At 71.1% G+C, this 43,493-nt stretch carries 38 protein-coding genes, 1 pseudogene and 1 riboswitch; of the genes and pseudogenes, 19 read left to right on the top strand and 20 right to left on the bottom strand.

Features of this window, described 5'->3' with window-relative positions; all coding sequences use genetic code 11:
• On the bottom strand, positions 1-1,965 hold a 1,965-nt coding region (locus tag VED21_RS18870), incomplete at its 3' end, for an NADP-dependent malic enzyme (RefSeq protein ID WP_324884842.1).
• Between the two features lie 173 nt (positions 1,966-2,138).
• Entirely contained in the window at positions 2,139-3,236 is a 1,098-nt protein-coding gene (locus VED21_RS18865; protein WP_324884840.1) for a YeeE/YedE family protein, read from the bottom strand.
• A 203-nt stretch (positions 3,237-3,439) separates the two neighbouring features.
• On the opposite strand from VED21_RS18865, the gene VED21_RS18860 reads away from it, so the two are divergent.
• Entirely contained in the window at positions 3,440-4,690 is a 1,251-nt protein-coding gene (locus VED21_RS18860) for an MFS transporter (RefSeq protein WP_324884838.1), read from the top strand.
• Here the strand turns inward: VED21_RS18860 and VED21_RS18855 are convergent.
• From VED21_RS18855 to VED21_RS18845, 3 genes are all read right to left on the bottom strand, one after another.
• Positions 4,687-5,433, bottom strand: a complete 747-nt coding sequence (locus VED21_RS18855) for a creatininase family protein (protein ID WP_324884836.1) — start codon at positions 5,431-5,433, stop codon at positions 4,687-4,689. The genes VED21_RS18860 and VED21_RS18855 overlap by 4 nt on opposite strands.
• Positions 5,434-5,522: 89 nt before the next feature.
• The gene (gene cowN / locus VED21_RS18850; protein WP_324884834.1) at positions 5,523-5,834 is read right to left on the bottom strand and encodes a N(2)-fixation sustaining protein CowN; all 312 of its coding nucleotides are present in this window, start codon (positions 5,832-5,834) and stop codon (positions 5,523-5,525) included.
• Between the two features lie 142 nt (positions 5,835-5,976).
• Positions 5,977-6,684, bottom strand: a complete 708-nt coding sequence (locus VED21_RS18845; protein ID WP_324884832.1) for a PAS domain-containing transcriptional regulator — start codon at positions 6,682-6,684, stop codon at positions 5,977-5,979.
• 296 nt (positions 6,685-6,980) lie between these two features.
• Between VED21_RS18845 and VED21_RS18840 the strand changes: the two genes are divergently transcribed.
• Positions 6,981-8,540, top strand: a complete 1,560-nt coding sequence (locus VED21_RS18840) for a YifB family Mg chelatase-like AAA ATPase (RefSeq protein ID WP_324884830.1) — start codon at positions 6,981-6,983, stop codon at positions 8,538-8,540.
• On the opposite strand, the gene VED21_RS18835 is transcribed toward VED21_RS18840, so the two are convergent.
• A complete protein-coding gene (locus tag VED21_RS18835) occupies positions 8,509-8,661 on the bottom strand; it encodes a hypothetical protein (RefSeq protein WP_324884828.1) in 153 nt (50 codons plus the stop codon). The two genes, VED21_RS18840 and VED21_RS18835, sit on opposite strands and share 32 nt — an antisense overlap.
• A 531-nt stretch (positions 8,662-9,192) precedes the next feature.
• Between VED21_RS18835 and VED21_RS18830 the strand changes: the two genes are divergently transcribed.
• Positions 9,193-11,289 carry an NAD(P)/FAD-dependent oxidoreductase gene (locus VED21_RS18830; protein WP_324884826.1) on the top strand — a complete coding sequence of 699 codons (2,097 nt, stop codon included), beginning with the start codon at positions 9,193-9,195 and terminating at the stop codon, positions 11,287-11,289.
• A gap of 9 nt (positions 11,290-11,298) precedes the next feature.
• Here the strand turns inward: VED21_RS18830 and VED21_RS18825 are convergent, their stop codons facing one another.
• On the bottom strand, positions 11,299-12,813 hold the full coding sequence (locus VED21_RS18825) for an alpha/beta hydrolase (RefSeq protein ID WP_324884824.1): 1,515 nt from the start codon (positions 12,811-12,813) through the stop codon (positions 11,299-11,301).
• A 181-nt stretch (positions 12,814-12,994) separates the two neighbouring features.
• Between VED21_RS18825 and VED21_RS18820 the strand changes: the two genes are divergently transcribed.
• From VED21_RS18820 to VED21_RS18805, 4 genes are all read left to right on the top strand, one after another.
• Positions 12,995-13,192 (top strand): hypothetical protein, encoded by a 198-nt coding sequence (locus VED21_RS18820; protein WP_324884822.1) that lies wholly within the window; start codon positions 12,995-12,997, stop codon positions 13,190-13,192.
• Between the two features lie 184 nt (positions 13,193-13,376).
• Positions 13,377-13,592 (top strand): hypothetical protein, encoded by a 216-nt coding sequence (locus VED21_RS18815; RefSeq protein WP_324884820.1) that lies wholly within the window; start codon positions 13,377-13,379, stop codon positions 13,590-13,592.
• A complete protein-coding gene (locus tag VED21_RS18810; RefSeq protein ID WP_324884818.1) occupies positions 13,570-13,962 on the top strand; it encodes a winged helix-turn-helix transcriptional regulator in 393 nt (130 codons plus the stop codon). The genes VED21_RS18815 and VED21_RS18810 overlap by 23 nt, the downstream gene beginning before the upstream one ends.
• Before the next feature lie 98 nt (positions 13,963-14,060).
• A complete protein-coding gene (locus VED21_RS18805; RefSeq protein ID WP_324884816.1) occupies positions 14,061-14,225 on the top strand; it encodes a hypothetical protein in 165 nt (54 codons plus the stop codon).
• Here the strand turns inward: VED21_RS18805 and VED21_RS18800 are convergent.
• Positions 14,217-14,849 carry a pyrrolidone-carboxylate peptidase gene (locus VED21_RS18800; protein WP_324884814.1) on the bottom strand — a complete coding sequence of 211 codons (633 nt, stop codon included), beginning with the start codon at positions 14,847-14,849 and terminating at the stop codon, positions 14,217-14,219. The two genes, VED21_RS18805 and VED21_RS18800, sit on opposite strands and share 9 nt — an antisense overlap.
• 228 nt (positions 14,850-15,077) lie before the next feature.
• The gene (gene trpS, locus VED21_RS18795; RefSeq protein ID WP_324884811.1) at positions 15,078-16,076 is read right to left on the bottom strand and encodes a tryptophan--tRNA ligase; all 999 of its coding nucleotides are present in this window, start codon (positions 16,074-16,076) and stop codon (positions 15,078-15,080) included.
• Between the two features lie 154 nt (positions 16,077-16,230).
• On the opposite strand from trpS, the gene VED21_RS18790 reads away from it, so the two are divergent.
• On the top strand, positions 16,231-16,416 hold the full coding sequence (locus VED21_RS18790; RefSeq protein ID WP_324884809.1) for a hypothetical protein: 186 nt from the start codon (positions 16,231-16,233) through the stop codon (positions 16,414-16,416).
• A 68-nt stretch (positions 16,417-16,484) separates the two neighbouring features.
• Positions 16,485-16,790 carry a hypothetical protein gene (locus VED21_RS18785; protein WP_324884807.1) on the top strand — a complete coding sequence of 102 codons (306 nt, stop codon included), beginning with the start codon at positions 16,485-16,487 and terminating at the stop codon, positions 16,788-16,790.
• 6 nt (positions 16,791-16,796) lie between these two features.
• Here VED21_RS18785 and murJ read toward each other — a convergent pair whose 3' ends face one another.
• Positions 16,797-18,353, bottom strand: a complete 1,557-nt coding sequence (murJ, locus tag VED21_RS18780; RefSeq protein WP_324884805.1) for a murein biosynthesis integral membrane protein MurJ — start codon at positions 18,351-18,353, stop codon at positions 16,797-16,799.
• Between the two features lie 118 nt (positions 18,354-18,471).
• On the opposite strand from murJ, the gene VED21_RS18775 reads away from it, so the two are divergent.
• From VED21_RS18775 to VED21_RS18760, 4 genes are all read left to right on the top strand, one after another.
• Positions 18,472-21,729: an MASE3 domain-containing protein gene (locus VED21_RS18775; protein WP_324884803.1), complete on the top strand. Its 3,258-nt coding sequence runs from the start codon at positions 18,472-18,474 to the stop codon at positions 21,727-21,729.
• Positions 21,730-21,825: 96 nt separating this feature from the next.
• A complete protein-coding gene (locus VED21_RS18770; protein ID WP_324884801.1) occupies positions 21,826-22,203 on the top strand; it encodes a response regulator in 378 nt (125 codons plus the stop codon).
• Positions 22,204-22,381: 178 nt separating this feature from the next.
• Positions 22,382-22,753 (top strand): response regulator, encoded by a 372-nt coding sequence (locus VED21_RS18765; protein WP_324884799.1) that lies wholly within the window; start codon positions 22,382-22,384, stop codon positions 22,751-22,753.
• Between the two features lie 175 nt (positions 22,754-22,928).
• Positions 22,929-23,567: a hypothetical protein gene (locus VED21_RS18760; RefSeq protein WP_324884797.1), complete on the top strand. Its 639-nt coding sequence runs from the start codon at positions 22,929-22,931 to the stop codon at positions 23,565-23,567.
• 23 nt (positions 23,568-23,590) lie between these two features.
• Here VED21_RS18760 and VED21_RS18755 read toward each other — a convergent pair whose 3' ends face one another.
• Positions 23,591-23,863 carry a hypothetical protein gene (locus VED21_RS18755; protein ID WP_324884795.1) on the bottom strand — a complete coding sequence of 91 codons (273 nt, stop codon included), beginning with the start codon at positions 23,861-23,863 and terminating at the stop codon, positions 23,591-23,593.
• A gap of 204 nt (positions 23,864-24,067) precedes the next feature.
• Between VED21_RS18755 and VED21_RS18750 the strand changes: the two genes are divergently transcribed.
• Complete coding sequence (locus tag VED21_RS18750; protein ID WP_324884792.1) at positions 24,068-25,654, top strand: ABC transporter substrate-binding protein; 1,587 nt, start codon at positions 24,068-24,070, stop codon at positions 25,652-25,654.
• A gap of 145 nt (positions 25,655-25,799) precedes the next feature.
• Here the strand turns inward: VED21_RS18750 and VED21_RS18745 are convergent, their stop codons facing one another.
• The 3 genes from VED21_RS18745 to metZ form a co-directional block, all read right to left on the bottom strand.
• The gene (locus VED21_RS18745) at positions 25,800-28,652 is read right to left on the bottom strand and encodes a [protein-PII] uridylyltransferase (RefSeq protein ID WP_324884790.1); all 2,853 of its coding nucleotides are present in this window, start codon (positions 28,650-28,652) and stop codon (positions 25,800-25,802) included.
• 381 nt (positions 28,653-29,033) lie between these two features.
• Positions 29,034-29,555, bottom strand: a complete 522-nt coding sequence (locus VED21_RS18740) for a phasin family protein (protein ID WP_324884788.1) — start codon at positions 29,553-29,555, stop codon at positions 29,034-29,036.
• A gap of 80 nt (positions 29,556-29,635) precedes the next feature.
• Positions 29,636-30,856, bottom strand: coding sequence for an O-succinylhomoserine sulfhydrylase (gene metZ / locus VED21_RS18735; RefSeq protein ID WP_324884786.1), 1,221 nt, complete (start codon positions 30,854-30,856; stop codon positions 29,636-29,638).
• 69 nt (positions 30,857-30,925) lie between these two features.
• Positions 30,926-31,005, bottom strand: a riboswitch (SAM riboswitch).
• 465 nt (positions 31,006-31,470) lie between these two features.
• Here metZ and VED21_RS18730 point away from each other — a divergent pair.
• Positions 31,471-31,893 carry an STAS domain-containing protein gene (locus VED21_RS18730; protein WP_324884784.1) on the top strand — a complete coding sequence of 141 codons (423 nt, stop codon included), beginning with the start codon at positions 31,471-31,473 and terminating at the stop codon, positions 31,891-31,893.
• Here VED21_RS18730 and VED21_RS18725 read toward each other — a convergent pair.
• A complete protein-coding gene (locus VED21_RS18725) occupies positions 31,890-32,393 on the bottom strand; it encodes a hypothetical protein (RefSeq protein WP_324884782.1) in 504 nt (167 codons plus the stop codon). The two genes, VED21_RS18730 and VED21_RS18725, sit on opposite strands and share 4 nt — an antisense overlap.
• A 165-nt stretch (positions 32,394-32,558) precedes the next feature.
• Here VED21_RS18725 and mutS point away from each other — a divergent pair, with 165 nt between their 5' ends.
• Together mutS and VED21_RS18715 are read left to right on the top strand one after the other, a co-directional pair.
• Entirely contained in the window at positions 32,559-35,210 is a 2,652-nt protein-coding gene (gene mutS, locus VED21_RS18720; RefSeq protein WP_324884844.1) for a DNA mismatch repair protein MutS, read from the top strand.
• A 15-nt stretch (positions 35,211-35,225) separates the two neighbouring features.
• Positions 35,226-35,774, top strand: a complete 549-nt coding sequence (locus VED21_RS18715) for a sugar O-acetyltransferase (protein ID WP_324884780.1) — start codon at positions 35,226-35,228, stop codon at positions 35,772-35,774.
• 370 nt (positions 35,775-36,144) lie between these two features.
• On the opposite strand, the gene VED21_RS18710 is transcribed toward VED21_RS18715, so the two are convergent.
• Both VED21_RS18710 and VED21_RS18705 read right to left on the bottom strand, forming a co-directional pair.
• A complete protein-coding gene (locus VED21_RS18710; RefSeq protein ID WP_324884778.1) occupies positions 36,145-36,309 on the bottom strand; it encodes a hypothetical protein in 165 nt (54 codons plus the stop codon).
• A 409-nt stretch (positions 36,310-36,718) separates the two neighbouring features.
• Positions 36,719-38,497 (bottom strand): calcium-binding protein, encoded by a 1,779-nt coding sequence (locus tag VED21_RS18705; RefSeq protein WP_324884776.1) that lies wholly within the window; start codon positions 38,495-38,497, stop codon positions 36,719-36,721.
• Between the two features lie 226 nt (positions 38,498-38,723).
• Here VED21_RS18705 and VED21_RS18700 point away from each other — a divergent pair, with 226 nt between their 5' ends.
• The gene (locus VED21_RS18700) at positions 38,724-40,613 is read left to right on the top strand and encodes an adenylate/guanylate cyclase domain-containing protein (protein WP_324884774.1); all 1,890 of its coding nucleotides are present in this window, start codon (positions 38,724-38,726) and stop codon (positions 40,611-40,613) included.
• Between the two features lie 114 nt (positions 40,614-40,727).
• Here the strand turns inward: VED21_RS18700 and VED21_RS18695 are convergent, their stop codons facing one another.
• The gene (locus VED21_RS18695) at positions 40,728-41,615 is read right to left on the bottom strand and encodes an RNA polymerase factor sigma-32 (protein WP_324884772.1); all 888 of its coding nucleotides are present in this window, start codon (positions 41,613-41,615) and stop codon (positions 40,728-40,730) included.
• A 247-nt stretch (positions 41,616-41,862) separates the two neighbouring features.
• Entirely contained in the window at positions 41,863-42,705 is an 843-nt protein-coding gene (locus tag VED21_RS18690) for a hypothetical protein (RefSeq protein WP_324884770.1), read from the bottom strand.
• Between the two features lie 341 nt (positions 42,706-43,046).
• On the opposite strand from VED21_RS18690, the gene VED21_RS18685 reads away from it, so the two are divergent.
• On the top strand, positions 43,047-43,220 hold the full coding sequence (locus VED21_RS18685) for a hypothetical protein (protein WP_324884768.1): 174 nt from the start codon (positions 43,047-43,049) through the stop codon (positions 43,218-43,220).
• Between the two features lie 67 nt (positions 43,221-43,287).
• On the opposite strand, the pseudogene VED21_RS18680 reads toward VED21_RS18685, so the two are convergent.
• A pseudogene (locus tag VED21_RS18680) lies at positions 43,288-43,493 on the bottom strand (CarD family transcriptional regulator); the annotation flags it as partial.

Genomic DNA, 43,493 nt, shown 5'->3' with positions numbered 1-43,493 from the left:
CGCAGCTGCCTCGCGGACCGTCAGGGCCAGCGGGCGCACCGGGTTGCCGAATGTCGAGAACGACAGCATGGCGACACGCGGCTCGTGGCCGAGGCGGCGGGCGAGGCCGGCCACCATCACGGCGATCTCGGCCATGTCGCGGGGCGTCGGCAGCTCGGTCACCGTCGTGTCGGCGACGAACACCGTTCGGCCCTTGGCGATCACGATCGACACGCCGATCAGGCGCTGCCCGGGGGCGGGATCGATGGCGCGGCGGATGTCCTCGAGGGCGACGTAATAGCCGCGCGTGACGCCGGTGACCATGGCATCGGCATCGCCGCTCGCCACCATTGCGGCGGCAAACACGTTGCGGTCCTGGTTCACCATGCGCTGGCAGTCGCGGTGCAGCACGCCCTTGCGCTGCAGGCGGCGGTACAGATAGTCGGTGTAGCGGCGGTTGGCGTCGGAGAGCCGCGCGTTGTGGATCTCCAGGTCGGTCACCGCCTGCTGGCCCATGGCGGCCAGGCGCTCCTTGATGACCTCCTCGCGGCCGATCAGCACCGGCGTGCCGTAGCCCGCCGCCTTGAAGGCCAGCGCGGCGCGGATCGCCCGCTCCTCCTCGCCCTCGGCGAAGACCACGCGCCGCGGGTTGGTGCGCACCTTCTCGAGAATCAGCTCCAGCGAATCCGCGGTCGGGTCCAGGCGGGTGCGCAGCGTGTTGCGGTAGCCGGCCATGTCGACGATCGGCTTGCGCGCGACGCCGCTCTCCATCGCGGCCTGCGCCACGGCGCACGGCACGGTGACGATCAGGCGCGGGTCGAAGGGCACCGGGATGATGTAGTCCGGGCCGTAGCGCAGCCGGCGGCCGGAATAGGCGGCGTCCACCTCGTCCGGCACGTCCTCGCGCGCCAGGGCGGCCAGCGCCTTGGCGGCGGCGACCTTCATCGCCTCGTTGATCGTCGTGGCGCGCACGTCCAGCGCGCCGCGGAAGATGTAGGGGAAGCCCAGGACGTTGTTGACCTGGTTCGGATAGTCGGAACGCCCGGTGGCGACGATGGCGTCGGGGCGCACCGCCTTGGCCTCCTCCGGCGTGATCTCCGGGTCGGGGTTGGCGAGCGCGAAGATGATCGGCTTCGCCGCCATGGTCTTGACCATCGCCGGGGTCATGGCGCCCTTGGCGGACAGGCCGACGAACACGTCGGAGCCGGCCACCGCCTCCTCCAGCGTGCGCTTGTCGTTGTCGACCGCGAAGGACGACTTCCACTGGTTCATGCCCTCGTTCCGGCCGCGGTAGACCACGCCCTTGGTGTCGCACAGCGTGATGTTCTCGCGCGGCACGCCCAGGTCGTTGAACAGCTGGGCGCAGGCGATGCCGGCGGCCCCCGCGCCGTTCACCACCATCTTGACGTCGCGCAGGTTGCGCCCGGTGATGTCGCAGGCGTTGATCAGGCCGGCGGCGGCGATGATGGCGGTGCCGTGCTGGTCGTCGTGGAAGACCGGGATGTCCAGCAGCTCGCGCAGGCGCTCCTCGATGATGAAGCAGTCCGGCGCCTTGATATCTTCCAGGTTGATGCCGCCGAAGGACGGGCCGAGGAAGCGCACGCAGTTGACGAACTCGTCCACGTTCTTGGTGTCGACCTCCAGGTCGATGCCGTCGACGTCGGCGAAGCGCTTGAAGAGGACGGCCTTGCCCTCCATCACCGGCTTGCCGGCCAGCGCACCCAGGTCGCCCAGGCCCAGCACCGCCGTGCCGTTGGAGATGATGGCGACGATGTTCCCCTTGGCCGTGTAGTCGTAGGCCAGCGACGGGTCCTCGGCGATGCGCAGGCAGGGGGCCGCCACGCCCGGCGAATAGGCCAGCGCCAGGTCGCGCTGGGTGGTCAGCGGCTTGGTGGGCGTGATCTCCAGCTTGCCGGGGCGGCCGCTGGAATGCAGCAGGAGGGCTTCTTCGTCGGTGACGCGCTTGTTGGTGTCGTTCTCGGCCATGGGGTCGGGTCCTTGGGGTCTGACGCCCTGCCGGTTCTGGGTGGGGCCGGCTTCGGGTGGGCGGCGATGTTAGGACCTCAAGCGTAACGGGACAACACTTGATGATGGCCTTCACGCAACAAAGGGTCCCGGTGCGCTGCCGATGCGACAGGTTCGATGCGCGTGGCGAACAATTACGATGCTATCGAACGCGCCCCGCCATCCCGCCGGTCACCTGGCCGGCCACCTCGCCGGTCGAGCACCGCGTCGGTCAGCGCCGCCGCCGCCCACATGGCGGTCAGTGCCACCCAGGCGGTCAGCGCGAAGATGGCGCCGTTGGTGACGCCGGCCCCCACCGCGCAGCCGCCGGCCAGCATGCCGCCGAAGCCCATCAGCACCGCGCCCGACACCGAGCGGCGCATGCTGGTGGCCCCCTGGAACCCCTCCAGCTTCAGCTCCCCCGCCAGTGCTGCGGCAAGGAAGGAGCCGAGGAACACGCCGGGCACCACGCCGACGTCGAAGTCCAGGATGTTGCCGGGCGGGCTGAGGAACAGCATCAGCGTCTCCGCCGAGGCGCCGGTGAAGGCCAGGCTCTTCACCGCGACCGGGCCGAAGGACTGGGACGCGACGGCGAAGGTGCACCACCAGCCCGCCGCCACCGTGGCCCCCACCCCCACGGCGCCGGCCCAGCCCCACGCCGGCACCCGGTTGCGCACGCCCAGCCAGACCGCCACCGCCAGGAACAGCAGCCCCAGCGCCGGTCCGCCGCCGGGTCCGAGCCCCGCGAGGGTGAGCAGGTTCAGCGCCTTGGCGTCCGCCACCGTCCACAGCCCGGCCAGCGCGTCGCGCGCCGGGGCCAGCAGCCCGCGCAGCGACGCCTGCGCCGTCACCGCGAAGACGAGGCCGTTCAGCAGGGCCCGCAGGTTGCCGTTGGCCGACAGCACCAGCAGCCGGCTGGCGCAGCCGCGCGACAGGATCATGCCGGCGCCGAACAGCGTGCCGCCGATGAGCGCCCCCGACAGGCTGCCCCGCGTGGCGAGCAGCCGCGCCTCCGACACGTCCAGCAGCCCGGCGGCGATCAGCCCCTGCGTGCCGGCCACCGCCGAGGAGAAGGCGAGCAGCCACACCGCCACCTTGGGCCCCAGCGCCCCATGCGCGAACTCGATGACGGCCGAGCGCAGGCAGAATCGGCTGCGCTGCGCGAAGATGCCGAACAGCAGGCCGATGACCAGCCCGCCGGCCGCGGTGGTGGCACTCTCCCCGAAGCGGTCGAGAATCGGCGTCAGGTCCATGGCGCTGCGCTGCCGGAAGGGTGGCCGGATGGTTGGGCGGCCGCAGGATAGGCTGATATTTGGCTTTGCTAAATGAGGTGAATCAAATGCTGCGGCATCGCAAGGCGGCCAAGCCGGGCGGGCATGGCTGCGTTGCTTCGCAGGTGCGGGACGCTCCGCTACAGTGGCTGCGGAAATCGGTTTCACCCACCCGGAGCAACGCCTTGTCCCGGACCGGCACAACGACGTCCGACGAGCGCCGCATCGTGCTGGTGATCGCGGCGGTGCAGTTCATCAACGTCCTCGACTTCATGATGGTGATGCCGCTGGGGCCGGACTTCGCGGCGGCGCTGGGGTTCGCGCCGTCGCACGTCGGCTACGTCGGCGGCAGCTACACGCTGGCGGCGGCGGTCGCCGGGCTGGCGGGCTCGCTGTTCCTCGACCGCTTCGACCGGCGCACGGCGCTGGCGGTGACGCTGGCCGGGCTGGTGGCGGCCACGGCGCTGGGCGGGCTGGCGGTCGACCTGCCGACGCTGCTGGCGACGCGCGTGCTGGCCGGGCTGTTCGGCGGGCCGGCGGTGGCGCTGGGCATCGCGCTGGTGGCCGACTGCGTGGCGCCGGAACGGCGCGGGCGCGCCATGGGCGTGGTCATGGGAACGTTCTCGCTGGCCGCCGTGCTGGGCCTGCCGATCGGGCTGGAACTGGCTCGGCTGGGCGGCTGGCGGCTGCCGTTCTTCGCGGTGGCGGGTCTGGCGGCCGTGGTGGTCGTGGCGGCCATGGCCGTGCTGCCGCCGCAGCGCGGGCACCTGTCGGAAGGGCCCGGGCCGGCGGTGCTGTCGCGGCTGGGCAGCCTGCTGGCGCGGCGCGCGGTGTGGCTGGCCTACGCCACGGCGGGGCTTTTGCAGATGCAGGCCTTCGTGGTGATCCCCAACATCTCCGCCTACGTGCAGCACAACCTGGGTTACCCGCGCGACCGGCTGGGGCTGCTGTACATGGCGGGCGGGACGCTGACCTTCTTCGGCATGCGGGCGGCCGGGCGCATGGTGGACCGCTACGGCTCGGCGCCGGTGACGCTGGTCAACACGGTGCTGATGACGGCGGTGCTGTGGGCGGGGTTCCTCGACTACCGGGCGTGGATGCCGGTCCTGGTGATCTTCCCGCTGTTCATGCTGTGCAACGGGGCGCGCATGGTGGCGAACAGCGCCGTCTATTCCAAGGTGCCGCACCCGCAGGAGCGCGCCGGCTTCATGGCGCTGGTGTCGGCGGTGACGCACGTGGCGGCCGCCGCCGGCTCCTTCCTGTCGGCGCACATCCTGGACACGCTGCCCGACGGCAGCCTGGGCAACGTGCCGGCCATGGCCTGGGTGGCGATCGCGCTGGGCCTCGCCGTGCCGCCGCTGATGTACTGGCTGGAGCGCGTGCTGCGGCCGGCCCCGCTGCCGCAGCCCGCGTCCCGGCCGCAGGTGGCGGACTAGGCTTCCTCCACGAACCTCCGGTACTGGTCGGAGATGCCGGCCACCGCCGCCTCGACCATGCGGCGGCCGTGCTCCGGCCGGGCCAGCGAGGGGTCGGAGCCGATGCGGCCGTCCGGGTAGCGGCGGCGGAAGTCGCGGGCGTCGTGGAAGCCGCCGCTGGGCGCCACCTGCGGCGTCATCGGCGCGCTTTTGATGGCTTCCGGATAGGCGTACTGGGTGACCGACACCTCCGACGGCGTGGCGTGCGAGCCTTCCACGCCGGGGAACAGCTCGCGCGACAGGGCGCCCACCCCCGGCGCCTCCCACCAGTTGACCAGCGCGCAGCGCACGTCGGGCGCGTTGGCGCCCTTCAGCGCGCGCAGCTCGGCGTAGACCTCGTAGAAGGCGGCGCGGATGGTCGGCACGTTGCCGCCGTGGCCGTTGACGAAGAAGAAGCGCTCGAACCCATGCTCGGCCAGCGAGGCGACGTAGTCGCGGATCACCGCCAGCAGGGTCGAGGGCTTCAGCGTCATGGAGCCGGGGAACTCCATGTGGTGCACGGCCATGCCGACCGCGATGGTCGGGCCGACCATGGCGCCGGCCGCCGCACCCACCTCGCGGCCGATCACCTCGGCGCAGATGGCGTCGGTGCCGATCAGGCCGTTCGGCCCATGCTGCTCGGTGGAGCCGATGGGCATGACGATGCCCTTGGAGTTCTTCAGGTAGGCCTCGACCTCGGCCCAGGTGCACAGGTGGAGAAGCACGGGTCTCAATCCCTCGTTCCGTTCGTTGGGAAGAGAGAATAGGGCATCCGCGCGCTTCGCCCAATCAGCTGTCGGTCAGCGGCACGGGGTCAGCAGCACTCCACCTCCAGCTTGTGCAGCATGGCGAGACCCTCCTCGTCGCCGTGTTCCTCGAACAGCTCCTCGAAGTAATAGGTGTGGGAGCAGGCTAGGCACAGCTCGTCCGACTGGCGGGCGTAGGGCTGCGCGGCCTCCGCCAGGCGCGCCTTGAACTTCTCCCAGAACGGGTTGGTCTTGGCCGGGTCGTTGATGTGCATCAGCACGCGCTCGATCACGGCGCGGTTGTTGGCCTCGCAGTCGATGCCGCGGAAGGAGACGTAGCGGTCGGCGGTGGCCTGGTCGGCGGTGTCTTGCTCGGACATGGTGGGTCTCGGCGCTGGGAGGGGGCGGGACGCTCCTCTATCGCCAGGGCGTGCGCCCGCCCGCAACGGCCGGTGCGCGAGCAGCCGCATGCGGGCACGAACGGCGCCCCTGATGCACGAACGGCGGCATGAACGGCGGCGCCTACAGCGCCAGCCGCTTCTTCAGCGCGTCGATGCGCCCGCGGCTGACCGGCACGCGCGGGGCGCCGGGGGCGGCCATGACGAAGGCGGCGCGGTCGCCGACGCGCTCGATGGCCTGGGCGAAGCGCAGGTTGACGATGTAGCCGCGGTGCGCGCGCACGAAGTGCCGTCCGTCGAGGCGCGATTCCAGGTCGGACAGCGACAGCGTGCACAGGAAGTCGCCTCCGGCCGTGTGGACGCGGGCATAGTGGCCGTCGGCGCGCAGGTACACCGCCTCCGCCGGGTCGATCAGCGCCACACCCTGGCGCGTCGCCACCGGCAGCTTGACCAGCGGCTCCGCCGCGTCGGGCTCGGGTGCTGTGGGCTGGACCGTTGTGGCGGCGGGGCCGCCGGGGTCGAACAGCATCAGCGCTGTGGCGGTGGCGCCGTTCCACGGCAGGCTGGTCGCCCGCACCACCGTCACCCGGCCGGGCAGGGCGACGACCATGGAGGTGGCCGACGGCGGCGCCTCCGGCTCCCCGGCGGCGTTCAGCAGCAGCTCCACCTTGGGCCGGCTGGCCGGGGCGTGCAGGTCGAGGATGTGGGCGCCGACCAGGGCACCGGCGTCGCCGCCCAGCAGCCGCGCCGCCGTGCCGTTGAGCGAGAGGATGCGCCGCCCCGCGTCGAGGATGATGAGGCCCACGTCCATGCGCTGGAGCTGGTATTCCATCGCGCTCCCGCCCTGCGTTCCACCGGCGCCGCGCGCCGGGATGCCGGAACTATAGCGGGTTGTTTGTGCGGTGCGGAAGCGTGGAGCCGAAGGAAGGGAGGACACGGATGCACACGGATGCCGGCGGGGCCGGCGCACGGATAGACGCGGATGAGAGAGATTGAATTTTCATCCGTGTTCATCCGTACAAAATCCGTGTTCATCCGTGTCCAAAACAGCCGCCCCAGCGCGCGCCGCTGGCAAAATGAGGAAACCAACCATACAATCGCGTGCATTTCGCTAGAGGGTGGTGCGGCGTGGTTGCGCGGATCAACACGGTGGCGTTTCAGGGCATCGAGGTCATGGACATCGACGTCCAGGTGCAGATGTCCAGCGGCATCGTCGCCTTCACCATCGTCGGCCTTCCCGACAAGGCGGTGGGCGAGAGCCGGGAGCGGGTGCGCTCCGCCCTGCACGCGCTGGGGCTGTCGCTGCCGGCCAAGCGGATCGTCGTCAATCTGGCGCCGGCCGACGTGCTGAAGGAAGGCTCGCACTTCGACCTGCCGATCGCGCTCGGGCTGCTCACCGTCATGGGCGTGCTGCCGGACATGGAGATGCAGCGCTACTGCGCGCTGGGCGAACTGGCGCTGGACGGGGCGCTGACGCCGGTGGCCGGCGTGCTGCCGGCGGCCATCAACGCGCTGGCGAACGACCGCGGCCTGATCGTGCCGGAGGCCTGCGGCGGCGAGGCGGCGTGGGCGGGTGCGGAGCTGGACGTGCTGGCGCCCGGCAACCTCCTGTCCCTGGTCAATCATTTCAAGGGCACGCAGGTGCTCTCCCCGCCCAAGCCGCGCCTGCAGGAGGAGGCGGGCGCGCCGCCCGACCTGCGCGACGTGAAGGGCAACGAGACGGCCAAGCGGGCGCTGGAGGTTGCCGCCGCCGGCTCGCACAACCTGCTGATGATCGGGCCGCCGGGGTCGGGCAAGTCGATGCTGGCGGCCCGGCTGCCGGGCCTGCTGCCGCCGCTCGACCCGGCGGAGGCGCTGGAGGTGTCGATGATCCACAGCGTCGCCGGCCTTCTGGAGGACGGGCGGCTGCTGCGCACCCGGCCGTTTCGTTCGCCGCATCAAAGCGCCAGCCTGCCGGCCCTGGTCGGCGGCGGGTCGCGCGCGAAACCGGGCGAGATTTCGCTCGCCCACATGGGCGTGCTGTTTCTCGACGAACTCCCCGAATTCGCCCGCCCGACGCTGGAGGCGTTGCGCCAGCCGCTGGAGACCGGGCGGGCGGTGGTGTCGCGCGTCAACGCGCACGTCACCTATCCCGCGCGCGTCCAGCTGGTCGCCGCCATGAACCCGTGCCGCTGCGGGCACCTGGACGACCCGTCGCTGGCCTGCGCCCGCGCGCCGAAGTGCGCGGCCGACTACCAGTCGAAGATCTCCGGCCCGCTGTTCGACCGCATCGACCTGCACATCGACGTGCCGGCCGTCAGCCCCGCCGACCTCAGCCTGCCGCCGGCCGCCGAGGGCAGCGCCGAGGTCGCCGCCCGCGTGGCGGTGGCCCGCGCCATCCAGGCCGAGCGTTACGCCGCGCTGGCCAAGCCCGGCGCCCAATCCGGCACCAAGACCGGAGATGGGCGTCCGCCGGTGCGCTGCAACGCCGACGCCGACGGCGAACTGCTGGAGCACGTGGCCGCCCCCGACCAATCCGGCCGCGCCCTGCTGACCGAGGCGGCGGAGCGCCTGAAGCTGTCGGCGCGCGGCTACCACCGCGTCATGCGCGTGGCGCGCACGCTGGCCGACCTCGCCGGGGTGGACGGCGTGCGCCGCGTGCACGTGGCCGAGGCGCTCAGCTACCGGCGGATCGCGCCGGGGCGCTGACCGGCTCGGCGGCCGGCGCCGTGGACGGCGGGGCATCCTCGTCCGCCTCGGTCACGGCCTTGTTGACGGGGCAACTGGCCAACGACGGGCCGGTGACGACGTCGAAATCGAAATCCAGCATGGAACAACCTCCTGGTTTGTCGGAGGCCGTCTCAGCCCTGGCGGGTTATGGGGGTTCCGTTCGGTGCCCGGAAAACACAAAAGCCGCCTTGGCTGGGGCGGCTTCGGGTCTGCATTGGGGTGCGCGATTCCTTAAGCCGCCGGGATGTACCAGCGGTACCAAAATCGCCCCGTGAGGGCGGTGGCGGGAATCGACACGGTCTTCATGGGTCGGACTGTAGCCGATCGCGCCGGGCCGGGGCAAGGCCGTTCGTGGACGTTCTTTGAGTGGACGTTTTTGAGACACGGATGAACACGGATGGGGCCGGATGAACACGGATGATCGATCCTGATCCGTGTCCATCCGTGGCCGGCGCAGCCGGCATCCGTGTTCATCCGTGTCTCCGGTCGTTTTTTTCCCGCCGTTCGCGCTTCGCGGATCGACGGGAGCGGCTTCCGGCGAAGCGGAACGGGCCTTTCGCGAACGGCGGCTGGAGCGATCGGGCGGCGTGGGGATCCTGGCGGAAAACCGTTCCCCGCCGAAGGTCCCGCCATGAAACTTGCCACGCCGCTCCGCATCGTCATCGGCTTCTCGCCGTGGATCCTGTTCGGAAGCCTGCTGCCCGCCGGCAGCGTTCCGGCCGCCGCCGCCGCGCTGGCGGCCAGCCTCGTGCTCTGCGTCGTCGACCGCCTACGCGGCTCGCTGAAGGCGCCGGAGCTGGTGGCCGCCGCCTTCTTCGCCGGCCTGCTGGCGGCGGAGACCGCCGGCTGGACTTGGCCGCGCAGCCACCTTCCTGTGCTGGTGCATCTGGCGCTGGCGGTGATGGCGTTCGGCAGCCTGGCCGTGGGCAGCCCCTTCACGCTGCAATACGCCCGCGAGGATTGGCCGCGCGAGTACTGGGAGCTGCCCCAGTTCGTCGCCGTCAACCGCGCCCTGACCGCCGTGTGGGGCGTCCTGTTCCTGATGGGGGCGGCGGCGTTCGGGCTGTTGCCGGGGGCGTGGGCGCTGCCGGCGTCGATGGCCTGCACCGCCCTGGGCATCGTGGCGAACGTTCGCGGACCCTCCTTCCTGGCCGACCGTGCCATGCGGCGCATCCTGGCGGCGCGGGAGCCCTACGACTGGCCCGCCCCGGCGTTGATCGGGGCGCGCGAGGGCGACGGGCGCGACGTCGTGGTGGTCGGCGCCGGCATCGGCGGGCTGACGGCGGCGGCGCTGTTGGCGACCTCCGGCGCGCGCGTCACCGTGCTGGAGGCGCACGACCGGCCGGGCGGCTTCTGCTCCTCGTGGGAGCGCAAGGCCCGCACGCCGGACGGGCGGATCGGGCTCTTCGACTTCGACGCGGGCGTGCACGACATCAGCGGCGCTCACCCGCACGGCCCGATCGGGCACCTGCTGCGCACCGTGGGCGTGGAGGACCGCGTGACGTGGCTGCCGGTGGACCGCGGCGTGCTGGCCGACGGGCGCTACCGCCGCCTGCCGGACGACGCCGATGGGCTGGAGGCGCTGCTGGCGGCCGAGTTTCCGGGCAGCGCCGCCGGCATCCACGCCTTCCTGGCGGCGATGCGCGGGATCTACGACGACCTCTACCGCGGCTGCGGCGAGCGCGGCCTGCCCCACATCCCCGACACGCTGGCGGCGATGCGCGCCTACCCCGTCACCTGCCCGCATTCCGCCCGCTGGCGGGAGACGAAGTTCGTTTCGATGCTGGAACGGTTTGTCCACGATCCCGGCGCGCGCCGCCTGCTGTCCAGCCTGACGGCGTACCTGTCGGACCGGCCGGAGGAACTGACCGCCATGCAGATGGCGCCCATCTTCGGCTACTGGTTCGACGGCGGCCGCTACCCGCAGGGCGGCTCCCAGCGGCTGGCCGACGCGCTGGTGAGCGCGATCCGCGGGAACGGGGGCGAGGTGCTGCTGAAGACCGCCGCCCGCCGCATCCTGGTGGACGGCGGCGCCGCGACGGGGGTGGAAACGGCGGACGGGCGCGTCCTCCGGGCGCCGTGGGTGATCTCCAACGCCGACGTGCGGCGCACGATGCTGGACCTCGTCGGCGCCGAACACCTGCCGGCGGACTACGCCGCGCGGGCGGCGGCGCTGCGCCCGACCACCTCCGCCTTCATGGTGACGCTGGGCCTGGATTTCGTGCCGGACCTGCCGATGCTGTCCTTCGTGCTGGACCAGCCGCGCGTCGCCATCGCCGTGCCGTCGCTCGCCGATCCCTCGCTGGCGCCGCCGGGCTGCGCCTCGGTCGAGTTGCTGCGCCTCGCCCCGGCCGGCGGCTGGGACCGCGCGGCGCCGGACTACCGCGAGCGCAAGCGGCGCGAAGGCGATGCGCTGATCGCCGCTGCCGCGCGGGTTATTCCGGACCTGGAACGGCACATCCTGCACCGGCAGGAGGCGACGGCGGCGACCTTCGCCCGCTACGCCCACGTCACCGGCGGGGCGATCTACGGCTGCGAGCCGCACCTGCCGCGCAAGACGCCGATCCGTGGCCTGTGCCTCGCCGGCAGCGGCGCCTTTCCGGGACCGGGCGTGGAGGCCTGCGTGATCTCCGGCCGGCTGGCGGCGGAGGCGGTGATGGGGCCGGACCTGGGCGCCCGCCCGGCGAAGAAGTCGGCACCGCTGTCGCTGGCGATGGAGGCGGTGTGAACGTTGGGGTCACTCCGTGACGAAGCGCGGCGGGCGGGCGGCGCTGCGGCACTCGCGCACGGCGGCCGGGTCGGGCGTGTCGAGGAAGGCGGCGGCGGTTTCCAGGGCGCAGGGGTCGCCCGCCGTCACCACGTGGCCGGCGGCGCGGAACACCATGTGGCGGCCGGCGGGCAGGGTGAAGGCGGCGCGCTCCCCCCACTCCGGCGGTGTCACCGGGTCGTAGGCGCCGGACAGCAGCAGCGCCGGCACCGGGCTGGCGACCGGCAGCCGCTCGATCGCCTCGCGCGTCCCGGCCGGCCAGCGGGCGCAGGCCCGCCGGCCGGGATCGTCGGCGGAACCGGTGGCCGGGGCGGCCCACGACCAGCGGCGCCGGTCGGCGGCGATGCGCGCGGGGTCGGCGGCGTTCACCGTTTCCCGGCATTCGATGGAGAAGGCCATGCCCTCCGCCGTGTCCGGATCGCCCAGCCACGGGTTGGGGGCGTTGCGGGCAAGGCGGTACAGCCGCCCGCGCACCGCCGCGTCCACCGCCTGCGGCAGGCGGGCCAGGGAATCGCCGTCCGCCATCGCCTCCAGCACGGCGGCGACGGCGGTGCGGCCGTCCAGGCGCACGGTCAGCGGCACCATGGGGTCGCCCACCGCCACCTCCGTGGGCGCCTCGTCCAGCTTGGCGAGCAGGCGGCGGAAGCGCGCCTCCAGGTCGGGGAAGGCGGCGCGGCAGGACCGGCTGGCGGTGCAGTCGTCGAACAGCCGCTTCAGCGCGCGGTGGGACAGCCACGCCTCCTCCTCCCGCGCGTTGACGTCGGGCGGGTAGACGGCGTCCAGCACCGCGGCGCGCACCCGGCCGCCGTGGCGGCGCAGCACCTCCAGCGCCACCCGCGTGCCGTAGGAGATGGCGAACAGGTTGACGCGCGGCACCCCCAGCGCGTCCGCCAGATCGGCCACGTCGTCGGCGATGGCGGGTGTGGAGAAGGCCGTGACGTCGACGCCCGCAGCCTGCAGCCGCTGGGCGCAGGCGCGGATCGCGTCCTCCTCCGCCGCCGTCCGGCGGGCGGGCGGCGACGGGCGCGGCTCGGGTGCCGCCAGCGCGTCCAGTTCGGGGCAGTTGGTGTCGGGCTCGGCCCGCCCCACGCCGCGCTGGTCGAACAGCACGAAGTCGCGGGTGCGGCGGAAGGGGGCCGACAGCTCCCACCAGCTTTCCATCCGCTCCTCCGCCGGCTCCTCCGCGCCGAAGACGGAAGCGCCGGGGCCGCCCTCGATGTAGACGACCGGGTCGGGGGCGGGGGTGTCGGCGGTGCTGCGCAGCACCGCCACCGGCAGGCGCAGCAGGCGCGAGCCGGGACGGTCGCGCCGTTCGGGAACCAGCAACGTGCCGCAGGCCGCCGCCTCGCCCTCGGGCGGGGTGAACCAGCACGGGCCCGGCGCGAATCGCCCCTGCGCCGCCGCCGGTGCGGCGGATTGGCCGACGAGCAGGGCGGCGAGCAGCGGCGCGGCGAGCAGGCCCAGGCGGAGTGCGGGCAGGCGCAAGGCGATTCCGGATGGCGGAGGATGCGACGGACCCTTGATGACGCAGCGCAACGGGCTTGTCCAGAATCGTTGCCGTTCAGCCACAGAGTGGCGCAAACGGTGTGGCCGGCTTGACACGAAGCATCCTATCACGGATGTATTGCGTGTCTGCAAACCAACTCACCCACCATGGAGAAGACCCATGCCCAGCCTGTGGCACACGCTGCTGTCGCGGTGGCTCGCCCCGCCCGGCACGCCCGACGTTTCCCACCTGTCGGAGCACCTGTTGCGCGACGTGGGCCTCGCCGAAGGGACGGACGCCCCTTTTGCGCCCGAACCCATCCGCGAGCGGAACTTTTCGCCCGCGCGGACATTTTGCAGCTTGCGTCCGTATTACTGACCGGCGATACCTGAAGCCTCACCGTTTCATCGTCAATCCCAACGAACCCAACCACGGAGTTCCGTCATGAAACTCGTCGTTCCCAACACCCGAATCCGCCGAGCTCGCCCCACCACCACGCGACAGGACCATTGGTGCGTATGCGAGAGCCCAAGCAGCGAATTCCGGATATCGAGGGGATCCCATGAGCGTGTTTCTCGGCCTGTGCGGTCATAACGTCTTCGTCGAACACGCCCGCTGGGCGAACCCGGACGGTTTCTTCGACCTCCGGCGGGAAAACGGGGAATTCGTCGTATGGCTTGGACGCCTGAACATCATCTACACGCCGGCCCGGTGGGCACCGCCCGCGCGGCCCGGACGGTCGAGGGGGCTCGCTGATGCCGGCCCGCACCCGCCATGACGCGGTAGCGACCGTAACCCGTGTGCTCGAGGCGTTCCGCTCGCTCGACCCCGACCTGCCGATCCAATACGCGCTGTCCTTCCTGACCATCGCGCAGAACGAAGGCATCTCGATCGGCGAGCTTGCGGAACGCCTGGGCATCGCCCAATCCTCCGCCTCGCGCAACGTCGCGGCGCTGAGCCGCTGGCATTCCTTCGGGAAGGCCGGTCTCGACCTCGTGCAGTCGCAGGAAGACCCGCGCGAACGCCGCCGCAAGATCGTCACGCTCACCGACAACGGGCGCGCGTTCCTGGAGTCGCTGCGCACCATCGTCAGCGCCGACACCCCCGCCCCGGCCGCCCCCGAACTGCGCCGCGCCAAGAGCGCCTGAGCGCGTTTCCACTACACCCCCCGGACACCTCCGTCAGGCAGAGGAACCGCTGCCGGGCGCACGCCGTTGCTTACCGTCTTGGAACAGGAGGCGCGGCGATGGCTGATGCACTTCCCCCGGAAAGCGGCGACCGCGACGCGCTGTGGCGCATCCACCGCCTGGAGGCACCGACCTTCACAGACATCACCAACGGGGTCTTCTTCGGCCTTCTGTGGCTGGCCGTGCTGTGGGCGCCGATGTTCGTCAGCGTGCTGCTAGGCTGAGACGCCGCCCAAGCCCTGGCCCAATCCTTGGCTGAGCACGTCGACCAGCACGCGCACGCCCAGCTCCAGCCGGTCCAGCGGCAGGCCGGTGCGGCCGGGCTGGCCGGCCACCTGCTCGGGCAGGGGCGGCACGTGCAGGAACGCCATGGGCAGGTCCAGGCCGCGCGTCTCGATGGTGTGGCGGGCGCGGTAGTAGAGGTGGTTGCACACGAAGCCGCCCGCGTGGTCGCTCATGCCCACCGGCAGGCCGGCGGCGGCCAGCGTGCGCAGCATCAGCTGGACCGGGATGCCGGTGCCGTAGGCGGTGGGCCCGTCCGCGACGATCGCCGCGTCCTCGCGCACCACGCCGGCGTTGTCGGCCTGCTCGCTCTCGTCGCGGTTCCAGGCCAGCCGCTCGACCAGCACCGACTCGGTGCGGAAGGCGAGGCCGAAGCTGATCGCCGCGGCCGGCGCGTGCTCGTCCAGCAGCGCCGCGAAGGCGTCGCCGCAGGCGTCGTATTCGACCGGCAGCACGGCGGTGACCACCCCGTCCGTCCCGGCCAGCCGTTCCATCAGCAGCGACGTCGGGTTGACGCCGTGCGGGCCGAACGGCTGGAAGCCGGTGAGGAGGATGGGGGCGGTCATCGGTGGATCCCGGCTCCATGTCGAAGCCCTTCTCCCCTTGAGGGAGAAGGGTTGGGATGAGGGGTCGTTACCGCCCGAAGGGCGGGAAGAGAGTCTCTGTCCGGGCTGTCGCCCGTAACCACCCTCACCCCTACCGCGACGCCCTTCGGCGTCGCCCCCTCAAGGGAGAGGGGCTTTTGCGAGTATCGACACGGATCCCCACGGGCGCAACAGGCTCGTAACCGCGCCTTACGGGCGCAACAGGCCGATGATGTCCTTGATCTCGTCCAGGTGCGTCTGGCCGATGGCCGCCGCGCGCTCGCCGCCCTTGCGCAGGATGCGGTCGATCTCCGCCTTGTCGGCCAGCAGCTCGTTCATCCGCTTGGTGATCGGCGACAGGTGCGCCACCGCGGCGTCCAGCAGCGCCGTCTTGAACTGCGAGAACTGGTTGCCGGCGAAGCGCTGGATCGCCTGCTCGCGCGTCTCGCCCGACAGCGCCGCGTAGATGGTGACCAGGTTGTCGGCCTCCGGGCGCTTCTCCAGGTCTTCCAGGTTGTCGGGCAGCGGCTCGGGATCGGTTTTCGCCTTGCGGATCTTCTGGGCGATGGTGTCGGCGTCGTCCGTCATGTTGATGCGGCTGTACTCGGACTCGTCCGACTTGCTCATCTTCTTGGTGCCGTCGCGCAGGCTCATGACGCGCGTCGCCTCGCCCAGGATCTGCGGCTCGGGCAGGGGGAAGTACTCGACGCCGTAGCGGCGGTTGAAGGCGCCGGCGATGTCGCGCGACAGCTCCAGGTGCTGCTTCTGGTCCTCGCCCACCGGCACGTGGGTGGCCTTGTACAGCAGGATGTCGGCGGCCATCAGCACGGGGTAGGAGTACAGGCCCAGGTTGGCCATGTCGCGCTGCTTGCCGGCCTTCTCCTTGAATTGCGTCATGCGGTTCAGCCAGCCCAGCGGCGTGTGGCAGGACAGGATCCAGGCCAGTTCCGAGTGCTGCGACACGAAGGACTGGTTGAACAGGATGTTCTTTTCCGGGTCGATGCCGGCGGCGATGTAGGCGGCCGTCACTTCGCGGATGTTGTTGCGCAGGACGTCCGGTTCCTGGTCGATGGTCAGCGCGTGCAGGTCGACGACGCAGAAGATGCATTCGTATTCGTTCTGCAGGGCCACCCAGTTGCGCAGCGCGCCCAGGTAATTGCCGAGGTGCAATTGACGGGTCGGCTGCATGCCGGAGAAGATGCGGTTCACGGGTGGCCCCTCTCGCTGAGCTTGATAACGAACGCCGGGAGGCCGGTTTTATGGACGCTCGCACCCGGCCGGGTCAAGACGGCCGGTTGACAGGGACGGGGGGCGGGATGATGATCCAACGGATCGAATGCGCCGGATTGGTCAGGATCTCTCCATGAAGCCCCAGAAGGTTACCGCGGCGGCCACACCCAGGACCCGTTCGGTCGAGCGGGCGGAGTTCTCCGGCGCCCCGGTCAAGAAGGCCAGCCCGGAGCAGCAGAAGGCCGCCCGCCGCCTGTTCGTCAAGCTCAGCGCCAACGCCGCCGTCAGCGGGTGGAAGCCCTACGTAAAGGCTTCCTGACGCGGATGAAGGGCCTTCACCTCCCGATTTCCGGCCTGTCGCGGCCCCCGGCCTGCGACAAGGAGGTGATGCAGGATTTCATCGACAAGCGCGCCCGGCTGACGCCCGAGCAAAGCGCGGCCGTCGAGCGGCTGGTGGAGTCGTTCAACACCCGGCCGGGCACCGCAGGCGATATCGAGCTTCCCGGCACGGTCATCGGCACCGCCCATGCCCGTATCCGCGGCGGCGTCTACGTGCTGTACCAGCAGTTCGCCCAGCACGGGGAGACGAAGGTGCTGATCAAGCTGTGGTACTGCGGCGTCTACGATGTTCCTCCGGGGAGCGGGCGCTTCGATTTCCAGAACGAGTGCGATGAGGAGGAGGACGGCGCGTAGCCGTTCTCACGCCACCCGCTCCCGCCGCGCGAACGCCTTCAGGTCGGCCAAGTCGGCACCGCCCAGCGCGTGCGCCAGGGCGAAGAACACCGCGCCGCCTCCCCCGACCAGCAGCGCCAAGGCGCCGAAACGCACCGCCGTGGCGCCGTCCGCCAGCCAGGGCGCCAGCGCCGCACTGCCGGCGGCCAGCGCGGTGCCCATGCCGACGGCGGCCAGCACGATGCGCGGCGCGCGGCGGCGCACGCGGGCGTCCAGCTCCAGGTGCCCCTGGCGATGCAGCGCGCGGGCCAGCAGGCCCAGGTTCAGCCACGCCGTCAGGCCCGTCGCCAGCGCGATCCCCACCTGCGCCAGCCACGGCAGCAGCGCCACGCCCAGCGCCGCGTTGGCCAGCGTGACGACCACCGCCACGCGCACCGGCGTGTCGGTGTCCTGGCGGGCGAAGAAGGCGGCGCTGAACACCTTCGCCACCACGAAGGCGGGGATGCCGACGGCGTAGGCGGCCAGCGTCCAGGCGGTGGCGGCGGTCTCCGCCGCGCCGAAGGCGCCGCGCTCGAACAGAACGGCGATGATCGGGTGCCCGGCCACCACCAGCGCGGTGGCTGCCGGCAGGCCCAGCAGAAGGCTGAACTCCAGCGCCCGGCTGACGTCGTGGCGGATGGCCGCGTGGTCGCCGTCGGCGACATGGCGGGCCAGCACCGGCAGCAGCGCCGTGCCGATGGCGATGCCGATGATGCCCAGCGGCATCTGGTTCAGCCGGTCCGCGTAATACAGGTACGACACCGCCCCGCTGGGCAGGAGGGAGGCCAGCACCACGTTGACGAACAGGTTGATCTGCATGACGCCGGCCCCCACCGCACCCGGCGCCACCAGCCGGAACAGCCGGCGCACGGCCGGCGTCAGGCGCGGGCGCGGCACGTGCACGCTCAGCCCCGCCGCCCGGCAGGCCCAGGCCATCCACACCAGCTGCACCACACCCGACAGCGTCACCGCCGCCGCCATGGCCATCCCCGGCTCCAGCCCCAGGCGCGGCGCCAGCAGCAGTGCGGCGATCAGCGTCAGGTTGAAGGCGATGGGGGCGGCGGCGAAGGGGCCGAAGCGGTCGAAGGCGTTCAGCACGCCGCCCAGCAGCGCCACCAGCGACACCAGCATCAGGTAAGGGAAGGTCAGCTGCGCCATGGCGACGGCCATGTCGAACTTCGCCGGCTCGTCGGCGAAGCCGGGGGCCAGCGCGTGCATCAGCCAGGGCATGCTCCACACCGCCAGCGCGGTGAAGGGGATCAGCACGGCCAGCAGCACCGCCAGCGCCTCGCCCGCGAAGGCCAGGGCGGCGGCGCGCCCCTCCTGCCGCAGGCGGGTGGCGAACAGCGGCACGAAGGCGACGCCGAAGGCGCCCTCGGCGAACAGGCGGCGGAAGAAGTTGGGCAGCTTCAGCGCCACGAAGAAGGCGTCGGCCACCGGCCCGGCGCCCAGCACGGCGGCCGTCAGGATGTCGCGGGCGAAGCCGGCCAGCCGGCTCAGCATGGTCAGGCCGCCCACGGTGGCGACGGATCGCGCGAAGCTCATGCCGCCCGCTATAGCCCGGCCGCCCACGCCTTGGGAAGCTGGCGGATGGGGCAAGCGATGCGGGCATAGGACACTTCATCCTCTCGTATCCGCCGGCCGGGACGCCTATGATGGTTTGGTGAATGAACGATCGGCCGCGCCCATGCCCATCCGCCTCGACCTCCGCGCCCTCGCCCCGTTTGCCACGGGGGCACTCGCCGCCGTGGGCCTCGCCGTCGTGCTGGCGGCGGGGCAGGGCGGGCTGGCCTTCCACACGCTGGTCGAGCTGTTCGCGGCGGCCATCATGTTCGCCGCCTTCGCCGTCGCCTGGAACGCGCGGGCCTTCTCGGACAACGGTTTCCTCGGGCTGGTCGGCGTGGCATGCCTGTCCGTCGGCATCCTCGACGTGCTGCACGCGCTGACCCTGCCGGGCGTCGGCGTGTTCCCCGACGACGGCGGCAACGTCACCAGCCAGCTGTGGCTGTCGGCGCGCGCGGTGGAGACGGGGGCGCTGCTGACGGCGGCGCTGGGCGCGCCGCGGCGCCTGGAGGGGCCGGGGGCGCTCCTCGCCTTCACGGCGGTGACGGTGGGGCTGATCGCCGCCATCCTCGGCTTCCAGGTCTTCCCCGACGCCTACCGGCCCGGCACTGGGCTGACGCCGTTCAAGATTTCGGCCGAGCTGGCGTTCGTGGCGGTGAAGCTCGCCACCCTGGCGCTCGTCTGGCGCCGCCGCGCGGCGATCGGCGAGGCGGTGGCGCGCGCCATCATCCTCTACCTCGCGCTGACCGCGGCGGCGGAGGTGGCGTTCTGCCTCTATGCGACGTTCCTGGAGACCATCCACGTCGTCGGGCACCTGCTGAAGGCGGCGGGCTTCTACGTGCTGTACCGCACGGCGGTGGCGCACACGCTGGCCGCCCCCTACCAGGTGCTGTTCCGCGACCTGCAGGCCGCCAACGAGCGGCTGGAGGAGCGGGTCGAGCAGCGCACCCGCATGCTGGCCGAGGCCGACCGCGCGCTGGCCGCCGAGATCGCCGAGCGCGAGCGCCTCCAGGTGCTGGAGCGCGCGATCTTCCTGGGGGCCGAGCACATGATGATCGCCACCGCGGTGGACGGCACCATCCTCGACCTCAACCCGGCGGCGGAGCGCGGGCTGGGCTACCGCCGGGACGAGCTGGTGGGCAAGGCCACGCCGCTGGCCTTCCACGACCCGGACGAGGTGGCGCGCCGCGCCGCCGAGCTGGGGGCCGCGCTGGGGCGCGACGTGTCCGGCTTCGAGGCGCTGGTGGCCCCGGTGGAGGGCCGCCGCAAGGCGCAGCGGGAATGGACGTGGTACCGCCGCGACGGCGGCCGCTTCCCGGTGCTGGTGACGGTGACGCGCCTGCATGACCGCGACGGGCTGCTGATCGGCTACGTCGCCATCGCCGGCGACCTGACCGAACTGGCGTCGCTGCGCGCCCAGGCGGAGCAGGCGTCGAACCGCCTGCTGGACGCCATCGACAGCATCTCCGAAGGGTTCGTGCTGTTCGACCGCGACGACCGCATCGTCCTGTGGAACCGCCGCCTGCGCGAGCTGTACGCGCCCATGGCCGACCTCCTGGCGCCCGGCGCCCGGTTCGAGGAGGTGCTGCGCACCGGTGTCGCGCGCGGCCACTACGACCTGGGCGGGATGGAGGTGGACGAGTGGATCGCCGTCCAGCTCGCCCACCACCGCGACCCGGCCAGCCCGTGCGAGCGGCGGCTGGCCGACGGGCGCTGGCTGCTGGTCAGCGAGCGGCGCACCAGCGACGGCGGCATCGTCAGCCTGCGCACCGACATCACCGCGCTGAAGCTGACCGAGGCCGCGCTGAAGGAGATCAACGCGCTGAACCGCGCGCTGCTGCGCGCCATCCCGCTGGCCGTCGTGGTCATCGACCAGGGCGGGCGGGTGCTGCTGTGGGAAGGGGCGGCGGAGCAGATCTTCGGCTGGCGCGCCGACGAGGTGCTGGGCGGCCCGCTGCCCTTCGTGCCGGCGGACGACGAGCCGGTGCGCGCCCGGCTGGTCGATCTGGTGATGCGTGGCCAGACCCTGCGCGAACTGGAGGTGGTGCGCCGGCGCAAGGACGGCCGGCTGGTCGACCTGATGCTGTCGGCCGTGCCGGTGCGCGACGACGCCGGCCGCGTCATCGGCCTGATGAGCCTGATCGAGGACGTGACGGAACGCCGCCGCACCGAATCGGCGCTGCTCGACTCGGAGGAGCGGTTCCGCGCCCTGGTGCGCAACCTGCCGGGGCTGGTGTTCCGCCGCGTGCAGCGCACCGACGGGACCATCCGCTACGAATACGCCAGCGAGGGCTTCCGCACCATCTTCGGCCTGGACCCGGACTCGCTGACCGGCGACCCGGACCGCTTCAAGCAGTTCATCCACCCCGAGGACCGCGAGCGGGTGAGCGCCTGCCTTGCCGAGTCGGCGCGCACCATGAGCGCCGCCGACATCGAGTTCCGCGGCGTCACCATTGCCGGCGAGACGCGCTGGCTGCACAGCGTGTCGCAGCCGCGCCGCCGCGCGGCGGGGGAGATCGTGTGGGACGGCCTCGCCTTCGACATCACCGAGCGAAAGCGCGCGGCCGAGCGCCAGCGCACCACCGAGAAGGCGCTGGAGATGTCGCAGCGCATGGAGGCGGTGGGCCAGCTGGCCGGCGGCATGGCGCACGAGTTCAACAACATGCTCGTCCCCATGATCGGGCTGGTCGAGCTGACCATGATGCAGCTGCCCGAGGACTCGCGGCCCCGGCGCAACCTGCAGATCGCCATGGAGGCGGCCGACCGCGCCCGCCAGCTGGTGCGCCGCATCCTCACCTTCAGCCGCTACAGCCCGCAGAGCGGTGCCGCCTGGCCGCTGCGCCGCGCGGTGAACGAGGCGCTGCGCATCATCCGCACGGTGATCCCGTCCCCCGTCGTGGTGCGCGAGGAGATCGCCGCCGCCGAGCTGTGGACCGCCTGCGAGGACGGCGAGGTGCAGCAGATCCTGCTCAACCTCACCTCCAACGCTGCCTACGCCATGATGCCGAAGGGGGGCGAGCTGACCATCACGCTGGGCCCGGCGGACGGCGAACCGGACGGCGAGTTGCCGGCCACCCTGGACGCCGGCCGCCGCTACGCCCGGCTCAGCGTGCGCGACACCGGCGGGGGCATGAGCGAGGAGACCCGCGCCCGCATCTTCGAGCCGTTCTTCACCACCAAGCCGGTGGGCGAGGGGACCGGCATCGGGCTGGCCGTGGTGCACAGCATCGTCACCGCGCACGACGGCGCCGTCGCGGTGGAGAGCGCGCCGGGCCAGGGCACCCGGTTCATCATCCACCTGCCGCTGCTGGACCCGGAACCGGTCGCCGGCACACAGGCGGATGCCGTGGGCGCCTGAGGCCAAACGTCACGGCCCCGGCGTCGCCGGAATGCGACTTGACTCCATACCGTCTTGCCCTGCCTATGGCGCCCAGGCGGACTGTGGGGCCGGTTCATGACCAAGGTTCTGGTGATCGACGACGAGGACATGGTGCGGCTGACGCTGTGCCAGATGCTGGAAGTCGCGGGCTATGAGGTGACGGAGGCCAGCGACGGCCGCAAGGGTGTCGCCATGCAGGCCGAGAGCCCGGCCGACATCGTCCTCACCGACATCCTGATGCCCGGCCAGGAAGGCATCGAGACCATCATCCAGCTCCGCCAGCTCAGCCCCGGCGTCAAGGTGATCGCCATTTCCGGCGGCGCGCGCGTCAACAACGTCGACCTGCTGGAGGTCGCGCGCACCATGGGCGCCGACGCGGTGCTCGCCAAGCCCTTCACCATGCGCGAGCTGATCGGCGCCCTGAACGATTGCCTCGGCAAAACCCCGGATTAAGCCCCCGGCGGCAGTTGTCGTGACACGCGCGCGTGTTGCGTTTCCTTGCCGCCGGAAATGATCGTCTGCCCAACGGCGCCGGCATCGGCCGGAACGACTTATGAAAAGTGGATGCTGGATTTTGCGGGCCGGATGGGCTACGTACCGACGTGACGTTTGCGTCACTGGGTGACTTATCGTGTCTGCGCATGTGCATGTGATCGTGGCCGACGACGAGATCCTCGTCGCGACCACCGTTGCCGACATCCTGGAGGAGGCCGGCTATCGGGTCACGGTGACGCACAACGGCCTGGAGGCCCTGGAGGCCGAGCGGCGTGACCCCGCCGACCTGCTGCTCACCGACCTGCGGATGCCGCGCCTGGACGGCATTGCGCTGATTGGCCGCATCCGTGCGCAACGCCCGGAACTGCCCATCGTGGTGATGACCGGATACAGCGAAAGCCTGCCGGTGACGGAGCCGGGACGGCTGGTCGTCCTGCGCAAGCCGTTCGCCCCGGACGCCGTGGTGGAGACCATCCGCTCCCTGCTGGGGCCGGCCTCGGGCCGCTGACGGCCCGGTCCCGCGCCGTCCCCCTCATACCATAATATGTAAAGCGCCAATATTGGCGAAATGCTCCGAGTGTCGTACGATGGAGTCCTGAAGGCTCCATTGCACGAGAAGCTTAGGGGTGAAAGTAATAGGCCTCATCATCACAGACGTGGCCGATCTTCCTGGGGAGATCTGCGTGGCGGGCTGGTGCGCGGAGGAGCGGCGGATGCTGCGCCCGCGTCTGGCGCCCCCCGGCACCGGCTGGCCGGAGGAACTGGCCGGCCCGCATCTGTTCGAGATGGGGAACGTCGTCCGCCTGAAGACGGCGGATGCGGCGGAAACGGCGGTGGCGCGCGGGCTGCCCTTCGCGCGCGAGGACGTGGCCGTGGCCGCGGTGCCGGAACTGATCGGCACGCTGGGGCGCTACCCGCTGCTGGCCGCCCTGCGGCCCAGCGAGTCGCCGTCGGTGGCCGCCCTGTTCGGCGCCGCGCTGCGCGACGCCAGCCACGTCATGGCCGGCGACGACTGCCCGTCCCTGGGCGCGGTGGAGGTGCGGGCCGGCGCCCAGATGGTCTTCGCGGACACGCCGCACGGCGCCGTCTGCCGCTTCACCGACGCGGCCGAGGCGCCCTACGCGCTGCCCGTCGCCAGCCACCCGCTGCGCCGCCTGCATGCGGAGCATGGGGTCGGCGCGCTGAACGACCTCGCCGCCGGGCACCGGCGGGCGCACATCCGCCTGGGCGCGCTTCCGCCCGACGCCGACGGCCCCGACGCCGACGGCCCCGACGCCGATGGCCGGGTGCGCATCGCCGTGACGAACATCCTGTTTTATTGACGGCTTTTATTGACGGCGGCGCCTCACGCCGTGCGGTCCGCCGGGGCCAGGAACGCCTCCACCAGCAGAAGCCCGGTCAGCAGCGCCGCCCACACCGGGCCGGGGATCGCCGTGTCGGTGGTGATGGTGACGATCAGCCCCACCACACCCGCCCACAGGATGGAGAAGAGCAGCCCGCCACCGGCCGCCAGCGCGCGCGGCCGCTGCTCGACGCGCAGCATGTGGAACGACACCAGTCCGGGCGCCGTGATGGAGGCGGCCACGAGGAACTGCCCGAGAAGCGTGCCGAGGGTCATCGCCGGCTGAATCCAACTGAGGGTGGCGGGAACGTCGCGTCGTTCAGGCCCTAAGGGTATCGCGGGGCACGGCTGCCGCGCAACGCTCCTGGTATGACCATCCCTCGCGTCATCCGCGACTCGCGTCCGATCTTTTGTTAAGGTATCGAATTGATCGTGTGCGGTCATAGACAAGCGGGCAGGCGGGCAGGCGGGCGTGGCGTGATGCGCGGTGTGGTTCGGTGGATGGCCGGGGGGATGCTGCTGGCGCTGGCGCTGCTCGCCAGCCTGCCCGTGGCGGCCGCGCGCCTGACCATCGGGCTGGGCGGCGACGTGACGACGCTGGACCCGCACCACCACATCCTGGGTCCCAACAACACGGTGGCGATGCACGTCTTCGACGCGCTGGTCGACACCGACGACCACCAGCGCCCGCGCCCCGGCCTTGCGGAAAGCTGGCGGGCGCTGGACCCGCTGACGTGGGAGTTCCGCCTGCGCCCCGGCGCCGCCTTCCACGACGGCCGGCCGGTCACGGCGGAGGACGCGGTGGCCAGCCTGCGCCGCGCCGGCCGCGTCACCGACAGCCCGCTGCCCTTCTCGGTCAACCTGACCACGGTGGCCGAGCTGACGGTGGTGGACGAGCGGACCTTCCGCGTCCGCACCACGCGCCCCGACTCGGTCCTGCCCAACAAGCTGCGCGCACTCGCCGTCATCCCCGCCCGGTTCGAGGCGGCGACGCGCGCCGACTTCGACGCCGGGACGGCGATGGTCGGCAGCGGCCCGTTCCGCTTCGTGCACTGGACGCGCGGCGACCGGATCGAGCTGGAGGCCGGCGCCGCCTACTGGGGCGGCCGGCCGAACTGGGACGCGGTGGAGATCCGCATCGTGCCCAAGAGCGCGCAGCGCATCGCCGCCCTGCTGACCGGCACGCTGGACGTGATCGAGCAGGTGCCGCCGTCCGACGTGTCGCGCCTGGGCGTCGACAGCCATGTCCACCTGTTCAGCCGGCCCTCGCTGCGGCTGTTCTACCTGATGCTGGACAGCGGGCGCGACCGCTCCCCCTTCGTCACCGACCGCGCCGGCAGGCCGCTGGACCGCAACCCGCTGCGCGACCCGCGCGTGCGGCGCGCCGTGTCCAAGGCGATCAACCGCGTCAATCTGGTGATCGCCGGGATGGAAGGGCAGGCGATCCCCGCCGGCCAGTTCGTGCCGGAGGGGCTGTCCGGCCACCACCCCGGCCTGCGGCCCGAGCCCTACGACCCCAGGGGGGCGGAACAGCTGCTGGCCGAGGCCGGCTGGCCGAACGGCTTCGCGCTCACCCTGCACGCGCCCAACAACCGCTACGTCAACGACACCGCGCTGGCCAAGAGCATGGCGCTGATGCTCTCCCAGGTGGGCATCGTCACGCGGGTGGAGGCGCTGCCGGCCGCCGATTTCTTCGCCCGCGCCTCGCGCATGGAGTTCAGCGCCTTCTTCGCCGGGCTGAACGCCGACACCGGCGAGGCGTCCAACATCATGCACTGGCTGGTCACCACGCGCGATTCCGTCACCGGGGCCGGCGTGTCCAACCGCGGCCAGTACTCCAACCCGCAGGTCGACGCGCTGATCGACAAGGCGCTGCGCACCGTGGACGAGGGTGCCCGCGAAGGGCTGCTGCGGGAGGCGGCGGCGATCGCCGTGGGCGATGTGGCGGTGGTGCCGCTGTTCCACTCCATCAACGTCTGGGCCACCCGCCGCGGCCTGCGCATCACGCCGCGCATGGACGGCTACACCTTCGCCGACGACGTGCTGCCCGTGCCGGAGACGGAGTGAGGGCGGGGCGTCCATTGCCCCCTCCCGCCCTCCGCTGCGCTCCGGGCACCCTCCCCCTCTTCGAGGTGGAGGGGTAAGTGCCGAAGCGGCGGCAGTCCCCTCCACCGCCCTTGGCGGGGGAGGGTTAGGGAGGGGGCAAAACGCCTCAATCCGCCGCGTCCACGGGCCGGCGCCGGCGCGGCGCCGTTTTCTCGCGGGGCGGGGCCGGCGGTTCGCCGGCCGGGTCGGCGAGCGCGTGCAGCAGGCGTTCGCGGATCTGCGCCAGCTTGCCCTCGTGCGACACCTTCAGCCCGAAGACGTCCTTGACGTAGAAGACGTCGATCGCCTTCTCGCCGTAGGTCGAGATCTTCGCCGACGAGATCTGCAAGGCGACGTTCGACAGCGCCCGCGTCAGGTCGTACAGCAGCCCCGGCCGGTCGCGGCCGTTCACCTCGATCACCGTGTGGGTGGTGGAGGCGGCGTTGTCGATCAGCACGCGCGGCGGCACGTGGAAGACGCGCGTGCGGCTGGTCAGCGTCGTGCGGCGGTTGCCCAGCTCGCGCAGGGTCTTCAGCTGCCCGCCCAGCACCTGCTCGATGGTCACCGCCAGCCGCGCGATCTTGTCGCCGCCCTCGAAGGCGCCGCCGGCCACCGCGTCCTGCACCGAGAAGACGTCCAGCGCCATGCCGTTGGTCATGGTGAAGATCTTCGCGTCCACGATGTCCGCCCCGCAGGCGGCCAGCGCCCCGGCAAGGCGGGAGAACAGACCGTGGTGGTCGGTGGTGTAGATCGTCACCTCGGTGATGGCGCGCCCGCGGTCGATGCGGGTGTCGACGGTCAGCCCGCGGTCCTCCCGCTCGGCGTCGCGCACGAGGCGGGCGTGGTGGGCCAGCGTGTCGGTGTCGAAGGCCAGCCAGTAGGCGGGGTAGCCCAGCGCCAGGTGCGCGTCGAACTCGGCCGGGGTGAAGTCGGCCTTCAACTCGTCCCGCAGGGCCTCCTGCGCGATGGTGATGCGCCGGCCGCGCCCTTCGGTCGTCAGGCCGCCGGACATCAGCTCTTCGGACCGGTTGAACAGCTCGCGCAGCAGCGTGGCCTTCCAGTTGTTCCAGCGCTGCGGGCCGACGGCGCGGATGTCGGCGACGGTCAGCACCAGCAGCAGGCGCAGCCGTTCCAGCGACTGCACCAGCGCCACGAAGTCGCGCACCGTCTTTTCGTCCTCCAGGTCGCGCTTGAACGCCACCTGCGACATGGCGAGGTGCCAGCGCACCAGCCACGCCACCGTCTCCGTCTCCTCGGCCGTCAGGCCCAGGCGCGGGCACAGCTTCTCCGCCACGCGCGCACCCAGCACCGAATGGTCGCCGCCGCGCCCCTTGGCGATGTCGTGCAGCAGGACCGAGACGTACAGCGCCCGCTTGGAGACCACCTTGTGGATCACCTCGGTGCTCAGCGGCAGCTCGTCCTTCAGCTCGCCCTGCTCGATCTTGTGCAGGATGCCGATGGCGAACAGCGTGTGCTCGTCCACGGTGTACACGTGGTACATGTCGTACTGCATCTGCGCCACGACGCGCCCGAAGTCGGGCAGGAAGCGGCTCAGCACGCCCGCCTCGTTCATGCGGCGCAGCGTGATCTCCGGGTCCTTGGGGCCGGTCAGCATCTCCAGGAACAGCCGGTTGGCCTCCGGGTCGTTGCGCACCTTGGCCCCCAGCGCCGACAGGGATCGGGTGATCGCCTTCAGCGCGTTGGGGTGGATGTCGACGTCGTTCTGCTGGGCCACGTGGAACAGCCGGATCATGTCGATCGGCTGTTCCTTGAACTGCTTGTCGTGGCGGACGTTCAGCCGCTCGCCGTCGACGACGAAGCCCTCGATGTCCTTGCGCCGGGCGAGTGCGGCCAGCCGCATGATGTTGAACTTGGGCGGTCGCTTCGACTCGGCCTCCAGTGCCGCGCAGAAGATGCGCGTCAGGTCGCCCACGTCCTTGGCGACCAGGAAATAGTGCTTCATGAACCGCTCGACGCCCTTGGTGCCGGCGTGTTCCGTGTAGCCCATGCGCGCCCCGATCTCCGACTGCACGTCGAAGGTCAGGCGGTCCTCCATGCGGCCCGTCAGGTAGTGCAGGTGGCAGCGCGCCGTCCACAGGAAGTTCTGCGCCTTGGCGAAGCGCTGCGCCTCCTCCGGCAGCAGCACGCCCTTGGCGACCAGTTCCGCCACCTCGTCGACGCGGTAGAGGTACTTGGCGATCCAGAACAGCGTCTGCAGGTCGCGCAGGCCGCCCTTGCCGTCCTTCAGGTTGGGCTCCAGCACATAGCGGCTGTCGCCCAGCTTCAGGTGGCGGTTGTCGCGCTCGGCCAGCTTGGCCTCGACGAAGGCGGGGCCGGTGCCGGCCACCACCTCCTTGTCGAAGCGCTTCTTCAGGTCCTGGAACAGCGCGCGCGGCCCCCACAGGTAGCGCGACTCCAGCACCGCCGTGCGGATGGTGATGTCGGCCTTCGACTGGCGGATGCACTCGTCCACGCTGCGCACCGCGTGGCCCACCTTGATGCCCAAGTCCCACAGGACGTAGAGCATGTACTCCACCACCTGCTCCACGCGCGGCGTGCGCTTGTAGGGTAACAGGAACAGGAGGTCGATGTCGGACGACGGCGCCAGTTCGCCCCGGCCGTAGCCGCCGGTGGCGGCGATGTCGAACTGCTCGCCGGTGGTCGGGCTGGCGCTGGGGAAGATGTGCAGGATGGTGAAATCGGCCAGCGAGACGATCAGCCGGTCGGCCAGGTAGCAGTTCTGCTGCACGCACTCCTCGCCCGTGGCGCCGGCCTCGAAGCGGGCGCGCACCTCGGCGCGGCCGGCGTTCAGCGCGGCGCGCAGGCAGGCGATCAGGTGCGGGCGCAGCGCGTCGCCGGTGCCGTGCGTGTCGACCAGCGCCTCCAACTCCCCCACCAGCTTGCGGCGCGAGATGATGGCGCGCTTGTTGGGGATGTCCGGCGGGGCGGCGGTGACGGCGGTGTCGCGGGGGGAGAGCATGCTTTCGAACCTTGGCGGCGGAACGCCCGACTATAGTCGCTTTCCCCGCAGGGCGCACGCGCCCGTAGGTTGGGTTGAGCGCCAGCGAAAACCCAACGTCTTCCCGCCGCAAGCATGTTGGGTTTTCGGCTTCGCCTAAGAAGAAACAAGAGGCAGGCGCTCCTCATAGCCCCTCCCCCTTGACGGGGGAGGGGTTGGGGAGAGGGTGGTTACGCCCGGCAGGGCGGAAGAGAGTCTTGTCCCGGCTGCCGCCGGTAATCCCCCTCTCCCCAACCCCTCTCCCGCGAGGGGAGAGGGGCTTTGCCCTCGTTTCATCCCGCTGCGGGTCGGCGCGCTCGCCGGTGAGAACTCAACCCAACCTACGGGCCATTCCCCTGGGGCTCAGCGCCCGTGCCGGCGCTCCAGCCGCCGGGCGTTGGCGCTGGCGGTGCGGTGGATGGGGGCGAGGCCGGCGCCGGCCAGGCTGGCGGCCGACTGGGCGAAGCGCATGCTGGCCGCCATGGTGTCCTCGACGATGCGGGTCTGCAAACTCCACAGCTCCAGGGGTGCCCGCTGCCAGTCGAAGCCGCCCGTGGCCACGGCCTGCAGCGTGCGGACCGGCAGCGTGCACAGGCTGACCCAGGCGTCCTGCAGGTCGGCCAGCCCCAGGGCGAAGGCGTGCGCGGCCTTGGCCGCCGCCTCCACCTTCTCCGTGCCCATCAGCACGAACTCGGGGTTGGTCAGCTCGCGCGGGTCGTGCAGCACGCCGGCCATCATGGCGGTGCGGTAGCCGATGGTGCGCGCGGCGGCGATGCCCATCTCGCCGTGCTGGCTCGCCGTGCGCATCAGCGTGCCGACCACCGCCATCGGCGAGATGGCGGCGTGCCGGCGGCGGCCCCTGGTTCGTGCTGCGCGAGCCGTCATGTCCGGTGTCCTCGTTGCGGTGCGGAAGGCCCACCGACAACGGGCCGGCCGGCGCGGGGGTTCCTTTACACGATCCGCGGCTACACGGACAGCAGTGCCCGCTCCAGGTCGTCGATGATGTCCTGCGGGTCCTCCAGGCCGACCGACAGGCGGATCAGGCTGGGGGTGATGCCGGCGCGGCGCTTCTCGTCCTCCGGGATGCGGCCGTGCGTAGTGGTCCAGGGGTGGGTGATCAGGCTCTTGGAATCGCCCAGGTTGTTGGAGATCAGCACCATCTCCAGCGCGTTCATCAGGCGGAACGCCTCGTCCTTGCCGCCCCCGTCCTTGCCGCCCTTCACGTGGAACGACACCATGGTGCCGCCGCCGGTCATCTGCCGGCGCGCCAGATCGTGCTGCGGGTGGCTGGCCAGCGTCGGGTAGAGGGCGCGGGCGACCTTCGGGTGCCCCTCCAGGTACTCGGCCACCGTGGCGGCGGCGGCACCCTGGGCGCCGACGCGCAGTTCCAGCGTCTCCAGCCCCTTCAGCAGGACCCAGGCGTTGAACGGGCTGATGGTCGGGCCGGTGTGGCGCAGGAAGGGGTGCACGACCTCCGACCCGAACTTGGCGTCGGTCAGGATGATGCCGCCCAGGCAGCGGCCCTGGCCGTCGATGTGCTTGGTGGCGGAATAGACGACGACGTCGGCGCCGATCTCCAGCGGGCGCTGCAGCACCGGCGTGGCGAAGGCGTTGTCGACCACCACCTTGGCCCCAGCCTTGTGCGCCAGGTCGCACACCGCCTTCAGGTCGACGATCTCCAGGCAGGGGTTGGACGGCGTCTCCAGGAACACCGCGGCGGTCGGCTTGGACAGCGCCTCCTCCCACTGCGACAGGTCGGCGCCGTCGACCAGCACCGGCTCGACGCCGTAGCGCGGACAGAGGTTCTTGACGATGTGCAGGCACGAACCGAACAGGCCCCACGGCGCCACGATGCGGTCGCCGGCCTTCAGGTGGCACATCAGCGCGGCGAACACGGCGGCCATGCCGGTGGTGGTGGCGTAGGCCCACTCCGCCCCCTCGTACGCCGCCAGCCGGTCCTCGAACATGGCCGAGGTCGGGTTGCGGAAGCGCGAGTAGACGTGGCGCTGCCCGTCGTTGAGGAAGGCCTGCTCCGCCTCCTCGGCCGAGCCGTAGACGTAGCCCGAGGTGAGGAACAGCGCCTCCGACGTCTCGTCGAAGCCGGAGCGGCGGGTGCCGCCGTGCACCAGCTTGGAGCGGGGGCGGAGGTTCGCCACGTTTGGGGTGCGGTGAGTGGTGCGCGTCATGTCGCCGTCTCCTTCGGTCCGGGTGGGGCGACCCGGACAACAAAAACGCCCCGACCGTTGGGTCGAGGCGCGGACGCGGCTCGGACCTTTTTAGCGGATTGTTTTACGTGGCCCGCAAGCCGGTCGACCAAATCACCACGTGCCGCCGGTTTTAGATCCGGCGCGGGCGGCCGTCAAGCGATCACCTTAGGATGGGCACCGCGACTCGGGATCCGGAGAGTTTTGCACATCGCCGGCGCGTGCGGGCTTGACAGGCCTGGTGTGACCATTCCGTTACGTACGGGGGCGGTTTTCGAGCCGAAACCCGCGAAAACGCTGGACTCCCGTCGCTTCACGCGCGGCCTAAATTTTGTGCAAACCTTCCCGATCCCCCACGGTCACAGCGAGTCGGGACGGGCACGCACAGATTCGCCCACAGAGTTACCCCCAGATTCTGGGGAAAACGAAAGTCGGTATCCACACCCCGCCCTATGGCCGGGCGGCCTCCGCCGAAGGGTGGGTGCGACGGCATGACCAAAGGCCATGTGCGCCGTTGCGGCGGCGGACGGAATCACGCACTCTGCGTGGGGGCATGGGCGCGGATCATGGGCGCGGGGCATCGATCGGGAGGTGGCGTGTTCTACCGTAAGACCAGCGAGCGGCATTTCGCCCGGATCGACGTCACCGGCCGCTTCACCGGCCAGGACGGCGACGGGGTGCGCGATCTCATCGCCGACATCAAGCAGGGCCCCGACCGCCGCTGCGTCATCGACCTGTCGCGGCTGGACTTCATCGATTCCGCCGGTGTGGGCATGCTGCTGGTGATCAACGGCGAGGCGGCGGCGGCCGGCAAGGCGCTGGCGCTGGTGGTGGCCGACGGGCAGGTGAAGAAGGTGGCGACGCTGACCCGCATCGGCATGATCATCCCCATGCACGACTCGCTGGCCGACTACGTGGCATCCCACGTGCCGGAGGCGGTGCTGGCCAACCCCTGCGCGCCCGGCGAGGACCCCCTGGCCGTCGCCGCGCGCGCCTTGCGGCAGGAGATGCCCGCCTAAGCCTCGCGCACGGCGAGGTGGACGTTCTTGCCGCCGCAGCGTTCCAGGATGGTGCCGGCCGTGCGCTCCGCCGCCGGGTCGGGCACCCGCACCCACAGGATCACGCCGCCGGCCTCCAGCGCGTTGGCGAACTCGTCGGGCTCCGGGTGGCTGGTCAGCTCGTCCAGGTATTCCTTGATGGCGGCGCCGCCGATGCCAGCGGCCACCAGGGCGGCCAGCGGCGCGGTGATCGGCCCGCCGACGATGGCGATCAGGCCGGCGGTGGTCAGCGGGAAGGCGTACTTCATCTCCCCCACCAGCCCGGTCAGCGCCTCGTCGCGCGGCGGCGCCGGCTGGGCGGCGTCGAGCGAGGTGTGGCTGGCCAGCACGCTGATGTCCTCGCGCGCGAAGCCCTGGGCCAGCAGCTCCGCCACCGCCTGGTCGAACGCGGCGCGCGTCTCGAACACGGCGACCACTTCGCTGATGTCCTGCGAGGTTCCGCTCTCCGGCGCTTGCGTCATGGCCGTTCCCTCCCGAGTTTCAGGACACCGATTCTAGCGGACCGCAGGGCCGGTGCGCCAGCGCCCATCCCATGCTAGGGTCGCCACCCCGACATACCCCGATAGACCTTCGAGCGCCCGCCCGTGTCCGACACCGCCCTCGCCGTTCCCGAAAACGCCACGCCGATGATGGCGCAGTACCTGGAGATCAAGCAGGCGCACCCCGACTGCCTGCTGTTCTACCGGATGGGCGATTTCTACGAGATGTTCTTCGACGACGCGGTGAACGCGGCGCGCGCGCTGGACATCGCGCTGACCAAGCGCGGCCAGCACCTGGGCGAGGACATCCCCATGTGCGGCGTCCCCGTCCACAGCCACGAGAACTACCTTCAGCGCCTGATCCGCCAGGGCTTCCGCGTCGCCATCTGCGAGCAGATGGAGGACCCGGCGGAGGCGAAGAAGCGCGGCGCCAAGTCGGTGGTGAAGCGCGGCGTCATCCGCATCGTCACGCCGGGCACGCTGACCGAGGATTCGCTGCTCGACGCCCGCTCCTCCAACTGGCTGGCCGCGGTCACGGAAGTGGCCGGCACCCTGGGCCTGGCGTGGCTGGAGCTGTCCACGGGCGAGCTGGTGGTGCAGCCGGTGGAGCGCGCGGGCCTCGCCGCGGCGCTGACCCGCCTCGACCCGCAGGAGGTGCTGGCCCCCGAACGCCTGACCCAGGCCCCCGACCTGTTCGAGCTGTGGGCCGAGTGGAAGGAGCGGCTGACCGTCCAGCCCAACCCGCGCTTCGACTCGGAAAACGGCCGGCAGCGCCTGCTGGATTTGTACGGCGTCGGCACGCTGGACGCCTTCGGTTCCTTCGGCCGGGCGGAGGTCGCGGCGGCCGGCGCGCTGGTCGCCTACGTCGAGCTGACGCAGAAGGGCCGCCTGCCGCGCATCGCCCACCCGCGCCGCGTCGGCCCCGGCGCCGTCATGGAGATCGACGCCGCCACCCGCCGCAACCTGGAACTGACCCGCACCCTGACGGGGGAGCGGCGCGGCAGCCTGCTGGCCACCATCGACCGCACGGTGACCGGCCCCGGTGCGCGCCTGCTGGCCGCCCACCTGTCCGCCCCGCTGACCGACCCGGCGGCGGTGGCCAAGCGCCTGGACATGGTGGAATTCGCCCTGACGGAGGAGCGTCTGCGCGCCGACGCGCGCGAGGTGCTGAAGCGCTGCCCGGACCTGGAACGCGCCCTCTCCCGCCTGACGCTGGGCCGCGGCGGCCCGCGCGACGTGGCGGCCGTGCGCGACGGCCTCGCCCGCGCCATGGAGGCGCGCATGCTGCTCACCGCTGGCGGCACGCTCTCCCCGCTGCCCGACGGGCTGGCCGCCGTGGCGCGCGGCCTGGGCGAGCATCACGAGCTGGTGGACCGGCTGGGGCAGGCGCTGTCGCCCGACCTGCCGCTGCTGGCCCGCGACGGCGGCTTCATCGCCCCCGGCTACTCCTACACGCTGGACGAGCTGGTCACGCTGCGCGACGAGAGCCGGCGCCTGATCGCCGGGCTGCAGGCCAAGTACGCCGATCTGGCCGGCGTCCCGGCGCTGAAGGTCAAGCACAACAACGTCCTTGGCTATCATATCGAGGTCACGGCGACGCACGCCGACAAGCTGCTGTCCGGCAAGAACCGCGAGATGTTCATGCACCGCCAGACCATGGCGAACGCGGTGCGCTTCGGCACGGTCGAGCTGTCGGACCTGGAACGCCGCATCTCCGAGGCCGCCGACAAGGCGCTGGCCGTCGAGATGCAGCTGTTCGAGGAGCTGGTGGCCCTGGTCGCCGACCAGGCCGACCGCATCGCCACGGCCGCGCGCTCGCTGGCGGCACTCGATGTGTCGCTGTCGCTGGGCGAACTGGCGGCGGAGCGGCGCTACAGCCGCCCGGTGGTGGACGACAGCCTCGCCTTCGACATCCGGGGCGGCCGCCATCCGGTGGTGGAGGCGGTGCTGGAGGGGGCCAACAGCGGCCCCTTCGTCGCCAACGACTGCGACCTCGCCCCGGACAACCGGCTGTGGCTGCTGACCGGCCCGAACATGGCCGGTAAGTCGACGTACCTGCGGCAGAACGCGCTGATCGCCGTGCTGGCGCAGATGGGCAGCTTCGTGCCCGCCGATCAGGCGCACATCGGCGTGGTCGACCGGCTGTTCAGCCGCGTGGGTGCGGCCGACGACCTCGCCCGCGGCCGCTCCACCTTCATGGTGGAGATGGTGGAGACGGCGGCCATCCTCAATCAGGCCGGCCCGCGCGCGCTGGTCATCCTGGACGAAATCGGGCGCGGCACCGCCACCTTCGACGGGTTGTCCATCGCCTGGGCGTGCGTGGAGCACCTGCACGACGTCAACCGCTGCCGCGCGCTGTTCGCCACGCACTACCACGAGCTGACGATGCTGGCCTCCAAGCTGCCGGCGCTCAGCTGCCACACCATGCGCATCAAGGAATGGCAGGGCGACGTGGTCTTCCTGCACGAGGTGGCGGCGGGCTCCGCCGACCGCAGCTACGGCATCCACGTCGCCAAGCTGGCCGGCCTGCCCGGCGCGGTGGTGGGCCGCGCCGAGGAGGTGCTGACCATCCTCGAATCCGGCGAGCAGAACGCCGCCATCCTGCGCCTTGCCGAGGACCTGCCGCTGTTCAGCGCCGCGCTGAAGCGCCCCGCCCCGGCGCCGGCCGCCACGGCGACCCCGGCACCGGCGGCGCCGTCGCCTGTTGAGGAGGCTTTGCGCGCCGTCAACCCCGACGACCTGACGCCGCGCCAGGCCTTGGAGGAACTGTACCGGCTGCGGGGCCTCCTCGCCCGGTAGGCAGGAGGAGGACGCATGGCCGAACGATCGGAAAAGGAGAAGATGCTGGCCGGTGAGCTGTACCGCGCCGTCGGCCCGGAGATCGCGGCCGACCAGCGGCGCGCCCACCGGCTGCTGGACGCCTACAACAGCGGCGGCATCGACGCCGACCGCGCCGCGCTGCTGCGCGAACTGCTGGCGTCCGTCGGCGAGAACACGGTCATCCGCCCGCCGTTCTTCTGCGACTACGGCTTCAACATCCGCCTGGGCAGCGGGGTGTTCGTCAACTTCAACTGCGTGTTCCTGGACGTCGTCGGGATCGAGATCGGCGATCTTTGCCAGATCGGCCCGGCCGTGCAGATCTACACCGCCGACCACCCGCGCGACCCGGCGCTCCGCCGCGCCGGCTACGAGAGCGGCAAGCCGGTGCGCATCGGTGCCAACGTCTGGATCGGCGGCGGCGCCATCATCTTGCCCGGCGTCACGGTCGGCGACGACGCCGTGATCGGCGCCGGCAGCGTCGTCACCCGCGACGTCCCCCCCGGCGCCACCGTGGTCGGCAACCCGGCGCGGGTGCGGGGGTAGGACACAAACCCCTCCCTCGCTCCGGCGGGGGCGTTGAGCCGGTGCCGTAGGCAACGAGCGCTGAAAGCGATCGTAGGCGAAACGCGGTCGCGAGACTTGCGAGCGACCGTGGAGGGACCCACGCGAAGCGTGGGAGGGTGGGGGCCAGTTGTTGGCGAGGATCAGCGGCGCATCGGCTGGCGGGAAGGGGGCTGATCAAAAACACGAAGATCAGAAGATTGAAAGATCAGAAGGGATTGCCGGTGCCCCAGCTTCGGTGAAAGACCCGTAGGTTGGGTTGAGCCGCAGGCGAAAACCCAACGTGTCCGCAATGCCAAGGCGTTGGGTTTTCACTGGCGCTCAACCCAACCTACGGACCGCTCGCTGGTCTCTACCTCGTCAGGCCATACATTTCCGTCAGCATCTTCCGTATGTCGGAGAATACATCCTCGACGTCCAGGCTTTCGGAACAATCATCAGCTTCCTCGACGGCCTGACGCAAGGCGGTCCGAGCTTCTGCTTCCGTTTCTCTTCCGTCCAGCACGCGCGGTTCCATAGGACCTTTCTCGTTCAGCGGTCCAGTGTATACGTGCTCCGATGAATTTGGGAGCCCACGCCGATTGGCAACCTGGAGGTCGCTGATCCTCGCCAGCAACTGGCCCCCACCCTGCCAGTTCCACTGGCTTCCCTCCCCCGCCGGAGGTGCTACGTGATGCACACATCTTCTAGAGGACGCTAATATGTTGATGTAGCGAAGAAAAAAGCCCCTCTCCCTTGAGGGGAGAGGGGTTGGGGTGAGGGTGGTTACGCCCGGCAGGGCGGAAGAATGACTCTCTTCCCGCCTTCCGGCGGTAATGACCCCTCATCCCAACCCTTCTCCCTCAAGGGGAGAAGGGCTTTTTCAGCGTCCGCCATGATGTGTGCATCACGTAGCGCCGGCGGCAGGGGAGGGATCAATGGGCGCCCTACGCCGTCACGAACCAACTCACCTGCACGTCCTGGGCGTTGATGCCGGCCAGGGTCACCTGGTCGCCGTTGCCGAAGGACACCACCGCACCGGTGGCCCCGACGCTGACCGTCCAGGTCATGCCGGCGGCGATCTGCAGCCGGTCGCCCTGGTCGGCGTGGAAGTCGCTCACCACGTCCGCCCCGCCGCCCGGCGCGAAGGCGAAGGTGTCGGCGCCCAGGTTGCCGGCCAGAACGTCGTTGCCCAGGTTGCCGGCGATCACATCGTCGCCTTGCCCGCCGAACAGCGTGTCGTCCCCCTGGCCGCCGAACAGGCTGTCGGCGCCCAGGTTGCCGTACAGCACGTCGCTGGCCAGATTGCCGAACAGCGCATCGGCGTCCTGCCCGCCGAACAGCGTGTCGGTGTCCTGTCCGCCGAAGATCGTGTCGGACCCGATGTTGCCGTAGATCACGTCGGCACCCTGGTTGCCGTACAGCATGTCGGCGCCCAGGCCGCCCATCACCGTGTCGTCGCCCTCGCCGGCATACAGCGTGTCGTCGTCCACCCCGGCGGCCATGATCTCGCCCATGGGGGAACCCAGGATGGGGCCGGCGGCAACGGGCGGGGCGTCGCCGCCGCCGTTCCCGCCGTCATCGCCGTTGCTGGACGCGGGCGGGGGCGGCGGGGGCGTGTAGGTGATGTCGCCGCCGGACACCGCGAAGCGGCCGGCCTCGAAGGCGCCGTTCAGCGCCACCTGCATGTCGGCGCCGGGCGTGGAATCGGTGCCGATCTCCAAGTACGACAGGCCCCCATCGGTGCGCAGCTGCACCTGCCCCTCCAACAGGGCCGATCCGTCGCCCGCGGTGACCGGGCCGGACAGGGTCAGCCCGTCGATGCGGATCACGTCGCCCAGCGCGAAGTCGACGCTGGTGTCGGCGGTGCCGGCCGCGATCTCGAACACGTCGATCTCGAACACGTCGTCGCCGCCCTGGCCGCGCATGATGGCGGCGCCGCGCAGCGTGTCGTCGCCGTCGCCGCCGTCGATCGTCACGCGCCCGTCCAGGCCGGCGGCGCCGATCAGCACGTCGTTGCCGGCCGAGCCGATGAGGCGCGCCCCTTCCACGCCCTGCAGGGCGATGTGGCCGAAATCGATGGTGCCGCCGGTCCCGGTGACGTGGATCTCGACCTCGTCCGGATGCTCGGCGCCGTCGGTGTCCGGGTCCATGGTGATGGTGGACAGGCCGGCCAGCTGCGTGTCGTCCAGGACCAGCGTGGTGTTGGGCGTCGTCGCCTCGATCGTCTCCACGCCGTCCAGCGCCGCACCCCGCAGGTCGGGGTTGCCGCTGAGGAAGACCAGCTTCTCCACGCCGGCGATGCTCACGCCGCCCAGGTCCGCGTCGCCCTCCACGATCAGCAGGTCCAGGCCGGCGCCGCCGGTGACCTCCCCGATGCCGGCCAGCTGCTCGGCGGTCAGCCGCACCTCGTGGTAGCCGCCGCCGGTCATCTCCAGGCGCTCGACGCCGCTGGTGGTGGCGCCGGTCAGGTCGACCGTGTCGGACGTCGCGACCTCCACCGTGTCGTTGCCGTCCCCGCCGATCAGCGCCGTGTCGGGGCCATAGGCGGCGAGGCGGTCGTCGCCGTCGCCGCCGTCCAGCCGGTCGCCGCCCTCGCCGCCGTCCAGCGTGTCGTCGCCGGCCCCGCCGCGCAAGTCATCGTGGCCGGCATAGCCGTACATCAGGTCGTTCTCAACGCCGCCGGTCAGCGTATCGTCGAGCGCGCTTCCGAAATGGTACTGCATGGTCTGGAACCCGCATGGTGGCGTTCTTTGCGTGCAAAGATTGCGGGGATCCGGTTGCACCTCAATTCAGCATGCGGATTACGGTCGTGGGAGAAATCGATCGGGGTGGGTGGTGCCACCAACGGCGGAACGCGGCGCCCGGTCAGGCGAGCCGGCCTGAAACAATCCTGCGGCGGCGGGCGCTGGGCGGTGGACGGGGGCGGCGTGCGTGGCTAGGCTGCCCGGCATGTCCGAGCCCGCCGCATCCGAAGCCGCGCCCGCCCCGGCCACGCGGCGCCGCCGCCTCCGCCTGCCGATCGCGGCGGTGCTGGTGGCCGGCTTCGGCGCGCTGATGCTGGCGGCGGTGGCGAGCGTGCTGGTGCTGGGCCTCGTCAGCGCCGGCCGCAACACGCTGACGCTGCTCAACGACAAGGCGGATCTGGCGCTGGCCGGGGTGGAGGTGCGGGTGCGCCACCAGCTCGACCCCGCCAACGACATGGCGAAGACCATCGCCGGCCTGATCGAGCGCGGCGACCTGGATCCCGCGGACCGCGCGCGCCTGGGCGACACGCTGCGCGGCGCGCTGTCGGCGGTGCCGGATGTCACCGGCGTGGGCTTCTTCGGGCCGGACCTCACCGGCGTGCGGGTCGGGCGCAACGAAACCGCGCTGACGGTGCACGCCGTCGACCTGCGCGGCGCCAAGGACCTGCCGCCTGAAGCGCTGGACGGCGCCGAACGCACGGCGCCGCGCTGGGCCGAGCCGCTGTGGTCGCAGGAGGCGGGCACCAGCTATCTGGCGCTGTTCCACCCGGTGCGGCGGCAGGGCCGCTACCTGGGGCAGGTGGCGGTGGCGGTGTCGCTGGGCGACCTGTCGCGCTTCCTGTCGAACCTCTACGTGGAGCAGGGGCTGAACGCCTTCGTGCTCTACGACCGCGCCCACGTGCTGGCGCACCCGTCGCTGGCCACCCTGCGCTTCGACTTCTCGGGCAACGGCGACCGCGTGCCGCTGCCGCGCACCGACCAGGTGGACGACCCCGCGCTGACCGCCCTGTGGGCCAAGGGCCGCGCGATGGAGAGCCTGCGCAAGCGCACGGAGGTGCGCATGGTGCCGGTCGGCGGCGACGACATGCTGGTCCTGCTGCGCGGCATGGCCGGCTATGGGCGGCAGGAGTGGACGGTGGGCATCGCGCTGCCCGCCGATCAGGCCGGCGCCGAGGTCGAGCGGCTGTACACCACCGCGCTGGCCGGCCTGGGCATCCTGCTGGTTTCGGTGACGGCGGCGCTGGTGGTCGGGCGGCGCATCAGCCGGCAGGTCAAGCTGCTGGCCGACGCGGCCGACCGCGTGCGCGCCTTCGAGTTCCGCGAGGTGACGGAGCTGCCGGACTCGCGCCTGGAGGAACTCGGCCGCGCGGCGGCGGCCTTCAACGCCATGGTGGCCGGCCTGCGCTGGTTCGAGACCTACGTGCCCAAGGCGCTGGTGCTGCGCCTGATGCACCGGCGCGGCGGCGACGCCGGCCTGGGCTCGGAGGAGCGGGAGGTGACGGTGATGTTCACCGACATCCGCGGCTTCTCGCGCCTCGCCGCGCACTTAGGCGCGGCGGACACGGCGGCGCTGCTGAACGACCATTTCACGCGCCTTGCGTCCTGCATCGAGGTGGAGGACGGCACCGTCGACAAGTTCATCGGCGACAGCATCATGGCCTTCTGGGGCGCGCCGGAGGAGCAGGCGGACCACGCCGCCCGCGCGCTGCGCGCCGCGCACGCCATCGCCCGCGTCCTGCACGCCGACAACCGCCGCCGCGCGGCGGCCGGTCTGGCGCCGATCCGCGTGCGCATCGCGCTGCACACCGGCCCCGTGGTGGTGGGCAACATCGGCTCGGCCAGCCGCATCAACTACACGATCGTCGGCGACACGGTGAACGTCGCCGCCCGCATCGAGGAGCTGGCGTCCGGCCTGCAGGGCGACAGCGAGGTGATCGTGCTGGCCAGCGCCGCCACCGCGCGGCACGCCGACTTGGGCACGCAGGGCGCCATGCACGCCATAGGCCGCTACAGCCTGCGCGGGCGGGGAGACACGACGGAAGTCTGGCGGATGGACGTGGGAGCGGACGCGGCGCGGGAAGTTTCGGGAGCGTAACGAGGCTGAAAGGGCGTTGGAGGAAGGGCGTTGGGTTTTCGCCTGCGGCTCAACCCAACCTACGGATGCGCCCGTAGGTTGGGTTGAGCGCAGCGAAAACCCAACGTCGGCCCGTCACGCCTCGACCAGCAGGTCCTCGTAGCCCTCGACGCGCTTCAGCATGGACTGGCGCAGCTTCAGCATGGCGCGGTGCTCCAGCTGGCGCACGCGCTCCTTGCTGACGCCCAGCTCGCGGCCCAGTTCTTCCAGCGTGGCGCCTTCCTCGCGCAGGCGGCGCTCCTGGATGATGGTGCGCTCGCGCGGGGACAGCTCGCCCAGCGCCTCGGCCAGCCACTGGGAGCGGGTGTTGCTGTCGCGCATGCCGATGACGACGTCTTCCGGGCTCGGCCGCTGGTCGGCCAGGAAGTCCTGCCAGTCCTCGTCGGAGCCGTCGGCGACCGGCGAGTTCAGCGACTGGTCGGTGGCCGCCAGCCGCATCTCCATCGCCTCCACCTCGGTGACGTCGACCTGCAGCTCGGTCGCGATCCATTCGCGGCCTTCCTTGGTCAGGCCGTTCGCCTGGCTGGCGTTCTCGATGCGCGCGCGCAGGCGGCGCAGGTTGAAGAACAGCGACTTCTGCGCCGCCGTCGTGCCGGTGCGCACGATCGACCAGTTGCGCAGGATGTAGTCCTGCATGGCCGACCGGATCCACCACGCCGCGTAGGTGGAGAAGCGCACCTCGCGGTCCGGCTCGAAGCGGCTGGCGGCCTGCATCAGGCCGACGTTGCCCTCCTGCACCAGGTCGCCCATGGGCAGGCCGTAGTTGCGGAAGCGGGCGGCGGTGGCAACGACGAGCCGGGTGTAGGCGCGGACCAGCTCGTGCAGGGAACGCTCGTCCCCGTCCTCGCGCCATTTCCGCGCCAGGTCGAATTCGTGATCGCGCGACAGCAGCGGTTCGCGCATCGAGGCCTTGATGAAACTCAGGTTGGCTCTCTGAGTCTCGGGATCGTCGATATATGCCATCCGTATCCCTTCCTTCCCGTCTCGCCGGCCTTGTGTCCTGCTCCACGAACGTCGGGTGTTCTGGAAGGACAACAGCCGTTTTCCCGCCCCGTTGCACGTGATACGCAAACGGCACGGGAACGGATCACCGCGGTGGGCGGAAATGATGGGCGGATGGTTGGGGCGGACGGATTAACCGCCGCGGGGCGCGGGCGCCACCGGACAAGATCCAGCGGATAAGATCCGCCGGATAAGATATGGAGCGCGATCAGACCTGGAACAGCTCCAGGATCTCGCCCGAAGGCGCCAGGACGCCGCACACCAGCGGCCCGCCCTGGCCGCAGCCGGCGTCCAGCGTGGCGGTGAAATCCTCCACCCGCGCGCCGCCGCGCGCCGGGTCGTAGCCGCGCACGACGCGGCGGAATCCGCCGTAGGGCGCGTCGATGCGCGAGAACGCGGCGCCCCCCCACCAGAAGCTGTCGCCCTGGTGGCCGAAGGGCCGCGCCGGATCGATGCCGGCGTTGACGAACAGCACGCCGCCGGCCTCGCCCGCCGGATTACCCGCCGGGTTGCCGGTGTAGGCCGCGCGCTTCAGCGAGCTGAACAATTTTTCGTGACCGGGGTGCGCCTGCACGGCCGCGCGCAGCGCCTGCGTCCAGCGGCTCAGCGCCATGGTGCCGCCGCGCGCCGCCGCCATGCCCTGCTCGGCCACGCCGCCATAGGCGGCCAGCGTCGCCTCCACGCCCTGGCGCAGCATCCACTCCAGCACCTCGCGCGGGTTGGGGGCGAAGTGCAGCTGCAAAAGCTTCTGCCACATCTCCTCCTGCCCGCCGCGCAGGTACACGATGTCCTCGGCCAGCATGCCGCGCATGGACAGCAGCGCCCGGCGGAAGTCCAGCAGCGCGTCCACCGTCTCCACCACGCGCGGCCCGCGGCCGATCAGGTTGCCCAGGTAGACGAGCCGGTCGCCGGGCTGGAAGCGGGCGCCGATCACCTCGTGCATCGCGTGCAGGTGGTCGGGCTGGGCGTGCAGGGAAGCCAGCGCCCAGATGCGCCGGGGACGGCCGAGGTCGACGAACTTCTGCGGGTTGGTCGATGCGTGATCGGGCATGGTCGGCGCGGTTGGGATTCCGCCGAACACTCTATGCGGTGCCCGTGCGGGTGGAAAGGTGAAAAGGGACGGCCGCGTGCTCCGGAAGGCGGAGGCGTTCCGGCGCCTTGCGGGAGGGGCGCCGGACAGAGGGGATGTTCAGCCACAGATGAACACAGATAGACACAGATGAATGCCGATGGGGTGCCGACCTGCGGCAACGGCAGGCATCTGACAAAATCTGTGTCCATCTGTGTGCATCGGTGGCCCCCTATCGCTGACCGATGGGGCCGTTGCCGGGCGCGCGTTGACGTCGCCAGTGCCACACGCATAGCCTCTGAGGCAACGTCGGGAGAAGGCGCATGGATGCGACAGGTCGTAAGCGTTCCGCCACACAGCCCGAGGCGGCGTTCGCGGGCGCGGAGGAGCGCTGCCCCTGCGACGACATGCGGGCGCGCATGGACCGCACCATGGAACTGTGGATCAGCTTCAACGCCGAAGGGCCGAGCGTGGCGGAAGAGTTCGGCACGCTGTGACCGCCCAAACCAAAAGGGCGGCCCCTTGCGGGACCGCCCTTTCCAGAGCGCGCCTGAGGATGGATGATCAGGCGGCCTTCTTGAGGACCTGCTCCAGGCGCTCGGTGGCCTTCAGCTCGTCGATCTTCTCGACGGCGGCCAGCTCGCGCGCCAGGCGCTCCAGCGCCGCCTGGTAGATCTGGCGCTCGCTGTAGGACTGGTCGGACTGGTCGGTGCCGCGGTACAGGTCGCGCACCACCTCGGCGATCGACACGGGGTCGCCGGAGTTGATCT

It is taken from the genome of Azospirillum sp. (assembly GCF_035627195.1).
Lineage (GTDB): Bacteria > Pseudomonadota > Alphaproteobacteria > Azospirillales > Azospirillaceae > Azospirillum.
This window is presented reverse-complemented; position numbering and strand designations above follow the sequence as displayed.

Bases quoted from the DNA above. Each gene is read 5' to 3' on its own strand.
- VED21_RS18865 (WP_324884840.1), bottom strand. From the start codon at position 3,236: ATGGACCTGACGCCGATTCTCGACCGCTTCGGGGAGAGTGCCACCACC.
- cowN (WP_324884834.1), bottom strand. From the start codon at position 5,834: ATGTCCGAGCAAGACACCGCCGACCAGGCCACCGCCGACCGCTACGTC.
- VED21_RS18845 (WP_324884832.1), bottom strand. From the start codon at position 6,684: ATGGAATACCAGCTCCAGCGCATGGACGTGGGCCTCATCATCCTCGAC.
- VED21_RS18835 (WP_324884828.1), bottom strand. From the start codon at position 8,661: ATGCTGGATTTCGATTTCGACGTCGTCACCGGCCCGTCGTTGGCCAGT.
- VED21_RS18830 (WP_324884826.1), top strand. From the start codon at position 9,193: ATGAAACTTGCCACGCCGCTCCGCATCGTCATCGGCTTCTCGCCGTGG.
- VED21_RS18820 (WP_324884822.1), top strand. From the start codon at position 12,995: ATGCCCAGCCTGTGGCACACGCTGCTGTCGCGGTGGCTCGCCCCGCCC.
- VED21_RS18815 (WP_324884820.1), top strand. From the start codon at position 13,377: ATGAGCGTGTTTCTCGGCCTGTGCGGTCATAACGTCTTCGTCGAACAC.
- VED21_RS18810 (WP_324884818.1), top strand. From the start codon at position 13,570: ATGCCGGCCCGCACCCGCCATGACGCGGTAGCGACCGTAACCCGTGTG.
- VED21_RS18805 (WP_324884816.1), top strand. From the start codon at position 14,061: ATGGCTGATGCACTTCCCCCGGAAAGCGGCGACCGCGACGCGCTGTGG.
- VED21_RS18800 (WP_324884814.1), bottom strand. From the start codon at position 14,849: ATGACCGCCCCCATCCTCCTCACCGGCTTCCAGCCGTTCGGCCCGCAC.
- VED21_RS18790 (WP_324884809.1), top strand. From the start codon at position 16,231: ATGAAGCCCCAGAAGGTTACCGCGGCGGCCACACCCAGGACCCGTTCG.
- VED21_RS18785 (WP_324884807.1), top strand. From the start codon at position 16,485: ATGCAGGATTTCATCGACAAGCGCGCCCGGCTGACGCCCGAGCAAAGC.
- murJ (WP_324884805.1), bottom strand. From the start codon at position 18,353: ATGAGCTTCGCGCGATCCGTCGCCACCGTGGGCGGCCTGACCATGCTG.
- VED21_RS18770 (WP_324884801.1), top strand. From the start codon at position 21,826: ATGACCAAGGTTCTGGTGATCGACGACGAGGACATGGTGCGGCTGACG.
- VED21_RS18755 (WP_324884795.1), bottom strand. From the start codon at position 23,863: ATGACCCTCGGCACGCTTCTCGGGCAGTTCCTCGTGGCCGCCTCCATC.
- VED21_RS18750 (WP_324884792.1), top strand. From the start codon at position 24,068: ATGCGCGGTGTGGTTCGGTGGATGGCCGGGGGGATGCTGCTGGCGCTG.
- VED21_RS18745 (WP_324884790.1), bottom strand. From the start codon at position 28,652: ATGCTCTCCCCCCGCGACACCGCCGTCACCGCCGCCCCGCCGGACATC.
- VED21_RS18740 (WP_324884788.1), bottom strand. From the start codon at position 29,555: ATGACGGCTCGCGCAGCACGAACCAGGGGCCGCCGCCGGCACGCCGCC.
- metZ (WP_324884786.1), bottom strand. From the start codon at position 30,856: ATGACGCGCACCACTCACCGCACCCCAAACGTGGCGAACCTCCGCCCC.
- VED21_RS18725 (WP_324884782.1), bottom strand. From the start codon at position 32,393: ATGACGCAAGCGCCGGAGAGCGGAACCTCGCAGGACATCAGCGAAGTG.
- mutS (WP_324884844.1), top strand. From the start codon at position 32,559: ATGATGGCGCAGTACCTGGAGATCAAGCAGGCGCACCCCGACTGCCTG.
- VED21_RS18715 (WP_324884780.1), top strand. From the start codon at position 35,226: ATGGCCGAACGATCGGAAAAGGAGAAGATGCTGGCCGGTGAGCTGTAC.
- VED21_RS18710 (WP_324884778.1), bottom strand. From the start codon at position 36,309: ATGGAACCGCGCGTGCTGGACGGAAGAGAAACGGAAGCAGAAGCTCGG.
- VED21_RS18705 (WP_324884776.1), bottom strand. From the start codon at position 38,497: ATGCAGTACCATTTCGGAAGCGCGCTCGACGATACGCTGACCGGCGGC.
- VED21_RS18700 (WP_324884774.1), top strand. From the start codon at position 38,724: ATGTCCGAGCCCGCCGCATCCGAAGCCGCGCCCGCCCCGGCCACGCGG.
- VED21_RS18695 (WP_324884772.1), bottom strand. From the start codon at position 41,615: ATGGCATATATCGACGATCCCGAGACTCAGAGAGCCAACCTGAGTTTC.
- VED21_RS18690 (WP_324884770.1), bottom strand. From the start codon at position 42,705: ATGCCCGATCACGCATCGACCAACCCGCAGAAGTTCGTCGACCTCGGC.
- VED21_RS18685 (WP_324884768.1), top strand. From the start codon at position 43,047: ATGGATGCGACAGGTCGTAAGCGTTCCGCCACACAGCCCGAGGCGGCG.